Origin of the sequence: Luteimonas viscosa, from assembly GCF_008244685.1 — a bacterium.
Classification (GTDB): Bacteria; Pseudomonadota; Gammaproteobacteria; order Xanthomonadales; family Xanthomonadaceae; genus Luteimonas; species Luteimonas viscosa.
The window spans coordinates 2,559,502-2,617,172 of sequence record NZ_VTFT01000001.1; the positions used below are offsets into that span (position 1 = coordinate 2,559,502).

Annotated in this window: 48 protein-coding genes and 1 pseudogene (2 of these 49 only partly in view); 31 read left to right on the forward strand and 18 right to left on the reverse strand. The window is 70.0% G+C overall.

Annotated elements, in window-relative coordinates:
• The 4 genes from FZO89_RS11325 to FZO89_RS11340 all read left to right on the forward strand — a co-directional run.
• Positions 1–155 carry the final stretch of a DUF4350 domain-containing protein gene (locus tag FZO89_RS11325; protein ID WP_262378619.1) on the forward strand. The gene continues 958 nt to the left of window position 1, outside the view, so the window shows 155 of its 1,113 coding nt (coding positions 959–1,113); its start codon lies beyond the left edge, outside the window; it ends in the stop codon at positions 153–155.
• The gene (locus FZO89_RS11330) at positions 152–1,141 is read left to right on the forward strand and encodes an AAA family ATPase (protein ID WP_149103358.1); all 990 of its coding nucleotides are present in this window, start codon (positions 152–154) and stop codon (positions 1,139–1,141) included. Before FZO89_RS11325 ends, FZO89_RS11330 begins: the two co-directional genes overlap by 4 nt.
• Positions 1,138–2,493 (forward strand): DUF58 domain-containing protein, encoded by a 1,356-nt coding sequence (locus FZO89_RS11335; RefSeq protein WP_149103359.1) that lies wholly within the window; start codon positions 1,138–1,140, stop codon positions 2,491–2,493. Before FZO89_RS11330 ends, FZO89_RS11335 begins: the two co-directional genes overlap by 4 nt.
• Before the next feature lie 254 nt (positions 2,494–2,747).
• The gene (locus FZO89_RS11340; protein ID WP_149103360.1) at positions 2,748–3,056 is read left to right on the forward strand and encodes a GIY-YIG nuclease family protein; all 309 of its coding nucleotides are present in this window, start codon (positions 2,748–2,750) and stop codon (positions 3,054–3,056) included.
• Positions 3,057–3,394: 338 nt separating this feature from the next.
• On the opposite strand, the gene aroE is transcribed toward FZO89_RS11340, so the two are convergent.
• The 6 genes from aroE to FZO89_RS11370 form a co-directional block, all read right to left on the reverse strand.
• On the reverse strand, positions 3,395–4,240 hold the full coding sequence (gene aroE / locus FZO89_RS11345) for a shikimate dehydrogenase (RefSeq protein ID WP_149103361.1): 846 nt from the start codon (positions 4,238–4,240) through the stop codon (positions 3,395–3,397).
• Positions 4,241–4,297: 57 nt separating this feature from the next.
• Positions 4,298–4,720 carry a GNAT family N-acetyltransferase gene (locus tag FZO89_RS11350; RefSeq protein WP_149103362.1) on the reverse strand — a complete coding sequence of 141 codons (423 nt, stop codon included), beginning with the start codon at positions 4,718–4,720 and terminating at the stop codon, positions 4,298–4,300.
• A complete protein-coding gene (gene hemB / locus FZO89_RS11355; protein ID WP_149103363.1) occupies positions 4,717–5,709 on the reverse strand; it encodes a porphobilinogen synthase in 993 nt (330 codons plus the stop codon). The genes FZO89_RS11350 and hemB overlap by 4 nt, the downstream gene beginning before the upstream one ends.
• 42 nt (positions 5,710–5,751) lie before the next feature.
• Positions 5,752–5,994 carry a hypothetical protein gene (locus FZO89_RS11360; RefSeq protein WP_187471194.1) on the reverse strand — a complete coding sequence of 81 codons (243 nt, stop codon included), beginning with the start codon at positions 5,992–5,994 and terminating at the stop codon, positions 5,752–5,754.
• 144 nt (positions 5,995–6,138) lie between these two features.
• Positions 6,139–7,170, reverse strand: a complete 1,032-nt coding sequence (locus FZO89_RS11365; RefSeq protein WP_187471132.1) for a chorismate transformation FkbO/Hyg5 family protein — start codon at positions 7,168–7,170, stop codon at positions 6,139–6,141.
• Positions 7,167–8,540, reverse strand: coding sequence for an NAD(P)/FAD-dependent oxidoreductase (locus FZO89_RS11370; protein WP_149103365.1), 1,374 nt, complete (start codon positions 8,538–8,540; stop codon positions 7,167–7,169). Before FZO89_RS11370 ends, FZO89_RS11365 begins: the two co-directional genes overlap by 4 nt.
• A gap of 180 nt (positions 8,541–8,720) precedes the next feature.
• Here FZO89_RS11370 and FZO89_RS11375 point away from each other — a divergent pair, with 180 nt between their 5' ends.
• The 10 genes from FZO89_RS11375 to FZO89_RS11420 all read left to right on the forward strand — a co-directional run bounded on the left by FZO89_RS11375 (position 8,721) and on the right by FZO89_RS11420 (position 16,690).
• Entirely contained in the window at positions 8,721–8,990 is a 270-nt protein-coding gene (locus tag FZO89_RS11375) for a phosphopantetheine-binding protein (RefSeq protein ID WP_149103366.1), read from the forward strand.
• A 4-nt stretch (positions 8,991–8,994) separates the two neighbouring features.
• A complete protein-coding gene (locus tag FZO89_RS11380) occupies positions 8,995–9,678 on the forward strand; it encodes a ketosynthase (RefSeq protein ID WP_149103367.1) in 684 nt (227 codons plus the stop codon).
• A gap of 125 nt (positions 9,679–9,803) precedes the next feature.
• Complete coding sequence (locus FZO89_RS11385) at positions 9,804–10,529, forward strand: lysophospholipid acyltransferase family protein (protein WP_262378621.1); 726 nt, start codon at positions 9,804–9,806, stop codon at positions 10,527–10,529.
• Positions 10,530–10,534: 5 nt separating this feature from the next.
• Positions 10,535–10,837, forward strand: coding sequence for an ApeI family dehydratase (locus FZO89_RS11390; RefSeq protein WP_149104143.1), 303 nt, complete (start codon positions 10,535–10,537; stop codon positions 10,835–10,837).
• Entirely contained in the window at positions 10,834–11,847 is a 1,014-nt protein-coding gene (locus FZO89_RS11395; RefSeq protein ID WP_149103369.1) for a lysophospholipid acyltransferase family protein, read from the forward strand. Before FZO89_RS11390 ends, FZO89_RS11395 begins: the two co-directional genes overlap by 4 nt.
• 31 nt (positions 11,848–11,878) lie before the next feature.
• On the forward strand, positions 11,879–12,412 hold the full coding sequence (locus FZO89_RS11400; RefSeq protein WP_316247553.1) for a LolA-related protein: 534 nt from the start codon (positions 11,879–11,881) through the stop codon (positions 12,410–12,412).
• A complete protein-coding gene (locus FZO89_RS11405) occupies positions 12,409–14,778 on the forward strand; it encodes an MMPL family transporter (protein ID WP_149103370.1) in 2,370 nt (789 codons plus the stop codon). Before FZO89_RS11400 ends, FZO89_RS11405 begins: the two co-directional genes overlap by 4 nt.
• Positions 14,779–14,797: 19 nt before the next feature.
• Positions 14,798–15,226, forward strand: a complete 429-nt coding sequence (locus FZO89_RS11410) for a hotdog family protein (RefSeq protein ID WP_149104145.1) — start codon at positions 14,798–14,800, stop codon at positions 15,224–15,226.
• A 157-nt stretch (positions 15,227–15,383) separates the two neighbouring features.
• Positions 15,384–16,103 (forward strand): 3-oxoacyl-ACP reductase FabG, encoded by a 720-nt coding sequence (gene fabG / locus FZO89_RS11415; protein ID WP_149103371.1) that lies wholly within the window; start codon positions 15,384–15,386, stop codon positions 16,101–16,103.
• A gap of 86 nt (positions 16,104–16,189) precedes the next feature.
• Complete coding sequence (locus FZO89_RS11420) at positions 16,190–16,690, forward strand: hypothetical protein (protein WP_262378623.1); 501 nt, start codon at positions 16,190–16,192, stop codon at positions 16,688–16,690.
• A 58-nt stretch (positions 16,691–16,748) separates the two neighbouring features.
• Here FZO89_RS11420 and FZO89_RS11425 read toward each other — a convergent pair whose 3' ends face one another.
• From FZO89_RS11425 to FZO89_RS11455, 7 genes are all read right to left on the reverse strand, one after another.
• Entirely contained in the window at positions 16,749–18,389 is a 1,641-nt protein-coding gene (locus tag FZO89_RS11425; protein WP_149103372.1) for an NAD(P)/FAD-dependent oxidoreductase, read from the reverse strand.
• A gap of 33 nt (positions 18,390–18,422) precedes the next feature.
• Positions 18,423–19,256, reverse strand: coding sequence for a glycosyltransferase family 2 protein (locus FZO89_RS11430; RefSeq protein WP_149103373.1), 834 nt, complete (start codon positions 19,254–19,256; stop codon positions 18,423–18,425).
• Positions 19,249–20,022: a beta-ketoacyl synthase chain length factor gene (locus tag FZO89_RS11435; protein WP_149104146.1), complete on the reverse strand. Its 774-nt coding sequence runs from the start codon at positions 20,020–20,022 to the stop codon at positions 19,249–19,251. The genes FZO89_RS11430 and FZO89_RS11435 overlap by 8 nt, the downstream gene beginning before the upstream one ends.
• Positions 20,023–20,024: 2 nt before the next feature.
• Positions 20,025–21,230: a beta-ketoacyl-[acyl-carrier-protein] synthase family protein gene (locus FZO89_RS11440; protein ID WP_149103374.1), complete on the reverse strand. Its 1,206-nt coding sequence runs from the start codon at positions 21,228–21,230 to the stop codon at positions 20,025–20,027.
• A gap of 332 nt (positions 21,231–21,562) precedes the next feature.
• The gene (locus FZO89_RS11445; RefSeq protein WP_187471133.1) at positions 21,563–23,869 is read right to left on the reverse strand and encodes a S9 family peptidase; all 2,307 of its coding nucleotides are present in this window, start codon (positions 23,867–23,869) and stop codon (positions 21,563–21,565) included.
• 134 nt (positions 23,870–24,003) lie between these two features.
• The gene (locus FZO89_RS11450; RefSeq protein WP_149103376.1) at positions 24,004–24,717 is read right to left on the reverse strand and encodes a glutathione binding-like protein; all 714 of its coding nucleotides are present in this window, start codon (positions 24,715–24,717) and stop codon (positions 24,004–24,006) included.
• Between the two features lie 217 nt (positions 24,718–24,934).
• Complete coding sequence (locus tag FZO89_RS11455; protein WP_149103377.1) at positions 24,935–27,532, reverse strand: glycoside hydrolase family 3 protein; 2,598 nt, start codon at positions 27,530–27,532, stop codon at positions 24,935–24,937.
• Between the two features lie 155 nt (positions 27,533–27,687).
• Between FZO89_RS11455 and FZO89_RS11460 the strand changes: the two genes are divergently transcribed.
• From FZO89_RS11460 to FZO89_RS11480, 5 genes are all read left to right on the forward strand, one after another.
• The gene (locus tag FZO89_RS11460; RefSeq protein WP_149103378.1) at positions 27,688–28,815 is read left to right on the forward strand and encodes a LacI family DNA-binding transcriptional regulator; all 1,128 of its coding nucleotides are present in this window, start codon (positions 27,688–27,690) and stop codon (positions 28,813–28,815) included.
• Between the two features lie 453 nt (positions 28,816–29,268).
• A complete protein-coding gene (locus tag FZO89_RS11465) occupies positions 29,269–32,280 on the forward strand; it encodes a TonB-dependent receptor (RefSeq protein WP_149103379.1) in 3,012 nt (1,003 codons plus the stop codon).
• A gap of 135 nt (positions 32,281–32,415) precedes the next feature.
• Positions 32,416–33,129, forward strand: coding sequence for a SapC family protein (locus tag FZO89_RS11470; RefSeq protein WP_149103380.1), 714 nt, complete (start codon positions 32,416–32,418; stop codon positions 33,127–33,129).
• Positions 33,113–34,126: a cupin-like domain-containing protein gene (locus FZO89_RS11475; protein WP_149103381.1), complete on the forward strand. Its 1,014-nt coding sequence runs from the start codon at positions 33,113–33,115 to the stop codon at positions 34,124–34,126. The genes FZO89_RS11470 and FZO89_RS11475 overlap by 17 nt, the downstream gene beginning before the upstream one ends.
• Positions 34,123–35,643 carry a tryptophan halogenase family protein gene (locus FZO89_RS11480; protein WP_149103382.1) on the forward strand — a complete coding sequence of 507 codons (1,521 nt, stop codon included), beginning with the start codon at positions 34,123–34,125 and terminating at the stop codon, positions 35,641–35,643. Before FZO89_RS11475 ends, FZO89_RS11480 begins: the two co-directional genes overlap by 4 nt.
• A gap of 33 nt (positions 35,644–35,676) precedes the next feature.
• Here FZO89_RS11480 and FZO89_RS11485 read toward each other — a convergent pair whose 3' ends face one another.
• Together FZO89_RS11485 and FZO89_RS19070 are read right to left on the reverse strand one after the other, a co-directional pair.
• Positions 35,677–36,915 carry a cation:proton antiporter gene (locus tag FZO89_RS11485; RefSeq protein WP_262378625.1) on the reverse strand — a complete coding sequence of 413 codons (1,239 nt, stop codon included), beginning with the start codon at positions 36,913–36,915 and terminating at the stop codon, positions 35,677–35,679.
• A 25-nt stretch (positions 36,916–36,940) separates the two neighbouring features.
• Positions 36,941–38,449 (reverse strand): annotated as a pseudogene (locus tag FZO89_RS19070) (MFS transporter); the annotation flags it as partial.
• A gap of 291 nt (positions 38,450–38,740) precedes the next feature.
• Between FZO89_RS19070 and FZO89_RS11495 the strand changes: the two are divergent.
• From FZO89_RS11495 to uvrD, 8 genes are all read left to right on the forward strand, one after another.
• A complete protein-coding gene (locus FZO89_RS11495; RefSeq protein WP_149103384.1) occupies positions 38,741–39,391 on the forward strand; it encodes a TIGR00645 family protein in 651 nt (216 codons plus the stop codon).
• A gap of 646 nt (positions 39,392–40,037) precedes the next feature.
• Positions 40,038–43,253 carry a TonB-dependent receptor gene (locus tag FZO89_RS11500; RefSeq protein ID WP_149103385.1) on the forward strand — a complete coding sequence of 1,072 codons (3,216 nt, stop codon included), beginning with the start codon at positions 40,038–40,040 and terminating at the stop codon, positions 43,251–43,253.
• A 191-nt stretch (positions 43,254–43,444) separates the two neighbouring features.
• A complete protein-coding gene (locus FZO89_RS11505) occupies positions 43,445–44,191 on the forward strand; it encodes a SapC family protein (RefSeq protein WP_149103386.1) in 747 nt (248 codons plus the stop codon).
• A 2-nt stretch (positions 44,192–44,193) separates the two neighbouring features.
• The gene (locus FZO89_RS11510; protein WP_149103387.1) at positions 44,194–45,216 is read left to right on the forward strand and encodes a cupin-like domain-containing protein; all 1,023 of its coding nucleotides are present in this window, start codon (positions 44,194–44,196) and stop codon (positions 45,214–45,216) included.
• 91 nt (positions 45,217–45,307) lie between these two features.
• Positions 45,308–46,936: a tryptophan halogenase family protein gene (locus FZO89_RS11515; protein WP_149103388.1), complete on the forward strand. Its 1,629-nt coding sequence runs from the start codon at positions 45,308–45,310 to the stop codon at positions 46,934–46,936.
• A 7-nt stretch (positions 46,937–46,943) separates the two neighbouring features.
• Entirely contained in the window at positions 46,944–47,654 is a 711-nt protein-coding gene (locus tag FZO89_RS11520) for a DUF6445 family protein (protein WP_149103389.1), read from the forward strand.
• Between the two features lie 216 nt (positions 47,655–47,870).
• A complete protein-coding gene (locus tag FZO89_RS18860; protein WP_262378626.1) occupies positions 47,871–48,002 on the forward strand; it encodes a hypothetical protein in 132 nt (43 codons plus the stop codon).
• A gap of 265 nt (positions 48,003–48,267) precedes the next feature.
• Positions 48,268–50,448 (forward strand): DNA helicase II, encoded by a 2,181-nt coding sequence (uvrD, locus tag FZO89_RS11525; protein WP_149103390.1) that lies wholly within the window; start codon positions 48,268–48,270, stop codon positions 50,446–50,448.
• Between the two features lie 39 nt (positions 50,449–50,487).
• Here uvrD and FZO89_RS11530 read toward each other — a convergent pair whose 3' ends face one another.
• Positions 50,488–50,730 (reverse strand): hypothetical protein, encoded by a 243-nt coding sequence (locus FZO89_RS11530; protein ID WP_149103391.1) that lies wholly within the window; start codon positions 50,728–50,730, stop codon positions 50,488–50,490.
• Positions 50,731–50,951: 221 nt separating this feature from the next.
• Between FZO89_RS11530 and gnd the strand changes: the two genes are divergently transcribed.
• Positions 50,952–51,875 (forward strand): phosphogluconate dehydrogenase (NAD(+)-dependent, decarboxylating), encoded by a 924-nt coding sequence (gene gnd / locus FZO89_RS11535; RefSeq protein WP_149103392.1) that lies wholly within the window; start codon positions 50,952–50,954, stop codon positions 51,873–51,875.
• A gap of 79 nt (positions 51,876–51,954) precedes the next feature.
• A complete protein-coding gene (locus FZO89_RS11540) occupies positions 51,955–52,404 on the forward strand; it encodes a universal stress protein (RefSeq protein ID WP_149103393.1) in 450 nt (149 codons plus the stop codon).
• 9 nt (positions 52,405–52,413) lie between these two features.
• Here the strand turns inward: FZO89_RS11540 and FZO89_RS11545 are convergent, their stop codons facing one another.
• Together FZO89_RS11545 and FZO89_RS11550 are read right to left on the reverse strand one after the other, a co-directional pair.
• The gene (locus FZO89_RS11545) at positions 52,414–53,454 is read right to left on the reverse strand and encodes an oxidoreductase (protein WP_149103394.1); all 1,041 of its coding nucleotides are present in this window, start codon (positions 53,452–53,454) and stop codon (positions 52,414–52,416) included.
• Positions 53,455–53,464: 10 nt separating this feature from the next.
• On the reverse strand, positions 53,465–53,758 hold the full coding sequence (locus FZO89_RS11550; protein WP_187471134.1) for a DUF2782 domain-containing protein: 294 nt from the start codon (positions 53,756–53,758) through the stop codon (positions 53,465–53,467).
• A gap of 377 nt (positions 53,759–54,135) precedes the next feature.
• On the opposite strand from FZO89_RS11550, the gene polA reads away from it, so the two are divergent.
• A complete protein-coding gene (gene polA / locus FZO89_RS11555) occupies positions 54,136–56,913 on the forward strand; it encodes a DNA polymerase I (protein ID WP_149103396.1) in 2,778 nt (925 codons plus the stop codon).
• Positions 56,914–57,365: 452 nt separating this feature from the next.
• Positions 57,366–57,671, forward strand: partial view of a DNA polymerase IV gene (gene dinB, locus FZO89_RS11560; protein ID WP_149103397.1) — the 5' end (the start) only. It continues 774 nt past the right edge of the window; the window shows 306 of its 1,080 coding nt (coding positions 1–306); it begins with the start codon at positions 57,366–57,368; its stop codon lies off the right edge, out of view.

Sequence of the window (57,671 nt, forward strand, 5' to 3'; positions counted from 1 at the left end):
CGCTCGACGGCGTCGCGCGCGCGGAGGCGATCGCCGCGCGCACCGGCATGCCCGCGCCCGACATCGAACACGCGCTGCGTTCCCCGCGCCCGCGCGACGGCAACGACTTCCGCCTGCGGGTGGCCCGACTCATCGAGATGAGAAGACGACTATGACCGAGAGCAATTCCGCGCCGACCCCCATCACCGGCGACGCCCTGGTGCAGCAGGTCGCGCGCGTGCGCGACGAGGTGGCGAAGGCCTTCATCGGCCAGGCCGACGTGCTCGACCAGATCCTGGTCGCGCTGCTGGCCGGCGGCCACGTGCTGATCGAGGGCGTGCCCGGGCTGGGCAAGACCCTGCTGGTGCGCGCGCTGGCGCGTGCGCTCGGCTGTGGCCATGCCCGCGTGCAGTTCACGCCGGACCTGATGCCCAGCGACATCAGCGGCCATGCGGTATGGGACGTGCGCAGCGAGACCTTCAGCGTGCGCCGCGGCCCGATCTTCACCAACCTGCTGCTGGCCGACGAGATCAACCGCGCGCCGGCCAAGACCCAGTCGGCGCTGCTCGAGGCGATGCAGGAGCAGCAGGTGACGATCGAAGGGCAGGGCTTCACGCTGCCGCCGCCGTTCATGACCCTGGCCACCCAGAATCCGGTCGAGCAGGAAGGTACCTATCCGCTGCCCGAAGCGCAGCTCGACCGCTTCCTGCTCAAGGTGCTGATCGACTATCCCGCGCACGCCGACGAGGTGGCGATGGTGACCGCCGTCAGCGACGGCAGCGTCGCCGCCGGCTTCGACCTGTCGCAGGTGGCGCAGGTGCTCGACGCCGGCGCGATCGTGGCGCTGCAGCTGGGCACCGCGGCGACCACGCTCGATGCCGCGGTGATCGACTACGCGGTGCGCGTCGCCGCCGCGACCCGTACCTGGCCCGGCATCGCGCTCGGCGCGGGGCCGCGTGGCAGCCTCGCGCTGGTGCGCGCGGCGCGCGCGCAGGCGGTGTTGTCGGGACGCGGCTTCGTCACGCCCGACGACGTGCGCGAAGTCGCCAAACCGGCCCTCCGGCACCGCATCGCGCTGGCACCCGAGCTGCAGATCGAAGGCCAGGACGCGGACCAGGTGCTGCATGCGCTGCTGGCCAGGGTGGACGCGCCGCGCAAATGAGTCCCGCGCACGTCCATCGACGCTTCCTGCCGCGCCCCGCGCCCGCCCTGGTCGCCTGCGCCGTCGCCTGGTGCCTGGTGGGCGCTGCGGCCAGCCTCGGCTGGCTGCCGGCATCGGCATGGGCGATCGCGGGTGCGGGGCTGGCGATTCTGGCGTTCGTCGATCTGGCGCTGCTGTGGCGCATCGGCGTGCCCGACGTGTCGCGCAGCGTGCCCGAGGCGATGGCGCTGGGGGTCGAGCGCGAAGTGCAGTTGCACCTCGAGCCGGGCGCGCAACGCGTGCGCGTGGATGTGCACGACCTGCATCCGGGCGGCTGGGAGGTGAGCGGCCTGCCGCGGCGGCTCGCGCTGCAACCGGGGCTGGTGTCGAGCGTCGGCTACCGGCTGCGGCCCAACGCGCGCGGCGCGTTCGCGTTCGACGGCGTGCACCTGGTGCTGCATTCGCCGCTGCGGTTGTGGCGACGCCTGTGCCTGGCCGGCGCGAGCCGGCGCGTGCGCGTTTTCCCGGATTTCGCCCCGCTGGCGAAGTTCGCGCTGGTCAGCGCCGAGCAGGCCTCAAGGATGATGGGCGCGCACGTGCGGCGCCGGCGTGGCGAGGGTACCGATTTCCACCAGATGCGCGAATACCGGGTGGGCGACAGCCTGCGCCAGATCGACTGGAAGGCGACCTCGCGCGCGCGCAAGCTCATCTCGCGCGAATACCAGGACGAGAAGAACCAGCAACTGGTGGTGGTGCTCGACACCGGCCGGCGCATGCTGGCGCGCGATCCCGGAACTTCGGGCAAAGGGGACGCGCTGGCGCATTTCGACCACGCGCTCGACGCCTCGCTGCTGGTCGCCTACCTGGCGTTGCGCCAGGGCGATGCGGTCGGCCTGTTCGCGACCGGCGGCGAGCGCCGCTGGGTGCCGCCGCAACGCGGCATGGCCGCGATCGACACCCTGCTGCGCGCCAGCTACGACCTGCAGCCGCAGCCGGTGGCGACCGACTACCTCGCCGCCGCCACCGAACTGTCGCTGCGCCAGCGCCGGCGCGGCCTGCTGATGCTGGTGACCAACCTGCGCGACGAGGACATCGAGGACGTGCTGGCCGCGGTGCGCATGCTGCAGAAGCGGCACCTGGTGGTGGTGGCCTCGCTGCGCGAGCGCGCGCTCGACGAAGTGCTCGAGCAGGACGTGCACGACATCTCCGCCGCCGTGCGCGCCGGCGCCACCGCGCGCTATCTCGCCCAGCGCGCTGCCGCGCACGACGCCCTGCGCCGCCATCGCGTGACGGTGCTGGACGTGACCGCGGCGCAGCTGCCGGCGGCGCTGGTGGAGCGCTACCTGGCGATCAAGCGCGAGGGGCTGCTGTAGTCGGGATCGACTGGCCGGTGGTGCGTGAAGCAGATTTCTCCCTTCGGTCGAAATGACAGGTTCGGTCGAACGGACAGGTAGGATTTTCAACGAACAGACTGGGTGGAACGGACAGGTAGGGCTTTCAACGGACGGGTTGGGTCGAAATGGCGGGATCGGGAATTCCCTCCCCCCGTGTCATTTCGACCGGAGGGAGAAATCTCGTCCGGAGCCTGCTATCGACCAGAGCGATGGAACGTTCAAGGAGGAACTGCATGCCCAGGGAATGCCGCTACTTCGTCTACATCCTCACCAACCGCACCCGCAAGGTCATGTACATCGGCATGACCAACGATCTCGTCCGGCGGCTGCATGAACACCGCACGCACGCGGTCCCCGGCTTCACGGCCAGGTATCGCGTGGACACGCTGGTGTATTTCGAGGAGACCCCGGACGTGCTCGCGGCGCTCGAGCGCGAGAAGCAGATCAAGAAGTGGCGGCGCGAGAAGAAGGACGCGCTGGTGGCGTCGATGAATCCGGATTGGCGCGACCTGGGGCTGGATTTCTCCCTTCGGTCGAAATGACAGCACCGACCTCCCCGCCACTTCGTCAACAGCGCCGCGCATTCCCTCACCGTCGTCACACAGCAGTGGGCACTCCCTCACCGTCCTCATACAGCAGTGCGCATTCCCTCACCGCGGTCATACAGCAGTGGGCATTCCCTCACCGCGGTCGTACAGCAGTGGGCATTCCCTCACCGCGGTCGTACAGCGCCGCGTACGCCCTCACCGTACAGCACCGGACATTCCTCAGCGTTGTCATTTCGACCGAAGGGAGAAATCTCCTGCCAGTAGCCGGCAACCAGTAGCGACGAGCCTGCGGCGTCCGGCCCCCGTTACGCCGTGATCGTCCCTGCCCGCGATCAGTCCGCCGTCACCAGCGCCGCATGCCGCGCGTGCAGCTCTTCGTAGACCGCGTCGGTGTGCGGGCGCACGCCGTGCCACAGGGCAAAGCTTTCCGCGGCCTGCTCGACCAGCATGCCGAGGCCGTCGATCGCCTCGTGCGCGCCGCTGGCGCGGGCCCAGGCCAGGAACGGGATCGCGGCTTCGCCGTAGCTCAGGTCGACCGCCGCGCAGCGCGAGCCCAGCAGCGACATCGGCAGTCGCGGGGTGCGGCCGTCGCGGCCGGCCGAGGTGGCGTTGATCATCAGGCCGAATTCGCCGAGCGACGGCAGGTCGGCGAGGTAGCGCGGATGCACCCGGCCAGGCTGCCCGAGGGTGTCGGCCAGCGCGTCGGCGCGTTCGGGGGTGCGGTTGACGATGAACAGCTCGCCGATGCCGGCATCGAGCAGCGACGGCGCGATCCCGCGCGCGGCCCCGCCGGCACCGATCAGCAGGGTGCGGCGCTGGCGCAGGTCCAGGCCCCGGCGTTCGGTGAGGTCGCGCACCAGCCCGGCACCGTCGGTGTTGTCGCCGTGCCACTGGCCTTCGATGCGGGCCAGGGTGTTCACCGCGCCGGCGCGACGCGCGCGCTCGGTGGTGGTTGCGCTCAGGGCGAAGGCCGATTCCTTCAGCGGCAGGGTGATGTTGGCGCCGACGCCGCCGGCGGCGGCGAAGGCCTCCAGCGCGTCGAAGAAGGTGGCGAGGGTCGCGTCGATCGCCTCGTAGCGCAGCGCGATCCCCGTCTGGCGGCCGAACGCCGCATGGATGTGCGGCGACAGCGTATGCGCGACGGGGTGGCCGAAGACCGCGTAATGGCTGCTGCTCATGGCGGACCGATTTCCCTGCGTGGACCCCGCCCCGAGTCTACCCGGACCAAGGCCGGTTCAGCGCACCGTCCGGGTGTAGACGTGCTGGGTCTTGGTGCGCTCGTAGCCCAGGGCGGGATAGAAGTCGTGCGCGGCCTCGCGCGCCAGGCTGGCGCGGACCCGCACGCGGTCCACGCCGCGGCGCCGTGCCCAGGCTTCGACCGCGGCGACCAGCTGGGTGCCCATGCCGCCCCTGCGAACCTGCGCGTCGACCACCAGCGAGCCCAGCTCGACCCACTCGCCCGAAGGCAGCAACCGGTGCTCGGCGGCAGCGAAGCCGCACGGGCCGGCATCGCCTTCGGCCACGAACACCGCATGGGTGGCGAGGTCGAGGATCCGCGCCAGCCGGCCCGGCATCGTCTCGGGGTCGACCGGACTGCCGAGCTGTGATGACAGCGCGGCGATGGCGGGGATGTCGGCGATGGCGGCGCGACGGATCATGCGCCCGCCCGCAGCCAGCGCGCCGCGTCGAGCGCGTGGTAGGTCAGCACGCCGTCTGCGCCGGCGCGCCTGATCGACAGCAGCGCCTCCAGCGCGCAGGCGCGTTCGTCGAGCCAGCCGTTGCCGGCGGCGGCCTTGAGCATCGCGTACTCGCCGCTCACCTGGTAGGCGAAGGTCGGCATGCCGAAGGCGTCCTTCACCCGGCGCACGATGTCGAGGTAGGGCAGGGCCGGCTTGACCATCACCATGTCCGCGCCCTCGTCGAGGTCGAGCGCGACCTCGCGCAGCGCCTCCTCGGCGTTGGCGGGGTCCATCTGGTAGGTGGTCTTGTCGGCCTTGCCGAGCGCGGCGGCCGAGCCCACCGCATCGCGGAACGGGCCGTAGAAGGCCGATGCGTACTTGGCCGCGTAGGCGAGGATGCGGGTGTGGACGTGGCCGTCGGCCTCCAGCGCGAGCCGGATCGCGCCGATGCGGCCGTCCATCATGTCGCTGGGGGCGACCACGTCGGCGCCGGCGCGCGCGTGCGACAGCGCCTGCTTCACCAGCGCGTCGACGGTGGCGTCGTTCATCACGTAGCCGTCGTCGTCGACAAGGCCGTCCTGGCCGTGCGAGGTGTAGGGATCGAGCGCGACGTCGGTGATCACGCCCAGCTGCGGGAAGCGCGCCTTGAGCGCGCGCACCGCGCGCTGGCACAGGCCGTCGTCGTCCCAGGCCGCGGCCGCGTCGAGCGACTTGGCCCCGGGGTCGGTCACCGGGAACAGCGCCAGCGCCGGGATCCGCAGCTCGCTGGCGGCCTCGGCGACGCGCAGCAGTTCGTCGACCGACAGGCGTTCGACGCCCGGCATCGACGCCACCGCGGCGCGCCCGTCCGCGCCGTGCACGAACACCGGATAGATCAGGTCGTCGGCGCTGAGCGTCGTCTCGCGCATCAGCCGGCGCGAGAACTCGTCGCGGCGCATCCGCCGCAGGCGGGTATCGGGATAGGCCATGGCGCGCATTCTACGCGCCATGGCCCGGGGCCCGGAGGCGGCTCAGATCAGGCCGCCGCCCAGCCCCAGTCGCCAGATCGCCACGAAGATGACGATGCCGTTGATCACCAGCCCCGCCTTGGCGCGGCCGCGTCGCCCGGTGCGGGTGAACAGCAGTCCGATCGCGGCGGTGATCGCGCCCACCGCGGCGAACGGGATCAGCAGCCAGTTGGTGATGCCGACCAGCGGGATCAGCGCGAGGACCATCCAGATCAACGCGACGATGCCCCAGACCAGGCTGATCATTCCCATGGTGTGCTCCTGTACCGGGCCGGATGCCCATGCATCCCGGACGGACGATGCGGCCCGAACGTGACCGATGCAAGCGGACGCCGGCCGGGTGCGGCGGTGCGGAGGGTCGGGCATCTCCCCCGCAAGCCCCTCGACGCGTCAGCCGGCGTCGTGCACGCCGTCGATCTCGATCGCCAGTTCGCGACGGCAGATCGCGGCGTGCAGCAGGATCCGCGGTACCCGATCGCCGAAGCGGTCGTCGAGCGCGGCGGCCACCAGCGGCAGGTCGTCGTGGTCGCGCACGTACACCTTCAGCCGGGTTCCCGCGCCGAACTGCGCCGGCAGCCCCGGCCGGCACGTACGCGCTGCGCCGAGCAGGGCGTCGAAATTGGCGAAGGTCTCGTCGAGCTGGGCCAGCAGTGCGCCCGCGTGCTGCGACGCGTGGCCGACCACCGCCGCGGTCCCCGACAGCAGCAGCGGCATCGCGCCCCCATGCGGCGGCAGCATCGCGCGGGCGAAGCTCGGCGGCTGCGGCCCGTATTCGCGTGGATAGCGGTAGGCGCTGACCTGCCGCGGGTTCTCCACCGGCGTGCCCGGCTCGCGCGCGGCCAGCCAGTACACCTGGATGGTGCGGGCGTCGTCGCAGCGGCCGATCGCGGTGGCCGCAGGCAGGGCGCTGGCGTCGAAATCGCCCAGGCCGCGCGCGCGTCCGATGCAGAACTGGCGGTAGCGCTCGGTGTCGCCGTCGCCCAGGGTGATCGCATCGAGGTAGTTCCAGACCCGCAGCAGGTGCGGGTAGTCGCTGCCGCCGACGAACCGCGTCAGTTCGCGGTAGGCATGCTCGGCTGCCATGACGATGCCGCTGTTGTCGCCGTCGCCGGTGTGGCCGTCCGGCTCGTCGACCTCGATCGCACCGAACAGCAGCTGGCCGTCGCACGACCACGCGATCTCGCCGTCGCGGCCGCTGTCGACCGGCGCCAGCGCATGCCAGACCTCCACTTTCGCCTCGCCGTGCGGCTGCAGCGGCACGCGCAGGTAGCGCGGGTCGCGCAGGCGGGGTGCCTGTTCGCCGAAGCCGAGCACGGCCAGCACGTCGGACTGCGTCAGCAGTTCAGGCGCGCTGGCCGCATCGACGTATTCCACGCGCAGGCGCGGCGCGACGCGGGGCGGCAGCGGCACGGGGCGGCTCACGGATTGCCCTCGTGCAGGGTGTCGCCGGCGAACGCGATCCGGACCTGGCGGCGGCGGTCGCGCCAGCCGCGCAGCGCCCGCGGCGCGATCGCGACCGCGTTGAGTGCGTACACCAGCCGGAACAGGTACAGCCGCCAGTGCACCCGGCGGTTGTCGAACACGTCGCCGGCCAGCATCGAGATCACCGCCTGCTCCAGCTGCCAGTCGTTGCGCGGCGCGGCGAACAGGCGCCGCATCACCGGCGTGTTGAAGCGATGGATGAACCAGCTGAAGTGGCGCAGGCCGCGTTCGAGCCGGACCTGCATCGCCCGCTGCAGGGCGGTCTCGCGCGCGGGCTCGCGCAGCGCGCCGTCGACCACGTTCGCCGCCTGGCGCGCGCCGTCCATCGCCAGGTAAACGCCCGAGGAGAAGATCGGGTCGACGAAGGCGTAGGCGTCGCCGACCAGGATCCAGCCGGGGCCGGCCATGCGCGTGGCGCCGTAGGAATAGTTGCCGGTGGCATGCACCGGCGCCACGCGCTGCGCGCCCCGCATCCGCGCCCACACCCCGGGGTTGGACTCCAGGGTGCGCATCAGCAGGGTCTCGTTGTCGATGCGCGTGCCGCCGTCGTTGCGCTGCCGCAGGTACTCGGGGAAGCACACGGCGCCAACGCTCACGATCCCGTCCGGCAGCGGGATCAGCCACAGCCAGCCCTGGTCGAAGCGCGCCACGGTGATGTTGCCCGCGTCCGCGCCCGGGTGGCGTTCGACCCCCCGGAAATGGCTGAACAGTGCCGCCGACTGGTGCTTCGGATCCCTGCGCTTGAGCTTGCGGCTGCTGGCCAGGAAGGTGTCGCGGCCGCTGGCGTCGACCACGTAGCGCGGGCGCCATTGCCGGCGTGTGCCGTCGGCATCCACCGCACTCACCAGGTGCGGCCGTTCGCCGGGGCCGAACGCGACCTCGGCCACCCGCGTGCGTTCGCGCGCATCCACCCCCAGCGCGCGCGCATGTTCGAACAGCAGCGCGTCGAACTGGTCGCGGCGCACGTGCACGGCGGAGTCGTGGCGCGGCTCCAGCGCCCGCGAGAAACGGACGACGTGGTGCCTGCCGTCGGTTTCGGGGAGCGGGAAGTCGGCGCCCGGCTTGTGCACGCCGATCGCGCGCACCTGCTCGAGCACCCCGAGTTCGGCGAGGATCGGCATGTTCATCGGCAACAGCGACTCGCCGATGTGGAAACGCGGGTGCCTGTCCTTCTCCAGCAGCACCACCCGCCAGCCGCGACGCGCCAGCAGGGTGGCCGCGGTGCTGCCGGCCGGGCCGCCTCCGATCACCAGGACGTCGCAGTCTTCGGTGCCGGTGGCAAGGGTGGCGGTCGGGTCGGGGCTGGCCATCCGGTTGCGGGTGGGTACGGGCGTCAGGGCGGGTGCGCATGATAGCGGACGCCCGGCACCGCCCTGCCGGTGCCGCGTGCGTGAACGGGACGCCGCCCTGTTCCTGAACGGCCCCGGCGCGCTTGCGCAAGGAGACGCGATGCAGGATCGTTGCGGGTCCTGTCCGAAGCCACCGCTGCCATGCCCGAGCAAACCGATGCCGAACGCGAACTCGCCGAACTGCTGGTCGAGAGCCTGAACCTGGACGGCGTGGCGGCGGCGGAGATCGATCCCGAGGCGCCGCTGTTCAACGCCGGGCTGGGGCTGGACTCGATCGACGCGCTGGAACTGGCGCTGGCGGTGAGCAAGCGCTACGGCTTCCAGCTGCGCTCGGACAACGACGAGAACCGGCGCATCTTCGCTTCGCTGCGGGCGTTGTCCGAACACGTCCAGCAGCACCGGACGACGTGAAGACTTGATCCTCGCCCTGCAGATCGCGCTGGCGGTGGCCTATGCGCTGCTCGCGCACGGCGCCAGCGCCGGCGGCGACGCGCGCCTGGCGCTGGCGGCCTTGCTGGTGCTGGTGGCGCTGGTGCTGGCGCAGCCGGTGCTGCGACTGCGGCCCTGGGCGCTCGCGCTGGCGGCGGTTTCTTCCGCGGCGGCGTGGTGGCTGTACCGGCAGGGACTGGCCACCCTGCCGCTGCTGCTGGTGCCGGTGGTGTTCGTGGCGCTGGTGGCCTGGGTGTTCGGGCGCAGCCTGCAGCCGGGGCGGGTGCCGCTGATCACCCGGATCGTGTCGGGGCTAGACGGGGTGTCGCCGGAGCGCCTGCCTGCCGACGTGGCCGCCTATGCACGCCGCCTGACCGCGCTCTGGGCCGGGGTGCTGGTGCTGCTCGGACTGGCCAACCTGGTGCTGGCGCTGCTGGCGAGCCCCGGCGGGCTGCTGGCGCAGGTCGGCATCGCCCCGCCGTGGCCGATCACGCACGAACAGTGGTCGTGGCTCGCCAACCTGCTGACCTACGGCGTGGTCGGTGGGTTCTTCGTGCTGGAATTCCAGTGGCGCCGCCACCGGTTTCCCGAGCGCCACCAGGGGTTCGTCGGCTTCCTGCGCCGCCTCGGCGGCCTCGGGCCGGCGTTCTGGCGCGATTTCCTGCGATGAGCCCGCCGGATGCCGCCGCAGGGAGCGCTTCGGGCGAGCGCGCGCCGGGCGACGGTATCCTGTGTGACGAACAGCCGGGGCCGATGTCCCGAAGGGACGCGGGACGTGCGGGGGCAGGACGCGTGATGTGGCGGGTATACAACACGATCCAGTTCGCGTTCACGCTGGCCTGGACGGCGGGCTGGATCACGCTGGCGCTGCTGCTGCGTCCGTTCTCCGGTCCGCAGGCACGATTGCCGCTGCGCATGGCCGCGCGCTGCTGGGCGCCGGGTCTGCTGTGGGGGGCAGGGGCGCGGTTGCGGGTGGAGGGGCTGGAGCGCGTCGACTGGTCGAAGCCCTGCCTGTTCGTCGCCAACCACCAGTCGGTGATCGACATCTGCGCCCTGTTCCGCGCGATCCCGGTGCCGCTGCGCTTCCTGCTCAAGGAGGAGATGAAGCGGGTGCCGTTCGTGGGCTGGTATGCCCGCGCCACCGGCATGCTGTTCATCGTCCGCGACAACGCGCGCGCCGGGGCGATGTTCCGCCGCGAGGCGGCGGCGCTGCTGGCACGGGGCCATCGCCTGTGCCTGTTCCCCGAGGGCACCCGCAGCCGCAACGGCGAGGTGGCGCCGTTCAAGGCCGGTTCGCTGCAGGCGGCGATCGATGCCGGGGTCGCCGTGGTGCCGGTGGCGCTGCACGGCGCCGGCCGGGTGCTGCCGGTGGACGGCTTCTTCCGGGTGCGGCCGGGCACGATCCGGGTCCGCTTCGGCACGCCGCTGCCGGTGCGCGACGAAGGCCGGCCGGTGGCGCGCCAGGCGCTGGCCGAACGTGCGCAGGCGCAGGTCGTGGCGATGCTGCGGGAGCTGCAATGAGCGGCATGGAGTTCGTGGTCGACGCCGGCCATCCCGCCTTGCCCGGGCATTTCCCCGGTCGCCCGGTGGTGCCGGGGGTGGTGGTGCTCGACCGCGTGGTCGCGGCGATCGAAAGCGCGTCCGGCCCGCTGCCGCCGCTGCGGTTGCCGCAGGTCAAGTTCCTGCAGCCGTTGCTGCCGGGCCAGCTGGCCAGGATCGAGCTCGAACCCGTGGCGACGGCTCCGGCCGGGCGCTGGCGGTTCCGCGTGCTGCGCGGGGAAGCAACGATCGCCACTGGCGAGATCGTCGCCGAGGCGGCGCCGGCATGAGCGGGGACTGGAAACAGCGCCCCGAGGGTGGCGGGCGCCTGGCGCTGTGGCTGATCCGCGCGGTCGCCTGCCACGGCGGGCGCACGCTGGCGCGGCTGCTGCTGTACCCGACCACGCTGTACTTCCTGTTGCGGCGCGGCCCCGAGCGCCGGGCCTCGATCGCCTTTCTCGAACGCGCGCTGGGGCGGCCGGCGCGGCTGCTCGACGGCGCCCGCCACGTGCACACCTTCGCCTCGACCATCCTCGACCGGGTGTTCCTGCTCGACGAGACGCAACGCCGCTTCCGCGTCGACGTGCGCGGGATCGACGCGTTGGCTGCGAAGGTCGACGAGGGCCGCGGCGTGCTGCTGTTCGGCTCGCACCTGGGCAGCTTCGAGGCGATGCGCGCGCTGTCGCGCGAGCGCCCGGGCCTGAAGCTGCGCGTGGTGCTGGACAAGGCGCACGGCAAGGCGCTGACGCAGATGCTCGACGCGCTGGCGCCGGAGATCGCCGCCGGCGTGATCGACGCCAGCCAGGACGGGCCGGCGCTGATGCTGCAGATCCAGCAGGCGGCGGCGGAAGGTGCGCTGGTGGCGCTGCTGGTCGACCGCAGCCTGCCGGGTCAGCCCACGGTCCAGGCGCCGTTCTTCGGCAAGCCGGCGCCGTTCCCGCTGGCGCCGTGGCAGATGGCGGCGGTGCTCAAGCTGCCGATCGTGCTCGGTTTCGGCCTGTACCGCGGCGGCAACCACTACGAGCTCGTGTTCGAGCCCTGCAGCGACGGCATCGACCTGCCGCGCGGGCGCCGCGGCGAGGCGCTGGGCGCGCTTATCCGCGGTTACGCCGCGCGGCTGGAACATCATGCGCGGCAGGCACCCTACAACTGGTTCAACTTCTACGACTTCTGGCATGTCGACCCATCCGCTCAACAACCCGAACCCGCCGCGTCCGGCGATCCGCAAGCGCTGGCGCTGGCTGCCGGCGTGCCTGCTCGCGATCGCGCCGTCGGCGTGGGCGCAGGCCGGCCCCGATAGCGACGCGATCCTGCGCGCGCTGGCACGACCGGTGCCGGCCGCCACGCCGTTCGTGGAGGTACGCGAGTCGCCGATGCTGAAGAGCCCGCTGCGGCTGGAAGGCGAGTACCGCCGCCCCGATGCCGGCACCCTGGTGCGCGAAGTGCGCAAGCCCTATGTCGAGACCACCACCCTCCGCGACGGCCAGGCGACCCTCGCGCGCGCCGGCAAGCCCGAGCGCCGCTTCGCGCTGTCGCGTGCGCCGGAACTGGCGGCGCTGCAGAACAGTTTCGGTGCGCTGCTGGCCGGCGACGCCACCGCGCTGCGCGCGCACTACACGCTCGACGCGCAGGGCACGCGCGAGCGCTGGGCCCTGCGCCTGGTGCCGCGCGATCGCAAGCTCGCCGCGCGCCTGCGCGACCTGGTCCTGTACGGAAGCGGCGACGAGCTGCACTGCATCGTGACCACGCCGGCGAAGGGCGACGCGCAGCGCACGCTGATGGGGTCGGCTGCGGAGGCCGCGACCCGCGCCGGAGAGACCGCAGACATCGCCGCCCTGTGCCGCGACGGCGATATCGCCGGATGAGCGCACGCGCGCGCCTGGCCTGGGCGCTGGCGTGGCTGGGCCTGCTGCTGGCCGCGGGCGCGTGGCTGTCGCAGTCGCTGACGTTCAGCGGCGACCTGCGCCGTTTCCTGCCCGACGCGCGCACGCCCGAACAGAAGCTTCTGATCGACGAACTCGGCGAAGGCCCGGGTTCGCGGCTGCTGCTGATCGCCCTGTCCGGCGCCGACGTGGAGACCCTGGCCGCCCAGTCGCTGGCGATGCGCGACACGCTCGCCACGGATGCGCGCTTCGTGTTCGTCGCCAATGGCGCCAGCGTCGGGCTCGAGGCGATCCCCGAGCGGCTGCGGCCGTACCGCTACCTGCTCTCGCCCACGCTCGACACGCAGCCGCTGGACGAGGCGTTCCTGCGCGGCGAACTCGACGCGCGCGTGCAGGACCTGGGCTCGCCCGCGGCCGACCTGGTCGAACCGCTGCTGGCTTCCGATCCCACGCTCGAGATGCTGAAGCTCGCCGAAGCCTGGCTGCCGGCGCACGCGCCGCAGACCCTGCACGGGGCCTGGTTCGACCGCGCCGGGGAACAGGCGTTGCTGCTGGTCGAGACGCGCGCGGCAGGCTTCGATCCCGACGGCCAGCGCGAGGCCGTCGACGCGGTCGAGGCCGCGTTCGCCGCCGCGCGCGAAGGCGCATCGTCGCAACTCGAGATCATCGGCCCGGGCGCCTTCGCCGACGAGATCGGCACGCGCACCGCGCGCGAGGCGCGCTGGATCGGCACCGTCGACAGCATCGGCCTGGTCCTGCTGCTGCTCGTCGCCTACCGCAGCTGGAAGATCCCGCTGCTCGGCGTGCTGCCGCTGGCTAGCGCCGGGCTCGCCGGCCTGGTCGTGCTGGTGCTGCTGTTCGGCGACCGCGTCCACGGCATCACCATCGCCTTCGGCTTCACCCTGATCGGCGTGGTCCAGGACTATCCGATCCATTTCTTCAGCCACCAGCGCGCCGGCCTCTCGCCGTGGCGCAGCGTGCGCGCGCTGTGGCCGGCGCTGGCGACCGGCGTGGTCGCGACCTGCATCGCCTACCTGACCTTCCTGTTCTCCGGGGTCGACGGCCTGCGCCAGCTCGCGGTGTTCACCATCGTCGCGCTCGCCGCCGCGGCGCTGTGCACGCGCTACGCGCTGCCCGGGCTGATCGATCCGGGACGGCCCGACATCGCGCACTCGCCGCGGCTGCAGGCGCTGTGGCAGCGGATCGAGCGGCTGCCGCGGCCGCGCGCGTCGCTGCTGCCGGTGGCACTGGTGGCGCTGGCGGTGGTCGCGTTCAGTCCCGGCGCGTTCTGGCAGAACGACCTGTCCAGGCTCACGCCCGTGCCGGAACCGCTGCTGCAGCGCGACGCGCAGCTGCGCGAGGAGCTCGGCGCGCCGGACGTGCGCTACGTGCTCACCGTGCAGGGGGCCGACGCGCAGGCCGCGCTGGCCGGCAGCGAGCGGCTGCGCCCCGCGCTCGATGCGCTGGTGACGCAGGGCGCCATCGACGGCTACGACCTGGCCGCGCGCTATCTGCCCAGCGCGGCGGTGCAGCGCGCGCGCCAGCAGGCGCTGCCGGAGGTGGACGCACTGCGCGCTTCGCTCGATGCCGCGCTCGCCGATTCGCCGTTCCGCGCCGATGCCTTCGAGGACTTCGTCGCCGACGTCGCGACCGCCCGCGGCGCGCTACCGCTGCAGCCGCGCGACCTCGCCGGCTCTCCGCTCGCGACCAGCGTCGCCGGCCTGCTGATCGAGGGCGAGCGGCACGCGACCGCGCTGGTCTCGCTCAGCGGCCTGCAGGACGTGGCTGCGGTGGCGCAGGTGGCCGAGGCCCACGACGCGCGCCTGCTCGACATGAAGCAGGCTTCCGAGTCGCTGGTGGCCGACTACCGCACGCGCGTGCTGGGCGCGCTCGCCTTGGCCGCGCTGGCGCTGGTGGCGACGGTCTGGATCGCGCTGCGCGCGCCGGGGCGTGTGGCGCGCGTGCTGCTGCCGATGGCGCTGACAACGCTGCTGGTGCTCGCCGTCCTGCGCGGTTCCGGGGTCGAGCTCAACCTGTTCCACCTGGTCTCGCTGATCCTCGCCGCCGGGCTGGGCCTGGACTACGCGCTGTTCTTCGAACACGCCGGCGAGGACCGCGACGACCAGCTGCGCACGCTGCACGCGGTGATCGTCTGCAGCCTGATGACCCTGCTGGTGTTCAGCCTGCTCGCGCTGTCGTCGATCCCGGTGCTGCGCGCGATCGGCAGCACCGTCGCGCTCGGCGTGCTGTTCAACTTCGTGCTGGCGCTGCTGGTGTCGCGACGGCGCGGACGCGTGGATACGATGACCGGTCCGGTCGCGGCGGGCCGAGCGGGCGCGGATGCATGACGCAGACGCCATGAAGCGCGTGCTCGACCGCGGCGCGATCGAGGCACTGGTCCCGCACAAGCATGCGATGTGCCTGTGGGACGAGGTGCTGGACTGGGACGCGCAGCGCATCCGCCTGCGCGCGGCGAACCACCGCGACGCGGCGCACCCGCTGCGCAGCGACGGCATGCTGCGCGCGCTGCACCTGGGCGAGTACGGTGCGCAGGCGATGGCGGTGCACGGCGGCCTGCTGGCGCGTGCCTCGGGCGGGATCGCGCGCCCGGGCCTGCTGGTGGCGCTGCGCGACCTGCGCCTGCATGTGGTGCGCATCGACGAGCTTCCCGGCGCGATCGAATGCGACGCCGAGCAGCTCGCCGCGGGCGAGGCCAGCCAGCAGTACGCATTCCGCATCCGCCATGACGACACCCTGCTCGCCGCCGGCCGGGCCACGGTGATGCTCGGCGCATAGGCCCGGAGCCTGGGGGTTGGATCCTGCCCCGCAGGCCCGGGTGTTTGGGTGACGCCACGCGTGGACGCGCCGCGCGAGAACGCCCGTTCCGGATGCGCGGCACACCCATGATTCGCGCAACGCCGCATAATCGCCGTTTTCTCCCGGCGGATACCCCATGAGACGAGCACTCGTCACCGGCGGCAGCGGCGACCTGGGTGGCGCGATCTGCCGGCGGCTCGCGGCCGCCCAGTGGCACGTGATCGTGCATGCCAACGCCAACCGCGCACGCGCCGAGGCGGTGGTCGAGCAGGTCCGCGAAGCCGGCGGCAGTGCGGAATCGATCGCGTTCGACGTCGCCGACGGCGAGGCCGCGGGCACCGCGATCGAGGCCCTGCTGGCGGGCGGCGCGATCCAGGCCGTGGTCAACAACGCCGGCATCCACGACGACGCGCCGATGGCCGGGATGTCCGCCGAACAGTGGCGGCGGGTGATCGATGTATCGCTGCACGGCTTCTTCCACGTCACCCAGCCGCTGCTGCTGCCGATGGCGCGGATGCGCTGGGGCCGCATCGTCAGCGTGTCGAGCGTGGCGGCCGTGCTCGGCAACCGCGGCCAGAGCAACTACGCCGCGGCCAAGGCGGCGCTGCACGGCGCGACCAAGTCGCTCGCGCGCGAGATGGGTTCGCGCGGCATCACCGCCAACGTGGTCGCGCCCGGCGTGATCGCCGGCGGCATGGCCGACGCCGCGTTCCCGGAAGAGCGGGTGAAACAGGTGGTGCCCGCGGCGCGCGCCGGCACGCCGGACGAGGTTGCGGCGCTGGTCGCGTTCCTGTGTTCGGACGACGCCGGCTACATCAATGGCCAGGTGATCGGGATCGACGGCGGCATGAGCTGAACGCGCAAGGGCGTCGCTGCGCCCGGCTCGCGCTGCGTTCACGAGGCCGGGCCGATCATGGCCGGATTCCAACGGGAGTCGCCGTCATGCGCCGTCTTGTCGTGCCCGGTCTGTTCGCCGCCATCGTGCTGCTGGCGGCCTGCTCCACGTCCCACGTGCTCACGGGTACCCCGCGCCCGCCGATCGATCCGTCGCAGGTGCGGCTGTACTACGGTCCGCCGCCTGGCGGTTTCGAGGAGATCGCGCGCCTGGAAGTGCAGAGCGGCGCCTTCACCTACGGCGAGCAGAACAAGACCGACTCGGTGCTGCGCAAGCTGCGTGAACAGGCCGCGCGACTCGGGGCCAACGGCATCCTGTTCCAGGGCACGGCCGACGGCCATGGGGGTGGCGGCGTCAGCGTCGGCGGCGGCGGTGGCCGCGTGGGCGGCAGCAGTTTCTCGGGCGTCGGCGTCGGCGTGAACATCTCGCCGCAACAGAAGTACGCCAACGGAATCGCGGTCTGGGTGCCGAACCCGCCGCCGGTGGAAGCGCCCGAAGCGCCCGTAACCCCCGACGCACCCGCACCCGGGACGCCCGCCACGCCGTAGGTCGCCGCGCCGTGCTGCGCCCGCACCCGCTTGGGCGGCGGGCGTGGGGGCTGGCTCCTCAGGCGGCCACGCCCTGTTGCGCGTACCAGTCGGCCGGCAGCGACAAGGCTTTGCCCGTTGGCCCGGCCGCCAGCAGCGCCTCCAGGCCGCAATCCCCGATCGTGGGGTAGTCGTCGCGCACCCGCTGCAGCAACTCGCCCGCCAGCCAGTGCATGCGCGCGACGTTCTCTTCCATGCGCACCAGGAACGCCGGCGTGTCGAGCCTGTCGGCCAGGGCGCCGTTCATGTCGCGGAACCAGTCGATGCGGAACTGGTCGAGCAGGCGCGGGGCCGGTGCCTCGCGGCCCTCGTTGCGCCGGCCCCATTCGCGCAGCAGCGGCTGCACCGCCAGGTTCAGCGCGCTCGCCTGTTCGAACAGCGGGCGCAGGCGCCCCAGCGTGGCCAGGTCGGTCAGCCGGCCGGCGAAGAACAGCGGCGCCAGCAGCGACCAGTAGTAGGTGTAGTCCCAGATCACCTTCAGCGGCATCACGCGTTCGTCGCCGAACAACGGGTACTGGTCCTGGTAGAGGGTCAGGGTGTTCTCGTAGAACGAGAAATACAGCTGTTCGTAGAGCGCGACGTAGGGCTCGAACGCGGCACCGGAGGCGTCCTTCGCGATCAGGTCGCAGATATAGGTGTTGCAGATCGCGATGAAGTCGCTGCCGGGCGAGTAGAACGGGTCCAGGAAGACGCCGGCCTCGCCGGTGGTGGCCCAGCGCCGGGTCGAGAACACCTGCTTCGCGCCGTAGGAGAAGTGCCGCAGGAACAGGAAGTCCTGCAGGGCGTGTTCGCCCTGCTCCAGGCTGGCGGCGACCTGCGGCTGGTGCCGGCGCAGCCAGCCCATGGCCTTGGCATGCGTGTTCATCGTCTCCAGCGGATGCATCTTCGCGTCGCAGACGATGCCCAGCGAATGCGCGCCGCAGGCCAGCGGGATCAGCCAGAACCAGTAGCCCGGGCCGCACATGTGGTTGGTCGAGCGCCAGCGGTCGGGCGGGTCGCAGCGCTGCAGCCAGGCCGGGTCGCAGGACCACCTGTTTGGGTCGACGAAGCCGTCCACCCGCCACCACACGGCGTTGGCGTCGTGGTCGTTGGCCATGGCCAGGTCGAGCTTGCGCTTGAGCAGGCCGGCGCGGCCGCTGGCGTCCACCACCCAGCGGCAGTGCAGCGTCCGCGCCTGGCCCCCATGTTCCAGGGTCACGACGTGTTCGTCGTCGCCTTCCGCGAGCTCGAGGCCGCGCACCACCGCGCCGTCGCGGAAATCGACGCCGAGTGCGCGGGCGCGTTCGCCGAGGAAGTTCTCGAAGCGGCCGCGGTCGATCTGCCAGGAGGGCGTCGGCAGCAGCTGGCTCACGCCCAGTTCGGTGCAGCCGTCGATCGCCTGGCTGCCTTCGGAGAAGAAGAACCGGAAGCCGAACTTGCGGATCTGCTCGGTTTCGAGGTGTTCGCGCAGGCCGAGCACGTCGGCGAAGTAATGGGCGCCGATCTCGACCGTGGATTCGCCGACCTTGAAAGCGCCCTCGCGCACCGGATGGTCGCGTCGCTCGACGACCGTGACCGACAGCGAGGGCGCGCTCTGGCGCAGCTGCAGCGCGAGGGTCAGCCCGGCCAGGCCGCCGCCGAGGATGGCGACGTCGGTACGGAGTGCGGGAGTCTGGGACATGTCGCCTCGGGGGCGGCGGGCGGGACTGCGAGACTACCGCACGCGACCGGCGGTTGCGTTCACGGCCGGCACGGTCGTCTCCGTGGATGCATCCGGATCGAAGATCACCGGCGGCCGCGCCCGCGCGCGCCGGTACTGGCGCAGCAACTGCCCGTGCGCGCACACCTGCCCGACCACGTGGGCGGTGATCCGGTAGAGGTCGCGGAACAGCCGGAAGTGGCTGTGGCGGAACTGCTCGTCCGATCCTGCGACCGCGTAGCGCGTCTCCACCGGCACCGACACCACGCCGTAACCGAGCCGCCGCGCCGCCGAGACCAGGATCTGCGCTTCGAACACGAAGCCTTCGCCGGGCACGTCGCCGAGCGCGAGCACCGGCGCGGGGTACAACCGCTGCCCGCTCTGGCTGTCGAGCAGGCGGAAGCCGCATGCCCAGGCGATGCCCCAGTCGCCGAAATCGTTGCCCAGGCGCCGGTACCAGGGCTGGGTTTCGCGCTTGCGCAGGCGCGCGCCGTTGACGATGTTGCGCGGGTGCGCATTCGCCGCCGCGACCAGCCGGGGGATGTCCGCGGCGCGATGCTGGCCGTCGCCGTCCATCGTGACCACGGCGGCCATGCCGCGCCGCAGCGCCTCGGCGAATCCGCTGCGCAGCGCCCGGCCCTTGCCGGCGCGCCGAGGATGGCGCAGCAGGATTGCCGGGAGCTCCGACACGATCGCGGCGGTGTCGTCCTCGGAGCCGTCGTCGACCACGATCACCAGGTCGGCGTGCGCCAGCGCTTCCTCGACCACCCCGCGGATCCGCAGGGCCTCGTCGAGCGCCGGGATCACCACGGCCACGTTGCCGCGGTGCAGGATCGGCTGCTCAGCCATGCGCGATGTCCAGCACCAGCGAGCGCCCCGGTCCGGCATGCAGCATCGCGTCGTGTGCGCCCGCAGCCAGCGCGTCGAACAGCGGCAGCATCGGCGCCATCGCATTGGCCTGCGCGCGCAGGGCCAGCGGCCCGCTGCCCGCGGGCGCGTCGCCGTCGTGCAGCCGCGCGGACAGCCGCGGCCCGGCACCCTCGCGCGCGAGCACCAGGGCGGCGCCGAGCAGGCCCTCGCTGCGGGTCGTCGTCGACAGCAGACCGGACGCGGTGGTGTCGTAGCCGACCAGCAGCACCGCCTCGGCATCGGTCGCCAGCTGCACCAGTGCCTCCAGCAGCCCCTGCGCGAAGGTGGCGCGGTACGCGCTGATCGCGGTGGTCGTGCGCATGCAGCCGCTGCCGATGGTCCAGTAGCCGGCGGCGGCGTTGTGCACGGAGTTGTGGAATTTGGTCGGCGAGATCTCGGTGGGCGCCCGGGCCAGCGTCTCGCACATGTAGTCCATGATGCCGAGGTCGCCATGGGTCGAGGCGAAGACGGAGGGCAGCATTGCGGGGTCGCGCGCGGCGTCGCGGCAGGCGGCCAGCGCGACCTCGAGCGCGACCAGCACAGACGGCGGCGCGCGCCGGCGCTCGTTGGGCGCCAGCAGCTGCGGCGCCGGCCGCGTCGCCGGATCCTGCGGCAGCGCGCCGCCGGTCGCGAACGTGCGTGCCGCCGCCCAGTCGGGCAGGCCATCGCTCCAGTAGCCGACGCCGGCGATGGTCGCGGACAGCACGCTCACGCGTCGCCGCCGCCGCCGAACACCAGCGAGCAGTTGTTGCCGCCGAAGCCGAACGAATTGTTCATCGCGAACGCGATCGTGCGCTGCGCATTGTCGAAGCGGATCTGCGGGCCGCAGCCGGGATCGGGCGCGGTGCTGTTGAGGATGCCGGGCAGCAGGCCGTCGCGCAGCGCGAGCAGCGCGAACACCGACTCGACGATGCCCGCGGCGCCGAGCGTGTGCCCGGTCCAGCCCTTGGTCGAGCTCGCGTGCAGCGTGTCGGGGAACAGGTCGGCCACCGCGCGCGCCTCGATCGCATCGTTGGCCGGCGTCGAGGTGCCATGCAGGTTGAGGTAACCCACCTGCGCGGCGTCGATGCCGGCGCGCGCCAGCGCCTCGCGCATCGCCAGGCTCGCGCCCAGGCCCTGCGGATGCGGCGCGGACATGTGGTGCGCATCGCTGGATTCGCCGTAGCCGCGCAACTGCAGCGGCGCGTCCTCGCCAGGCGCCAGCCGTTCGAGCACGGCGAAGCCGCCGGCCTCGCCCAGCGACAGCCCGTCGCGTTCCGCGTCGAACGGCCGGCACGGCTGCGCCGACACCAGGCCGAGCGCGTTGAAGCCGAACAGCACGCTGCCGCACAGCGTGTCGACGCCGCCGACCAGCGCCGCATCGACCACGCCGGCGTCGATCAGCCGCGCCGCCTGCGCGAACACCTTCGCGCTCGACGAACACGCGGTGGCCACCGTCACGCATGGCCCGCGCAGGCCGGTGGCGTGCTGCAGGAAGTCGCCCAGCGAATGCGGGGTGTGCACGATCGGCCGCTGCAGGTCGGCGGGCATGCACGGCGAGTCGTCGGCATCGCTTGTGGCGCGGGCGTAGCCTTCCTCGCTGGCGCCGATGCTGGAGGTCGAGGTGCCGATGACCAGCGCGATCCGTTCCGCGCCATGGCGCGCCACCAGCGACCCGAGCGCCGGCAGCACGCCATCGTGCTGCAGCGCCAGCCACGCCAGCCGGTTGTTGCGGCATTCCCACTGCGACAGCGCGGCGGGCAGGGGGCTGTCCTCGAGCCCGTCGACGCGGCCGATCCAGGTCGGCAGCGGAGAGGCGCCGAAATCGTTGCGACGCAGTCCTCCACGCCGTGCGCCCAGTGCCGCGGCCTGCGCCGCGATGCCCTGGCCCAGCGCCGTGGTGGCGGTGAACGCACGCACGGCGACGGGACGCATCGAAGGCGGCGGGGACGGTTGGATCACACGGGCGGTCCGCATCAGGGGGCGCCGAGTATAGCGAGGCGCCAGTGAGGCCAGACCGCACATGCTTGCGCCTGCCGACGGAGCCCGCCGCCGGTCCCGTTCGCGCCCGGTGCGCGGCTTCGCCCACCGGCGGCATCTGCGCGACCCACGTCCCCTGCCCGAAGGCCGGCGAGCGGTGCCGTGGCCTCGCCTGCCAGGCGGACTGCGGCTGCCAGGGGCGCGTCGACCGCACCGGCGCTTGCGCCCGGCCACTCGCGCCACTCGCGCGGGCCAGCCGCGCCGTGTCCGAGCCGCGACGGCAATGCTCAGCGCGTCAGGCAGCGCGCGAGGAAGGTCTCCGCCAACCGGTAGCGATGCAGCGCATCCTGGCCGCGCAGGCCATGCTTGGCGCCGGGGTAGGTCATCAGCTCGAACGGCGTGCCGCGCTGCTGCAGGTCGCTCATCAGCGCGGTGGAGTGGGTGAACAGCACGTTGTCGTCGGCCATGCCGTGGACCAGCAGCAGCGCGCCGGGGCGGATGCCCGCCGCATGCGCGAGCACGCGCGCGTCGCGGTAGCCATCCGGGTTCGCGTCGGGCAGGCCCATGTAGCGCTCGGTGTAGTGGGTGTCGTAGAGCGCCCAGTCGGACACCGGCGCGCCGGCGATGCCGCAGGCGTAGTCGCCGGGCGCGCGACCGAGCAGCATCAGGCTCATGTACCCGCCGTTCGACCAGCCGTGCACGCCGATGCGCTCGCCGTCGATCCAGGGCTGCGCCCGCAGCCACTCCACGCCACGGCGCTGGTCGTCCACCTCAACCGTGCCCTGCGCGCCGTACAGCGCGCCGCCGAACTCGCGCCCGCGTCGCGGCGTGCCGCGGTTGTCGAGCGAGAACACGACGTAGCCGGCCTGGGCGAGGTACTGGTTGAAGAATGCATCGGTACGCCCCGGCCATGCGTCGAGCACGGTCTGCGCGGCGGGACCGCCGTAGACGTAGACGACGGCCGGGTAGCGCTTCGACGGATCGAAGCCCTCGGGCCTGATCACGCTGTAATGCAGTGGGGTGCGGCCGTCCGCGGCGACCAGCGTGCCGAACTCCGTCGGCTGGTGCGCGGCGCGGTAGGGCGCGTAGGGGTGTTGCGGATCGTCGAGCTCGTTCGGCAGCAGGGTGGCGAGCTTCGCGCCGTCGGCCTGGTGCAGGTCGATCTGCGGTGGGGTCGCGGTGTTCGACCAGTTGTCCACGTACACGCTGGCATTGCGCGCGAAACTGGCGTTGTGGACGCCGCGCTCGCGCGACAGCGTCGAGATCGCGCCGCCATCCAGCGGTACCACGTGGATATGGCGCTCGGTCGGTGCCGGGACCGGCTTCGGCAACAGGTTGTCGGTGCGCACGCCCGGCACTGTGGTGCGCATGCCGGCGCTGAAGTAGACCAGCCCGCGCGCCTGGTCCACCGCGAGCAGCGCGTCGACCGGCCAGTCGCCGTCGGTGAGCTGTACGAGCGCCGAGCCGTCTTCCGATGCGAGGTACAGGTGCTCGAAGCCGTCGCGTTCCGACTGCCAGAGGAAGCGACCGTCGTCGAGGAAGCGCAGGCCGTGGTGCAGCGGCACCCAGGTCTGCGAGGTTTCGGTGACGAGCGTGCGCTGCGTACCGCTGGCGAGCGTGGTTTCGACAAGGTCCAGGCGCTGCTGGTCGCGCGACTGGCGCTGGAAGGTCAGACGTTGTGGATCGCGCCAGTCGACGCGGGCGAGGTAGATGTCCGGCTCGGGTCCGAGGTCGACCCAGCGCGGCGTGGCGCCCTGCCGCGGCGCGACCACGCCCAGCTTCACCCGCACGTTGGCCTCGCCGGCCGCGGGATAGCGCTGTTCCACCACCTCGGTGCGGTCGGCGTACATTTCGTAGCGGCGCACCAGCGGCACCGGCGACTCGTCGATGCGCGCGAACGCGATCGCGGAGTCGTCCGGCGCCCACCAGTAGCCGGTATGGCGATCCATCTCCTCGTCGGCGACGAACTCGGCGATGCCGTTGGCCACGGTGTCGCCGGCATCGTGCGTCAACCGCACCTGGCGACCGGAGGCGAGATCGATCACCCACAGCTCGCGCTCGCGGATGAAGCTGACGTACCCGCCCTTCGGCGAGAGCTTGGGGTCGGTGGCGAAACCCTCGCCGCCGGTGAGCTTGCGGACCGCACCGGGACCGGACTTCGACAGGTCGTAGAGGTACAGCTCGCCGCCGAGCGGGAACAGCAGGCGCCGCGAGTCCGGCGCCCACTGGTAGTCGACGATCCCCGACAGTCCGGCGATGCGCTGGCGTTCGCGCCGCGCCTTCTCCTCGTCGCTGAGCGTCTCCGCCCCGGGCAGCACCACGCGCGAATCGACCAGCAACCGCGTCTGTCCGCTGGCGACGTCGTACTCCCAAAGATCGAGCTGGTTGCGGTCGGTGTCCTTTCCACGCAGGAAGGTCACGCGCGAACCGTCGGGCGCGACCTGCGGCTTCATCAGCGTCGGGCCGGACAGCGGCGCGTCGCCGGTGATGGCCTCGAGGGTGAGCTTGCCCGGGCGGGAGACTGGCGCGGCGTGCGCGGCGGAGGCGGCGATCAGGGACATGGTGAGCAGTGCGGTCAGGCGCATGGACGACATCCGGCGGGCTTGGCGCCCATTGTAGGAGCCCCGTGCAGTCCATGTAGCCCGGATAAGCGAAGCGCATCCGGGGAACCGCTCTACCCCCGAGTTCTGCCCCGGATGCGCTTCGCTTGTCCGGGCTACGCGATTCGTCAGCGTTTCGGGTCGATGCCGAACAGCAGCTTCTTCTCTTCGTCGCCCATCGGCTTGCCGGCGTCCGGATTCACCTGCTTCGCCAGCGCGTAGGCGCGCTGCGTCGCCGGACGCGCGGCGATCGCGGCGTGCCAGCGCCGGAGCTCGGGATAGGGCGCCATGTCGATGGGGGCCTTGTCGTACGCGTTGACCCACGGATAGATGGCCATGTCGGCGATCGTGTAGTCGTCGCCGGCGACGAAGGCGCGCCCGGAAAGACGCCTGTCGAGCACGCCGAGCAGCCGGTTCGCCTCGTTGGCGTAGCGCGTCTTCGCGTAGGCGATGTCCTCCGGCGCGTAGACGTGGAAGTGGCCGTACTGCCCGGTCATCGGGCCGAGTCCGCCCATCTGCCACATCAGCCACTGGTTGACCTCGACCTTGCGGCGCACGTCGTCGCCGAAGAAGCGCCCGGTGCGGTTGGCGAGATAGAGCAGGATCGCACCGGACTCGAACACGCTGATCGGCGCGCCGCCATCGACAGGGGCGTGGTCGACGATCGCGGGCATCTTGTTGTTCGGCGAGATCGCCAGGAAATCCGGTTCGAACTGGTCGCCCTTGCCGATGTCGACCGGCCTGATCGCGTACTCGAGCTTCGCCCCGGCGTCGGCGAGCTCCTCGAGCAGCAGGGTGACCTTGTGCCCGTTGGGCGTGGGCCAGTAGTAAAGGTCGATCATGGCGGCCATCCGGATATGCGGGTGCGCCAGTGTAGGCCCGGGTGGGCGTGCGGGCCGTCCCGCAGGCGGACCGCTGCGTTACGCGTGTCATGCGGCTGGCGGATCGCGAAAACCGCGCAGTGATGGCGCGTGCCCGGTGGGCGCCGCCCTGCCAGCGAAAGAAAAGACCGGGACGGCCGACCTTGCGGTCGTCGACGCGTCCCGGCGGAGGAAGCCTTCAGTTCGTGGGGCAGTCGAGCTTGTGGTCGAAGTCGGTGCTGGCGGTGACGCGTGTCAGCGCGATCCGGCTGCCGGCGCCCGTGGTCAGCTCGAACGGCACCGCGAGCTTGCCCGTGTCCGCGCCGTGCAGACGCAGGCACTTCAACGGCACGGCCACGCGCGTCCATTCGCCGCGCGGCAGGTTCGCCAGCGCCTCACCGATCTCCACCTCGCCGCGGCAGCCCTCGCCACAGCCGGCCGACAGCGTCGCCTTGCCGTCCGTCGGCGGCGCGTCGACGCGCAGCGTGGTGACCACCGGCACGTCGCCGTTGGTCTCGCGGGTCAGGTCCAGCGGCTCGTTGGACAGCAGCTGCACGGTGGCCTTGCCGGTCCACGCGAACAGGCGCGCGCCCTCCTGCACCTCATGGTTGATGGCGCTCATCTCCAGCGAACCGTCGCCGGTCTTCGCCGCCGGATGCACGACGTCCATGGCGTTGCCGTCCGCGCCCACCAGGCGCAGGGTGAAGCCGGTGGTCGGCACGCCGCGTTCGAACCAGGTATTGCCCGACGTGGCATCCGCGTCGATGCCCGCGTCCTCCGGCAGCGCGGCGAGATCGCCGTCGTCGGCATAGCTCAGGCCGTGGCCGAAGGCGAACAGCGGATCGTAGTCGGCCTGGCCGTGGTTGTTGGCGTACTGGTCGGCGCGACGCGGCCAGGAGAAGCTGAGCTTGCCCTTGAAATCGTGTTGCGGCTTGCCGTCGGCGCCCTGCAGCAGCACGTCGGCCACGCCGCCGCCCTCCGAACCCGGCAGCCAGGCCGCGACGAACGCGTCGGCGGCGTTGATCTCGCGGTTGAGCCACAGCGGGCGGCCGCTGAGGAACACGGCGACCACCGGGATGCCGTCGGCCTTGAGCTTGCGGATCAGTTCCAGATCGCCGGACTTGCCCGACTTGAACATCAGGTTCGACAGGTCGCCCTGGAACTCGGCGTAGGGTTCCTCGCCGAACACCACGACCGCCACGTCGGGCTTGCTGGTGTAGGCGCCGTCCTCGGCCAGCTCCGCGGTGCCGCCGGCGGCGGTGACCTGCGCCTCGAGTCCGTCCCAGATCGAATCGGCATTAGGAAAGTCGGCGCGGGTGGTGCCATCGCCCTGCCAGGTCAGCGTCCAGCCACCGGACTGCTTGCTGAGGTTGTCGGCGCCGTCGCCCGCGACCAGCACGTTCGACTTCGGCGACAGCGGCAGGATCCCGCCCTGGTTCTTCAGCAGCACCAGCGATTCGCGCACTGCGCGGCGCGCGACCTCGCGGTGTTCCGGCGCGCCCAGCAGTTCGAACCTGCCGCCCAGCGCGCGCTCGGAGGGCTTCGGCTTCTCGAACAGGTTGGCGCGGAACTTCACCCGCAGGATCCGGCGCACCGCATCGTCCAGCCGCTCCATCGGGACCGTGCCGGCCTTCACGTGCGCCAGCGTGGACTCGTACATGCCCTTCCAGCTGTCGGGCGCCATCGCCATGTCGAGGCCGGCATTGAAGGTCTGGGCGCAGTCGGTGTTGCTGCAACCGCGCACCTGGCCGTGGCCGTTCCAGTCGCCGACGACGAAGCCGCCGAAGTTCATCCGTCCCTTCAGCACGTCGGTGAGCAGCGGCTTGTGGCCGTGCATCTTCTCGCCGTGGAAGCTGTTGTAGGACGCCATCACCGCCTGTGCGCCGGCCGCGATCGAGGGCACGTAGCCGGCGGCGTGGATATCGCGCAGCTGCGCTTCGCTCACCACGGTGTCGCCCTGATCCTTGCCGTTACCGGTGCCGCCGTCGCCCAGGTAGTGCTTGACCGAGCTCATGACGTGGTGGTCGTCGAGGAATTCGGGGGTGCCGGGCTTGCCCTGCAGGCCTTCCACGAACACGCCGGCGTAGCTGGCGACCAGCTCCGGATTCTCCGAATAGCCTTCGTAGGCACGGCCCCAGCGGTCGTCCTGCGGCACCGCGACGGTCGGGGCGAAGGTCCATTCCATGCCGGTGGTGCGGGTCTCGATCGCGGTGATGCGGGCGATCTCGCGCAGCAGGTCGGGGTTGCGGGTCGCACCCAGGCCGATGTTGTGCGGGAACAGCGTGGCGCCGACGATGTTGCTCTGGCCGTGCATCGCGTCGATGCCCCAGATCACCGGGATCGCCTTGCCGCCGCCGCTGGTATCCATCGAGGCTTCCCAGAACGCGTCGGCGAGCGCCAGCCATTCCTCGGGCCTGGCGTTGTACTTGCCGCCGGGGTCGGAGCCGCCACCGGCGAGGACCGAGCCCAACCGGTACTTGCGCACGTCTTCCGGGGCGATGCTGCCGATGTCGCCCTGGATGATCTGCCCGACCTTTTCCTCCACCGTCATCGAGGCGAGCAGCGCATCGACCTTCTGTTCCAGTTCGGCGTCGTCGGCGAACGGCCACTCGGGCTGCGGCCAGTTCGCCGGATCGATGGAGGCCGTCGTTGCATCCGCGGCCGGCGCGTCTGCGGGTGTGGTCGCGTCGGTTCCGGCCGCAGCCGGGCGCTCGCCGTTGCATGCGCCCAGCAGCAGCGCGGCGGCGAGGCCTGCGCCCAGGCGCGTGACGGACAGGAAGGTGCGGGTTGTACGCATGGAGGCGGTTCCGTAGGGTCGAAGATCAGCCGGCACGTCGCGCGAAATGGCGCGTCGCGACATGACAGCGTTGTCAGAATGTGCACCATACCCGGTCTGCGCCGGCGAAGCTTGTTGCACAGCACAAGCGGGATCGCGCGTTCCGGAGGACTGCCATGGCACCGCAAAGCAGCCGCGCGGGCAACCCGCGCGCGCCGGGCGTCCGCGACGGCGCGGTGGCCGACGACGCTCTGGCAGAATCCGCAGGCTTCGCGGACAGGACCGGCAGACCCATGGCGCGCGTGCGGATCGAGGATGTGGCGGCGGAAGCGGGCGTGTCGATGAAGACCGTCTCGCGCGTGCTCAACGAGGAACCCAACGTTTCCGAAGCGACCCGCGAGCGTGTGCGCGCGGTGGTCGAGCGCCTGCAGTACCGCCCGCATCCGTCGGCGCGCGTGCTCGCCGGACGCAAGTCGTACCTGGTGGCGATGCTCTACGACAACCCGTCGAGCAACTACCTGATGGAGGTCGAGCTTGGCGTGCTCGACGCCTGCCAGGCGCAGCACTACAACCTGATGCTGGCGCCGCTCGTCTACGACGCCAAGGACATCGTCTCCAAGGTCGAGTCGCTGGTGCTGCAGTCGCGCCTGGATGGCGTGGTGCTGACCCCGCCGATCACCGACGACGCCGCGCTGCTCGCGCGCCTGGACGAACTCGAGATCCCGTGGTCGAGCATCTCGCCGACCGAGTCCAACCGCCGCATCGGCGTGGTCGTCGACGAGCGCAGCGCGGTCGCGGAGATGATCGCGCACCTGGTCTCGCTCGGGCATCGGCGGGTCGCGCACATCAAGGGCCATGCCGCGCACGGCGCGAGCGCCTGGCGGCTGGCCGGCTATCGCGACGGACTGGCGCAGGCGGGGATCGAGCCGGACGAAGCGCTGGTGGTACAGGGCGAGTTCTCCTACGACTCCGGTTTCGCCGCCGCCAACCACCTGCTCGATCTGCCCGATCCGCCGACCGCGATCTTCGCCGCCAACGACGACATGGCGGCCGGTGCGATCGGCGCGATCTGCGAGCGTGGGCTGTCGGTGCCCAGGCACGTGTCGGTGTGCGGCTTCGACGACACCCCGATCGCCCGCCACATCTATCCGACCCTGACCACCGTGCGCCAACCGACCCGCGAGATGGGGCGTCTGGCCGGGCTGGAACTGCTCAAGGCGATCCGCGACCGCGACGAAGGCGGACTGGTGACGGTGCCTTACACGCTGCAACTGCGGCGTTCCACGGGGCCCAGGCCAGCCTGAGCGGTCCGTACCCGGCTCGACGGCCTGTCCTCGCGCCCGCCAATTCCCGCTCGCGAAAGCGATCGCGCGACACCACGCGCGGGCGAGGGACGAGCGTGCGGGTATGTGCGGACAGCGGGCGCGCGTCACGTTCTCTCTCTCTCTCTCTACTCTCTACTCTCTCCCAAGGCGGCCCGGTTGCGCGCACTGTCGCACTCCGCGCGGGTTCCGTGTGCGAGATCGATGTGGGTCGGAGCAGCCCTGCCAAGCAGTTGGAACGCGACATGGGCGCGTCAGAAAATGTCTTGCCGATGACGCGAATTCCAGCCACTGATCCAGTGCGAAAAGTAGTTAGCGGTACCATTCGATTTTCGGTTGACAACGCTGTCAGCTTCTCTTCCTAATGCCGGCGCCCGATCGCAATGGTCGCGGCTCACCATTCGCTTTCGTGACGACCTTGGGAGAGGAAGGTTCATGAAATACACACACACAGCGCCCAAGCGGCGCCTGTTGACGTCCGCGCTGCTGCTTGCGCTGGCCCCGCCGCTCGCGGCGCAAACCGTTACCCAGGATCCCGCGCCGTCGCCGCCCGCCGGACAGGCGACGAACGACGATCCCGCGGAACTCGATACCATCGTCGTCACAGGCATCCGCGCGAGCCTGGAGTCGTCGATGAACATCAAGCGCGACGCCCAGGGCGTCGTCGACGGCATCGTCGCCGAGGACATCGGCAAGTTCCCCGATACCAACCTGGCCGAATCGCTGCAGCGCATCAGCGGCGTGTCGATCGACCGCACCTCCAGCGGCGAAGGCCAGAAGGTGACCGTGCGCGGCCTCGGTCCCGACTACAACCTGGTGCTGCTCAACGGGCGCCAGATGCCGGCCTCGAACCTCGGGCCCGGCGGCGCCGGCGCGTCCTCGGCGCGCTCGTTCGATTTCTCGAACCTGGCCAGCGAATCCATCTCCGCGGTGAACGTCTACAAGACCGGGCGCGCGGACAATCCGACCGGCGGCATCGGCGCCACCATCGACGTGCGCACCGCGCGTCCGCTCGAGGCCGAGCCCGTGGTCAGCGTCGGACTGAAATCGGTCTACGACGAATCCAACCAGCGGCTGCCGCGGACGCTGCAGGGCAGCGACTTCACCGGCGAGCTGTCGGGCATCTTCAGCCAGACCTACGCCGACGGCCGTTTCGGCGTGATGCTCAGCGGCAGCTACCAGGACCGCGACTCCGGCTTCAACCAGGCTTCCGTCGCCGACGGCTGGCTGACCTTCGCCGGCGACAACGCCGACCCGGGCTGCTGGCAGTGCCTGCCGCAGGAAGGGCAGGGGTATTCCGACCGGATCGAGAACCGGCCCGGACCGGGCGACATCTACGCCCGTCCGCAGAACACCGGCTACAGCGTCAACGGCATCCAGCGCCAGCGCACCAACGGCCAGGTGACCCTGCAGTGGGCGCCGACGGACAACGTCACTGCGACCGTCGACTACAACTACATCGAACAGCAGGTGCAGGTGCAGCGCAGCGAGCTCTCGGTCTGGTTCAACCAGGGCGCCGGCGACAGCAGCTGGACCGACGGCCCGATCGCAGCGCCCATCATGTACTCCGAGGACATGGTCGGCTCCGACCTGTCGATGGGCGGCGCCAGGATCGGCAGCGAGACCACCAGCGACATGCTCGGCTTCAACGTCGAGTGGGAAGTCAACGACGCGCTCAGCCTGGAGTTCGACTACCACGACTCCAGCGCCACCTCGCGCCCCAGCGGCCCCTACGGGTCGGCCGGCGTGCTCGGCGTGGCCGCGTACATCCGCGGCAACACCACCGTGGACTACAGCGGCGAGATCCCGATCGTCAACGTGCTGCTGCCGGCGGGCGTGAGCCAGGTCGATCCGTCGCAGGCGCTGGTGACCGGCTCGGTGTTCCAGAACAGCTACAACAAGTCCGAGGTCGAACAGCTGCAGGCCAAGGGCCGGTTTGAGTTCGGCGACTACTCGGGGCTGGACTTCGGCATCTCGACGATGGAGGTCAACAACCGCTCCGCGTCCGCGGTGATGCAGCGCGACACCTGGGGCGGCGTCGGCACCCCGGCCGACTACGACGACGACATCTGGTACAACGACAGCATGGCGCGCTACTTCGAGGCGTTCGGCAACCACGGCAACCCGATGTGGACCGACGACTTCCTGGTGTTCGACTTCGAGCGCCTGCGCCAGGCGGCGATCGGGATCACCGGCTGCCCGAGCTGCTACGAGATGCCGACCGAGTTCACCGACGACATCCGCACCCGCGAGAAGTCCGAGAGCGCGTACGTGCAATGGACCTCCACCTTCGGCGACGTCATGCCGCTGCACGTCGCGCTCGGCGTGCGCTACGAGAAGACCGACGTGGAGTCGGAAGGCCTGCAGCGCGTGGGCCAGACGATCACCTGGATCGCGGCGAACGAGCTCGCGGTGGACTACGCGCCCGAGCGCGAGTTCACGCGCGACACCGGCAGTTACGACTTCGTCCTGCCCAACCTCGACCTGAAGCTCGATATCACCGACGAGATGGTGCTGCGCGGCAGCTACAGCCAGACCATCGGGCGCCCGGGCTGGGGCGACATCAGCGCCGGGCAGGTGCTGCAGCCGGTGGTGCGGGCCTCCGGCGGCGAAGGCCGCCGCGGCGATCCGTCGCTCGAGCCGCTGAAGTCCGACAACTTCGACCTGTCGTTCGAGTGGTATTACGGCGAAGGCAACTACTTCTCGGTCGGCTACTTCCGCAAGGACATCGAGAACTTCATCAGCACGACGATCGTGCGCGAAGAGCCGTTCGAGATGACCACGCCGATCGGCGGCGCCTACTGGAACGCCGCGCTCTCCGTGTGCCCGGCCACCGATGGTGCCTGCATCCGCAACTACATCTTCGAGAACTTCGCCGGCCAGCCGGGCGTGGTCCAGACCGGCGTCGACGGCGAGGGCAACCCGACCGGCAACATCACCGGGCTGCCGGGCGATCCGGTCGCCGGGTTCAACATCAGCGTGCCGGCCAACCAGCGCTCGGACGAGGTCGACGGCTGGGAAATCAACGCCCAGCACATGTTCGGGCAGACCGGCTTCGGCGTGGCGGCGAACTACACCATCGTCGATTCCGGGCTGACGTTCGACGACCAGAGCCTGGGCCAGCAGTACCCGCTGGTCGGCCTGAGCGACTCGGCCAACCTGGTGGCGTTCTACGACCGCAACGACTGGCAGGTCCGCCTGGCCTACAACTGGCGCGACGAGTTCTACGCCGGCTCCGGCCCGCGCACCGACCCCAACCACGTCGAGGCGTACGGCCAGCTGGATGCGAACGTCAGCTGGCAGGTCAGCGAGAACCTGACCCTGAGCCTGGAAGGCATCAACCTGACCGACGAGACGATGCGCACGCACGCACGCCACGAGAACATGGTCCGGTACGCCACCCAGACCGGGCCGCGCTACATGTTCGGCGCGCGCTATAGGTTCTGATGCGGGCCGGGGGCCGCCCGCGGCGGTGCGCAGCGGAAGGGAGCCGACGGACATCCGTCGGCTTCTTTCCCTGTGCGCGCTGATCGGGCACGATCGGGGAGCGACACCCCGCTACGCCGGAACCGTTGAGGATCGATGGGCCAGCATTTGCTCCTGAACGACACCGAACACCGCGACCTGCGTGTGTCCGTCGGCCATGGCGCCCATCTGGGCGACGACGTCATGGGCGCCTTGACGTTCCCGGACGAGTTCCGCAGCGTGCAGGCGCACTACCCGATCGTCTTCCGCCGGGAGGCGGCGGGCGGACTGGTGCCGCTGGCGCTGTTCGGCCTGCAGGAAGGCTGCAACCTGTTCCTCGACGGCGACCGCTGGGATGCGACCTACGTTCCGCTGTCGATCCAGCGTCAACCGTTCCTGATCGGCATCGCGGGCGAGCAGCGCCTGGTCCACGTCGACATGGACCATCCGCGCGTGCGCCAGGCAGGCGCCGAAGGCGCGCCGTTGTTCGACGAACAGGGCGGCCCGACCGCTCACCTCGAGCGCGTGCGGTCGGTGCTGCTGGCGCTCCACGACGGAGTGGACGCGACGCCGGCATTCATCGAGGCGTTGCAGCGCCTGGCACTGCTCGAGGCCTTCTTCCTCGACGTCAGGCTCGACGACGGCAGTCTCAACCGGCTCGCCGGCTTCCACACCATCAACGAAGAGCGGCTGGGTGCGCTGGATGGCGCCGCGCTGGAGCGCCTGGCCGGCGACGGCCATCTCCTGCCGATCTACATGGTGCTCGCTTCGATGTCGCGCTTCCGCGACCTGATCGAGCGCACGAATCGCCGCCGTGCTGCCCCCCGCTAGGCCCATTCCCGAGCTGGGCGGAATCGATGCCCGCTCCCTGCCGGATCCGGTGCTCGCCTCCGATCTGCCGATCGTATTGCGCGGCCTGGTGTCGCACTGGCCGATCGTGCATGCCGCCCGGTCCGCCCATTCGGCGATCGATTACCTGAAAGGATTCGACCACGGCGCCATGCCGGTGGTGGCGACCGTCGCGCCGCCGGGCGAGTCCGGGCGCGTGTTCTACAACGCGGACTTCAGCGGTTTCAATTTCCGTCGCGAGCAGGTGCCCATGGGCGTGGCGCTGGAAACGCTGCGCAAGTACCTCGCGGACGAAGCCCCGCCTTCGATCTACGTCGCCTCGACCACGATCGACACGTTCCTGCCCGGCTTCCGCGGCGAGAACGACCTGGACTTCGGTTCGCGCGCGCCGCTGGCCAGCATCTGGATCGGCAACCGCAGCCGCATCGCCGCGCACCAGGATCTGCCGCAGAACCTCGCCTGCGTCGCCGCCGGACGCCGGAGGGTGACGCTGTTCCCGCCCGACCAGCTGGCCAACCTCTACATCGGGCCGATCGATTCGACGCCGGCCGGACAGGCCGTGAGCCTGGTGGATTTCGCCGCGCCCGATCTCGACAGGTTCCCGCGTTTCGCCGAGGCGATGCGCCATGCGCTGGTGGCGGAACTGGGTCCGGGCGATGCGGTCCTGATCCCGGGCATGTGGTGGCACCACGTCGAAGGGCTCGATCCGTTCAATGTGCTGGTGAACTACTGGTGGCGCGATGCGCCGGCGTGGATGGACACGCCGATGAACACGCTCATGTACGCGATCATGACCATCCGCGACCTGCCGCCGGCGCAGCGCGCGATCTGGCAAGAGGTGTTCCGGCATTACGTGTTCGAGCCGGGCGAGGCGACCGCGGACCACATCCCGCCCCATGCGCGCGGCGTGCTCGCGCCACTCGACGAGGCGCGCACGCGCGACCTGCGCGCGCGGCTGCTGCAACGGATCAACCGATGAGGACGACAGACGTGGATACTTCCGACGACGACCGCCCGCGCACGCCGGTCCGACGCGTGGTCATCGCCGGCGGTGGCACCGCCGGATGGATGGCGGCCGCGGGCATCTCGAAGCTGTTGGGCAAGACCCTGGAGATCATCCTGGTCGAATCCGAGGAAATCGGCACGGTGGGCGTGGGCGAGGCGACCATCCCGACGCTGGTGACCTTCCACCGCGCACTGGACATCGCCGAACAGGAGTTCATGTCGGCCGTGCAGGGCACGATCAAGCTCGGCATCTCGTTCGAGAACTGGCTCGAGCGCGGCCACCGGTACATCCATTCCTTCGGCGTCAACGGCAAGGACCACTGGTCGGCCGGCTTCCAGCATTTCTGGCTGCGTGGACGCGCCGGAGGACTGGCGAGCGGCTACGAGGACTACTGCGTCGAACTGCAGGCCGCGCTGCAGGACCGGTTCGGCCACCTGCCCCGCAACGGGATCAACTACGCCTACCACATGGACGCGAGCCACTACGCGCGCTTCCTGCGCAGGTTCAGCGAAGCCAACGGGGTGAAGCGCGTCGAAGGCAAGATCGTCGAGGTCGGCGTCGGCGACGATGGCGACATCTGCAACCTGCGGCTGGAGGACGGCACGGACATCCGCGGCGATTTCTTCGTCGATTGCACCGGGTTCCGCGCGCTGCTCATCGGCAAGGCGCTCAATGTCGGCTACGAGGACTGGTCGCACTGGCTGTTCAACGACAGCGCACTGGCGACGCAGACCACGGCCGTCCGCGACGCGGTGCCCTACACGCGCGCGATCGCCGGCACCGCCGGCTGGCAGTGGCGGATCCCGCTGCAGCACCGCGTCGGCAACGGCATCGTCTACGCGAGCCGCTACATCACCGACGACGAGGCCCGGCACGAATTCCTGTCCAGCCTCGAAGGCGAGATCATCAAGGACCCATGGCCGGTCCGCTTCCGCCCCGGGCGACGGATGAAGTGCTGGCATCGCAACTGCGTCGCGCTCGGGCTGGCGGGCAGCTTCATCGAGCCGCTCGAGTCGACCACCATCCACCTGATCCAGCGCGGCATCATGCACCTGCTGCAGCTGTTCCCGCAGGTGGTCACGCCCGCCGCGATCGCGCAGTACAACGCGCAACTGGCAGAGGAACTGGTGCACGTGCGCGATTTCGTGGTGATGCACTACCACCTCACCCACCGGCGCGACACGCCTTACTGGCGTGCGATCGCGCAGATGGACATCCCCGGCACGCTGCAGCATCGCATCGACCTGTTCCGCGAGACCGGCAGCGTCTTCCACGTGCCCGGCGAGCTCTTCGGCGCGAATTCCTGGATCCAGGTGATGATGGGCCAGGGGGTCATGCCGGAGCGCTACCATCCGACCGCCGATGCGATGAGCGAGGACGGACTCGGACGCTTTCTCGACGACATCCGCACGAACGTGCTGTCGACCGCGGGGACGCTGCCGCCGCACATGGACTACATGCGCAGCTACGCGCCGGCCGGCAAGCCCTGAATCGGCCCGCTGCGCTACCGCATCGGGGGGCGGTCAGGGCTGCCGCAGACGACCCGCGGGGTCGGCCGCATCGGTGCGCAAGGCACCCGGCGTCCGCAGCTTCGGCGTCACCATCGGGATCGTCAGCATCGTGCTGGCCACCGCCATCAGCAGCAGCGCGGTGAAGGTCTCGCTGGTGATGATCCGCTTGTCGAGCAGGATGTTGGCGAAGATGATCATGATCAGGGCCTTGGTCTGCAGCAGCCAGCCGATGATCGAGGCTTCGCCTGGCCTCCACCCGAGCAGGCGGCCGGCGATGCGCACGCCGAGCAGTTTGCCGGCGACGGATGCGACCAGCAGCGCGGCGGCGGCGAAAAACACCGCACTGCCGCCCACGTCCCACGAGGTGCGCAGCCCGGTGCTGAGGAAGAACACCGGCATGACCACCAGCAGTACATGGTGGCGCAGCAGGTCCATGGCCTCCTGCTCGAACCATTCCGCGTCCATCACCACGCCGGCCAGGAACGCGCCGACCATGAAGTGCAGGCCGGCCCAGTCCGCGCCGAATGCGCAGATCGCCAGCCAGACCAGCATCACGTACCAGCGGTCGCGCATGGGGACGGCGCGCATCAGCTTGCGGAAGACGATGCAGGCCAGGCCGAACGCGACGAGGAACGCCACCTGCCGGCCGATCCGTTCCCAGTCCATCAGCACCAGGGCCAGCACGCCCCAGATCGCGATGTCGTCGAGGCTGGCGTAGCGCAGGATGCGCTGGCCCATCGGCGCGCGCAGGATCTCGAGCTTCTCCATGAACAGGATCAGGATCGGCAGCGCGGTCACCGCGCAGGCCATGCCCACGCCGACCACGAACTGCCACGGCAGGCCTTGGCTGCCGATCCAGCCGTCGAAGCCCAGCATGCCCATCGCCACCACGGCGCCGGCCGCCAGCGGCAGGCCCAGCGCGAGCCCGGCGGTCACGCCTGTCTCGCGGCGGTTGTGCCAGGCCTTGCGCACGTCCAGCTCGATGCCGGCGATCATGACGAACAGCATCACCGCCCACCACGCGATGCCGTTGAGCGCGGTGATGACATCCGCAGTGAACACGGTGGCGTGGAACTCAGGCACCGCCTTGCCCAGCACGCCGGGCCCGAGCAGGATGCCGGCGATGATCTGCACCACCACCAGCGGTGCCCAGTAGTCCGTGCGGCACACGCGCCACACCGCGTAAGGCACGGCGAAGATGATCGCCATCGCGATCAGGAACAGTTCGGTGGTCGTGATCGCGTGGGGCACGTGCCTGGCGGGGAGCTGACCGGCGTCAGTGTCCTCCCTGCGCCGTCAGCCTGTCGAGGTCGATGCCCTGCCTGCGCAGGATCCCGGGTGCGCGCGCCGCGTAGAACGCGAGGTAGGCGAAGCACACCACTCCGACCACGAAACTCATGTGGATGCTGGTCACGTCGGCCAGCCAGCCCTGCAGCCAGCTGACGATACCGCCGCCCATGATCATCATGATCAGCAGGCTGCTGCCCTGGTTGGTGTTGCGTCCCAGGCCGGTGATCGCCAGGGCGAAGATGCACGGCCACATCGTGCTGCAGAACAGGCCGACGCTGATGAAGGCGACGATGCTGGCCTTGCCGCTGGTGAACATGCCGATCAGCAGCGCGGCGATGCCGCACAGCGAGAAGATCAGCAGCATGCGCGCGGGGTTGCCGCGGCTGGCGAAGGTGGCGCCGATCATCAGCACGATCACCAGCGCGTAGCCCAGGAACTGGGTGATCTCGTGGCGGGCGATCGCGTTCACCGCCAGGAACACCCCGAACGCGACGTAGGGCAGCAGCACCGTGAGCATGCGTCGTGCGTTCATGCCGACCTCGAACGCGCCGGCGGCGCCGGCCCAGCGGCCGATCATCAGGCTGGCCCAGTACAGCGACACGTACGGCGCGAGCTGCGAAGTGGGAATGCCCAGATCTTCCTCGAGGTACGCGGGCAGGTTGGCGATGGTGGAGACCTCGACGCCCACGTAGACGAAGATCGCGACCATGCCCAGCACCAGCTGCGGATAGGCGAACGCGGACTTCTTGTGGACCAGCTTGTCCGCATCCTCGGCCTCGTCCTCGGCCAGCGCGTCGAGGTCGATGTGGTTGGGCACCGGCGAGAACTTCAGGAACACCGCCACCAGCACGAACGCCGCGCCCAGCACCAGGTAGGGCGTCTTGACGCTCTCGATGCTGGCCTCGGTGCCGCCCGCCATCACGCTGCCGAAGATCGCGAAGCTGACCAGCAGCGGGCCGATGGTGGTGCCGAAGTTGTTGACGCCGCCGGCCAGCGTCAAGCGCTGCGCGCCGGTGGCCGGGTTGCCCATCACGATCGCCAGCGGGTTGGCGGCGATCTGCTGCAGCGAGAAGCCAAGGCCGACGATGAACAGGCCCGACAGCATCAGCCCGAACGAGCCCGCGTTCGCGGCCGGGTAGAACAGCAGCGAGCCCATCGCCGAGATCAGCAGGCCCAGGCAGATGCCGTTCTTGTAGCCGATGCGGTTGAGCACGTCGGCGCCGATCAGGCGCGAGGTGAAGAAGTAGACCAGCGAGCCGACGGTATAGGCGACGTAGAACGCCAGCGCCACGTACATGCTCTGCTGCTGCGACAGGTGGAACGCGTTCTTGAAGACCGGGATCAGGATGTCGTTGCTGGCGGCGACGAAGCCCCAGAAGAAGAACACGGTGACCAGCACAGCGAACTGGGACCAGCGGGTCTGGTGGGTGGTCATGGGGCCTGCCGTTGGAAGGGGAATCCGGGGAACAAGTGGCGGCGGCCGGAATCCCCCCGACCGCCGCCGGCGCCGCGTGGACGGCGTCCTGCGACGCGCCTCTCCTCGCGTCGCGGCGCCGTGCCCCGGTGCACGGAAGCTTGTACAGGGCTCGTGACAACGTTGTCAAATTTTCATGCGCATCTGGCCATGCGAGCGCCCAACGCATTGAGTCGGCGGGCTTTTGTGTGCGTTGCAACAACGGTCGCGCGCCACGCCGGCGCGCAGCGCTGCGGGGTCCTCGGGCGCCCCGGCTTGGCAGTCCGCCGGCGCATCGCTACCCTCCGCGCTCCTGTCTCCACAGCGACCCCGATGCCGACTTCCAACCCCACCCCGCGCCTGCCGCCGCTCGCCTACGTGATCTTCGGCTCGCGCTGGCTGCAGTTGCCGCTGTATCTCGGGCTGATCGTGGCGCAATGCGTGTACGTGTTCCTGTTCATCAAGGAACTGACGCACCTGGTGACCGACGCCAACACCCTGACCGAGCAGGGGATCATGCTGCTGGTCCTGGGGCTGATCGACGTGGTGATGATCTCCAACCTGCTGGTGATGGTGATCGTCGGCGGCTACGAGACCTTCGTCTCGCGCCTGGGCCTGCAGAACCACCCCGACCAGCCCGAGTGGCTGAGCCACGTCAACGCCAGCGTGCTCAAGGTCAAGCTGGCGATGGCGATCATCGGCATCTCCTCGATCCACCTGCTCAAGACCTTCATCGCCGCCGGAGAAGTCGGTTTGCCGGTGTGCGGAAGCGCGGAGTACATCGCCGCCCTGGTCACCCACGCCGGCGCGGTCGCCGATGGCCTGGCGCTGGACGCGCCGGTCTGCACCAAGGTGACCTCGGCGGGGGTGATGTGGCAGTCGATCATCCATGGCGCCTTCATCCTGTCGGCGATCGGCATCGCTTACACGGACAAGCTGATGACCGGCAGCACCGCCCGGCGCGAACACGCGGGCGGGCACTGAGTCCGGCGCGGGTCGGCCCGCGCGTCGGCAGCCCGGGCACGGCCTGCGGCTCCCCTACCCGGAAATGTCTGCTGGGCGCCCGTCGCCCGGCGTTTCACCTTGGGCGCCACACGTTCCACGCCTGGCCGTTGCCTGCGCTCGAGCGGGATTTCGCCACGGATTTGCTGCGCATTCCGCGTGGTACTGCGGCGGTTTCCGAGGCAACGATCGCGCCACCACGCGCCTGCGGGCACGTTGCTGCACCGCAAAGTGACACTCCGCATAACGACATGTTATCAATTCGGCGCGCTGATGTTAGCGCTAACAAAAACTAGAGCAGCAAGGACGCGTACCGCTCGCGTGAAACACCAGGGTTCTGCAGCCCGCCAGGGGTGGCCGATGCGCCGTTTCCAGGTCGGGGTACGGGGCCCGATGCGAGCCGGTTGCAATTTGGTTGAGTCACGGAGCCGCCCGGCGCCGTGGTCGCCCGGAGGAAGGCGGTATCGAAGTGATTCCTACTGAAGTCATGAATAACGGGGAGGGCAGTCGGATGAAGTTGCACAGATTCTTGAAGTCCCGCACTGGCGCGGGTGGCGGGCAGAGCCCGTTGCCGGACGCTGGCGACATGCTTTTCTTCGCTCACATCCAGTGCTGAGGACATAATTCCATGAACCACAAGTTGAAAGGTTTGAAGTCGAAGGCGATGTTCACCTTCGTCGGCGGCATGCTGGTCATCAATCCGGCATTCGCGCAGGATCCTGCGCCGCAACAACCCGCAGCACAGCAGGCGCAGACGACCACGGACGACGCCTCGACGCTCGACACGGTCATCGTCACCGGCCTGCGCAACAGCCTCGAAAACTCGATGAACATCAAGCGCGACACCCCCGGGGTGGTCGACGCGATCAGCGCCGAGGACATCGGCAAGTTCCCGGACACCAACCTCGCCGAATCGCTGCAGCGCATCACCGGCATCTCGATCGAGCGCCGCGACGGCGAAGGCGCCCAGGTCACCGCGCGTGGCTTCGGCCCGGGCTACAACCTGGTCACCCTCAACGGCCGCCAGATCCCGGGTGCCGATGGTTTCAGCAGCGGCGGGCTTGAGATCGGCGGCGTCGGTTCCGGTACCCGTGGCTTCAACTTCGCCCAGCTGGCCTCCGAGGCCGTCAGCGGCGTGACCGTGTACAAGACCGGCCGTGCGAGCCAGCCCAGCGGCGGCATCGGCGCCACAATCGACATCCTCACCTCGCGTCCCTTCAACTACCCGGGCGGCGAGATCATCGCCAGTGGCGGGATCAAGGGGGTGTCCGACGATTCGCAGGTCCTCGACAGCGACATCACCCCCGAAGTCTCGGGCATCTTCAGCTACGCAAACCCGGACAAGACCTGGGGCGTGAGCGTGAATGCCAGCTACCAGGAGCGTCACGGCGGCTCGGTCCAGGCCACCCAGAACGGCTGGAACGTGGCCCGCTGGACCGGTTCGGACAGCCGCTTCCGCCCGGACGCGGTGATCGAGAACGCGCCGACGGTCGGCCAGCTGTACTCCATGCCGAACGACGTGCGATACGCATACCAGGACTTCGAGCGCGAGCGCACCAACGCCCAGGCGGTGCTGCAGTTCGCCCCGACCGATGCGGTGGTCTTCACCCTGGACTACACCCACTCGAGCAACGAGATCGCCCAGAATCGTGGCGAGCAGACCATGTGGCTGCAGAACAGCCTGACCCACGTGACCTACGACGGCAACCCGGATGTGGCGACCCCGGTCTACATCCGTGACCTTGCCGGCGGCGGCAAGGACTTCGGCTTCGAGCAGCAGCGCGACGAGCAGAAGTTCGAGCTCGACTCGATCGGCCTGAACGTGCGCTGGGACGTCACCGACCGCTTCTCGCTGAACTTCGACGGCCACAGCACCAAGAACAATAGCCGTCCGAACGACCCGATCACCGGGGGCAGCTCCACCGCATTCAGCTTCGGTGGCTTCGCCCCGGATCCGAGCACCAACAACTGGACCCAGGAATACGAGTTCAACAACGGCCTGCCGATCGCGTGGCGCACGCTGTACCCGACCACCGCGGACGCGCTGGCCGGAACCAACGGCGTGATCAATCCGGATTTCCCCCCGGAGCAGTTCGGCAGCCAGATCCTGCGCATCTGGTCGACCCGCCAGGACAGCGAGATCAAGCAGGGCCGCATCGACGGTGAGTTCGCGTTCGACAATGGCCGCTTCCGGTTCGGCGTCGACTCCAGCGATACCAGGATGCGCCGCCTGAACGTCGACGGCCATGCGCACCTGATGACCCTGGGTGACTGGGGTTCGGTCGACCGCGGCCAGATCGCCAGCCTCGCTTCGCTGCTGAGCCAGTTCAGCATCACCGACCAGTTCGACGACTTCGACGTCGGTCAGGCCGCCTCGAACGTGTGGATCGGCAACGCCAGCGAGATGGCCGTGTGGGCCGAAGGCCTGTGCGCCAGCGGTACCGAGCCCGAGGCCTGGGCGGCCAACAACCGTTGCGACAACATCTCGTCCCAGGTCCGTACCGTCTATGACGCTGACAACCAGGTCCAGGAGAAGACCCGCTCGGTGTACATCCAGTGGGAGCAGGACGGCATGCTTGGCGACTTCCCGACCTACACGGTTGCCGGCCTGCGGTACGAGAAGACCGACCTGACGTCGACCTCGACCATCCAGGTGCCGGGTAGCATCGCGTGGCTGTCGAACAACGACTTCCAGGTGCGGACCTCGCCCGAATCCATGCCGTTCAGCGAGACCAACAGCTACAGCTACCTGCTGCCGAACCTCGACTTCAGCATCGACTTCACTTCCGAGCTGAAGGGTCGTGCGTCGTTCAGCAAGACCATCGCCCGCGCGCCGTACGGCAACCTGTATGCCGGCCCGACCGCAGGGGGCCCGAGCGGTTCGACCCTCTACGGCGAGCAGTTCCGCGCCACGGGCACCGCCCAGAACCCGTCGCTGCTGCCGCTCGAGTCCGACAACCTGGACTTCGGCATGGAGTGGTACTTCGCTCCGGCCAGCTTCATCGGCGTGACGTACTGGAACAAGCGCGTCACGAACTTCATCGGCAACACCGTGGTGCGCGAGAACCTGTACGACCTGTACGACCCGACCACCGGTGCGGACGCGCAGGCGGCCAATGAGTTCCTGGCCAGCGCGCAATGCGCTGCGCAGGTGACTGCGGCGGGTGGCGACCCGGCCGAGGGTTGCGCCCAGAACTACACCACCCTGTTCGCTGCCACCGCGCTGCTCCGTTACGCCGGCGAGACCGGCGGCCTGGCGGCGTACGACGGTTCCAACGCGCAGTCGCTTGCGCTCGAGGCCCAGTACGACATCATCGGCGATGCCGCCCTTGGCGACCCGGAGTACATGTTCGACGTCAATCGCCCGGTCAACCAGCGTGCGGCCAAGCTGCGCGGCTGGGAAATCGGCGGACAGTACTTCTTCGGCGACACTGGCTTCGGCGTCCAGGCCAACTACACCATTGTGAAGGGTGACGTGGCCGTGGACCGTGCCGCCGATCCGGGTACGGACGTGTTTGCCCTGACCGGCCTGAGCGACACCGCCAACGCCGTGCTGATGTACGAGAAGTACGGCTGGTCGGCGCGCCTGGCCTGGAACTGGCGTGACGAGTATCTCCTGGCTGCCAACCAGAACGGCAACAACCGCAACCCGTACTTCGTCGAGGCCTACGACCAGATCGACCTGACCGTGAGCTATCAGCTGACCGACCAACTGGCGATTGCGGCCGAAGTCATCAACCTCACGGGCGAGGACGTCCGCTGGAACGCGCGTTCGGAGAACCAGTTCGTGCGCGTGGTCGACCAGTCCCCGCGGTACATGGTGGGTCTGCGTTACGCGTTCTGACCGCGACAGTGATCTAGCAAGTTCCATGGAAAGGCAGGGACCGTCGCTTCGGCGACGGTCCCTTTTTTTGCCGCCTTGCTGCGCGCGGCGCGCAGCTTGCGGGCGATACCCGGTTGCCGATATGGTCCTCGGGGGGAACACTGCTTCCGTGAAGGGACCCCCCGCGGTCCGAAGGACAAGTTGGAGCCGAAATGGCCCGTTACGAACTGCTCAACAACGTCGCGCACAGCCACCTGCGCGTTTCAGCGCGTTTCAGCGCCGATTACGGCGATGATGTCGGCATGGTCGAGGCATTCCCGTCCGAGTTCGCCGAGATGCAGCGCGAATACCCGATTTTCTTCCGCAAGGATTCCGACGGCTCGTTCCATGCCGTCGCACTTCTCGGCTTCGGGCCCAACGAGAACCTGTACCTGCGTGATGACGCATGGCAGGCCAATTACCTGCCGGCGGTGATCGCGCGAGGTCCGTTCCTGATCGGCTTCCAGGAGCAGATGGTCGACGGCGAACTGCGCAACGAGCCGGTGCTGCACGTCGACCTGGATCATCCGCGCGTGCGCGATGGCCACGGCCACCCGGTGTTCGCGCCGCAAGGTGGTCATAGCGCGTACCTTGAGAAGGTGATCCGGGTGCTGCGCGGGTTGCACGCCGGCGCCGGCGCGGCCAAGACCATGTACGCAGAGCTGGAGCGCCTGGAGCTGATCCAGCCGGTGCAGCTGGACGTGAGGTTCGACGACGACAGCCGGATCAATCTGGAAGGTCTGTATGGCATCGACCGGGAGCGCCTTGCCGCGCTGGACGCGGCGCAGCTGCACCAGCTGCACGGCGCCGGCTGGCTGGAGGGTGCGTACCTGCTGCTGGCCTCGGTGCACAACATGCAGCGGCTGGTCGCCGAAAAGCAGCGCAGGCTGCACGCACAGGCAGCGGGCCGGGCGGTCTGAGCATGTTTGACCGGCTGCCCAAGGTGCGTGTCCTGGAGGGTTTCAGCGCCGGGACCTTGCCGGTCGAGCGGCTCATTGCCGAGAATCTGCCCACCGTGCTTCCGGGCGTGGCTCGCCAGTGGGGCCTGGTGCAGGCCGGGCTGGAGTCGCCGCGTACGGCGATGGAACAGCTGCGTGCCAGCTACAACGGGCGCCCGGTGCAGTACAACTGGGGCGATCCGGCCACCGCCGGCCGGCCGTTCTACAACGATGATTTCACCGCACTGAACTGCCAGGTGCGTCGCGGGACATTGGACCAGGTGCTGGACGAGCTGGCCTCGCATCTGGACGACCCGGCGCCGCCCACCTACTACGTGGCCTCGCTGCTGGTCGACTCCTGCCTGCCGGCGCTGCGCGAGCACAACGACCTGGGCCTTGAGCGCCATGGCATTTCCGCACCGCCCAGCATCTGGATCGGCAACCGGGTGACCGCCTCGTGCCACTACGACGCGCCCAGCAACATTGCCTGCTGCGCGGTGGGCCGTCGCCGCTTCACCGTGTTCCCTCCCGAGCAGGTGCACAACCTGTACCCGGGTCCGCTGCAGCCCACGCCAGGGGGCCAGGCAGTGAGCGTGGTGGATTTCGATGCCCCGGACCTTGAGCGCTACCCGCGCTTCGCCGCGGCGATGGAGGCCGGCCAGACCGTCGTGCTTGAGCCTGGTGACGCGATCTTCATTCCCAGCCTGTGGTGGCACCACGTGAAGGGGCTGGATCCGTTCACCGTGCTGGTCAACTACTGGTGGAGCAGCATGCCGGAGTGGATCCCCACGCCGATGCATGCGCTCAACATGGCGCTGTGGTCCATCCGCGATCGCCCCGAGCACGAGAAGCGGGCCTGGCGGGAAACGTTCGAGTACTACGTGTTCGGTCCGGCCGAGCGTGCCGGCGAGCACCTGCCGCCGCCCGCACGTGGCGAGTTGGGGCCGTTCGATGAGATGGCCTCCCGGCGCATGCGCGCGGCACTGATCGCGAAACTCAACCGCTGACTACTGGAGCAGCGGCTTCCGGCGCTCCACTGGTGCGACGTCGTTACCCGGCCGGCCGCGTTCGCGGCGGCCCTTTGAAAGGAGGGGCATCTTGGAAAAGAACCGGATCCGCAAGGTAGTCATCGCCGGTGGCGGCACCGCGGGCTGGGTGGCGGCGTGCGCACTGACCCACCAGTTCCGCGACCTGCTCGACATCACCCTGGTCGAGTCGGAGCAGGTCGGCACCGTCGGCGTGGGCGAATCCACTATCCCGACCATCCGCACCTTCCACAAGCTGCTGCAGATCGACGAGCGCGAGTTCCTCAGCGCCGTGGCCGGAAGCTACAAGCTGGCAATCTCGTTCGAGAACTGGATTCGCCCGGGCTCGCACTACTTCCACCCGTTCGGCACCACCGGCGTGAATACCTGGTCGGCCGACTTCCACCAGTTCTGGCTGGAAAGTCGCCGCCGCGGCCTGCAGAGCGAACTGGGCGACTACTGCCTGGAAACCGCCGCCGCACGCCAGGATCGCTTCGCCCTGTTCAATACCGGCCAGAACGCCCAGCAGTGGTCGATGCGCTGGACCCAGGCGGCCACGATGGAACGCAAGGATGTGAGTTACGCCTACCACTTCGACGCCGGGCTGTATGCCGCATTCATGCGGATCAGGTGCGAGGGCAGCGGGCTCAAGCGCATCGAAGGCAAGATCGCCCAGGTTCGCCAGGACCCGGACAGCGGCTTCGTGCAGGCATTGGTGCTGGAAGACGGGCAGGTCATCGAGGGCGACCTGTTCATCGACTGCACCGGCGCGCGCGCGGTACTGAGCGAGCAGGCGCTGCACACCGGCTACGAGGACTGGAACCACTGGCTGCCGAGCAATCGTGCGGTGGCGCTGCAGACCGAGGCCGACGGACCGGCGGTGCCCTACACCCGCGCGATCGCGCACGAGGCCGGCTGGCACTGGAAGATTTCGCTGCAGCACCGGATCGGCTGCGGCATCGTGTTCTCCGATGCGCACATGTCCGACGACGAGGCGACCGCCAGACTGCTCGCCGAGAACCCGGCCAAGCCGCTGCGCGACCCGTGGATCATCCCGTTCCGCACCGGCCGCCGCCGCAAGTCCTGGAACAAGAACGTGGTCGCGCTGGGCCTGGCGAGCGGCTTCATCGAGCCGCTGGAGTCCACCAGCATCCACCTGACCCTGAGCGCGGTCACCCGTCTGGTGCAGTTCTTCCCCTTCGAGGGCATCAGCCAGGCCGCGGTGGACCGCTACAACCAGGTCAGCCGCCAGGAGCTGGAGCACGTCCGCGATTTCGTCGTGCTGCATTACCACCTCAATCAGCGCGACGAGCCGCTGTGGCGCCAGTGCCGCGAGATGGAACTGCCGCCGGGCCTGGCCGAGCGTATCCAGGTGTTCCGCGAGACCGGCTACGCGTGGCAGGGGGAAGACGAGCTGTTCCGCCTCGACTCCTGGACCCACTGCATGCTCGGCCAGGGCGTGGTGCCCCAGAACCACCACCCGCTGACTCGCGCGCTGTCGGACGCCGATCTCAAGCGCCTGCTCGACGGCGTGCGCAAGCCGATCGATGCCGCGGTGGCGGCCATGCCCAGCCACCAGCAGTTCCTCGACAGCTACTGCAAGGCGCCGGCCTCGGCCTGGGAACAGATGTACGCACGCGCCCGGCAGCATGAGCGGGTGACCGGCAAGGTCGCGGGCGTTGGCGGAGACCTGACCAGGTGACGCGCAGATGCTGATCCAGGCTCATCCCGGACGGCGCCTTGAGGTGCGGCGGCTCGGCGCGGAAGGGACACCGCTGCTGGTCGTGGACCAGGCGGTAGCCGACCCCGACCGCCTGGTGGGCAAGGCCGCGCGCGGACACTTCACCCGGCAGGGGGCGCTGTTCCCGGGGCTGCGCCTGCGTGCGCCGCTGTCGTACGAAGCGTTCCTGGAGCAACTGCTGCGTCCGCTGCTGGACGAACACTTCGGGCTGCCGTCGCAGGGCCGGCTCGCTTTCCCCACGTGCCACTACTCGCTGGTGACCCTGCCGCCGGATCGGCTGGACTTCCTGCAGCGCATTCCGCACATCGACTCGGTGCAGGCCAACGGCCTGGCCGTGATGCATTACCTGTTCCACGGGGACTGGGGCGGTACTGCCTTCTACCGGCATCGGGCCACGGGCTTCGAGTACGTGGATGCCTCGCGCCATTCGACCTACTTCCAGACCCTGCAGGAGGAAAGCCTACGCGAGGATGCGACCGGGCCGGGCTATATCAACGGGGATTCCGCCCTGTTCGAACAGATCGGCAGCGTCGACGGCGTCTACAACCGGCTCGTGGTCTACCGACGCAACGTGCTGCACTCGGGCAACATCGACAGCACGCGCGTGCCGCCGGCGGATGTCCATGCCGGGCGCCTGTCGATCAACAGTTTCATCGACGTGGTGGGGCCGACGCGATGAACCGTCGGTGATCTTGCCCGGCCGGCCTGTGTCGCGTGGCGGTGCGGGCCCGAGTCCGATGCTGTTGCTGCAGTTGCAGCTGGCTCTCGCATCGGCCAAGCTCTCCGGCACTGCGTTGCGCCGCGTCGGTCATTCGCCGGTGATCGGCGAGCTGGCCGCAGGCCTGGTGCCTGGGCCGCGGGTTCTGGAAGCGGGGGTGCGCAGGTGCATGCGGCCGTGTTCCCGGTGGCGTCGCTGCCGATGCTTTCGGGCCTCGGTGCCTTGGGCGTGAGCCTGTTCATGTTCATCGTCCGGGCCGAGTTGCGCGCGCCCGGGGGCAGCGCCAGGCAGGCGCGCGTCGCGATCTGATCGCGGGTTCTGATGAATGTGCGCGGCCTGAAGGAGCCGATCGTGGTCAAGGCGGGCTACGACGCCGGGCTGCGGTCGGGCGCTGTTCACGATGCTGTTCGCCGTCACCCCGGTGACGACGGTGATGGCCTCGCCGCTGCTCCGCCTGCTCTAGCGCGGGCCGCGCGCGGACACGGCCGATGCGGCGGCCGAGCGGGCGTCCATGAGACATGGCGGCGTGCCGGCGCTCCCGGGGGCTGCGACGGTGGTCGCCTAGAATGGGTGGATGGATGTCTCCCACCTGATCGACGGGCTGAACCCGGCCCAGCGCGAGGCCGTGTCCGCTCCGCCGGGCCATTACCTTGTGCTCGCGGGCGCCGGCAGCGGCAAGACCCGCGTGCTCACCCACCGCATCGCCTGGCTGAACGAGGTGGTCGGGGTGCCGGTGCACGGCATCTTCGCCGTCACCTTCACCAACAAGGCTGCCGGCGAGATGCGCCATCGCGCCGATGCGCTGTTGCGGCACGGCTCGCGCGGGCTGTGGATCGGCACCTTCCACGGCCTCGCGCACCGCCTGCTGCGCCTGCACTGGCAGGATGCGAAGCTGCCGGAAGGCTTCCAGATCCTCGACAGCGACGACCAGCTGCGCCTGGTCAAGCGCGTGGTGCAGCAGCTGGAGTTCGACGAGGCGCGCTTCCCGCCGCGGCAGATCGCGTGGTGGATCAACGCGCAGAAGGACGAGGGCCGCCGGCCGCAGCACATCCAGTCGGCCGGCGACGAGTGGTCGCAGGTGATGCTCAGGAGCTACGCGCTCTACCAGGAGCGGTGCGACCGCGCCGGGCTGGTGGATTTCGCCGAGATCCTGCTGCGCGCGCACGAACTGCTGCGCGACACCCCCGCGCTGCTGGCCCACTACCGCCAGCGCTTCGGCCAGCTGCTGGTCGACGAATTCCAGGACACCAACGGCGTGCAGTACGGCTTCGTGCGCCTGCTCGCAGGCGACACCGGCCAGGTGTTCGTGGTCGGCGACGACGACCAGTCGATCTACGGCTGGCGTGGGGCCAAGGTCGAGAACATGCAGCGCTTCCTGCGCGACTACCCGGGCGCGCACACGATCCGGCTCGAGCAGAACTACCGCTCCAGCGCCAATATCCTGGGCGCGGCCAATGCGGTGATCGCGCACAACCCGGAGCGCCTGGGCAAGCAGCTGTGGACCGACAGCGGGGAAGGCGAGCCGATCGACCTGTATGCGGCCTACAACGAGATCGACGAGGCGCGTTTCGTGGTCGAGCGCGTCGCGCAGTGGGTGCACGGCGGCGGCAGCCACGGCGACTGCGCGGTGCTCTACCGCAGCAACGCCCAGTCGCGCGCGTTCGAGGAGACGTTGCTCGCCGAACAGGTGCCATACCGCGTCTACGGCGGCGTGCGCTTCTTCGAGCGCGCCGAGGTCAAGGACACCCTGGCCTACCTGCGGCTGGTGGCCAACCGCGCCGACGATGCCGCGTTCGAGCGCGCGGTCAACACGCCCACGCGCGGCATCGGCGATCGCACCCTCGACGAGGTGCGGCGCGAGGCGCGCGCGGCGGCGGTCTCGTTGTGGGAGGCCTCGCTGCGCGTGCAGCAGGGCAATGCGTTGGCCGCGCGTGCGCGCAACGCGCTGGCGACGTTCCATGCGCTGGTCGACGCGATCGCGGGCGAAGTGGTCGAGCTGCCGCTGAAGGACAAGATCGACCACGTGCTGCTGCGTTCGGGCCTGCGCGTGCACTACACCAACGAGTCCAAGGGCGCGGCGGATTCGCGCGTGGACAACCTCGACGAACTGGTCTCGGTCGCCTCGCGCTTCGTCAAGGGCGACGAGGAGGATGCGGCGCAGCTGTCGGAACTGGTCGCGTTCCTCGCCTACGCCGCGCTCGAGGCCGGCGAGGGACAGGCGCAGGCCGGCGAGGACGGTGTGCAGCTGATGAGCCTGCACAGCGCCAAGGGCCTGGAGTTTCCGCTGGTGTTCCTGGCCGGCATGGAGGAAGGCCTGTTCCCGAACGCGCGCTCGATCGAGGAGAGCGGGCGGCTGGAAGAGGAGCGGCGCCTGGCCTACGTCGGCATCACGCGCGCGCGGCAGAAGCTGGTGCTCAGCTACGCCGAATCGCGGCGCCTGCACGGGCAGGACATGTACGGCGTGCCGTCGCGCTTCCTGCGCGAGATCCCCGCGTCGCTGCTGCACGAGGTGCGTCCACGCGTGCAGGTCTCGCGCCCGGCGTTCGCACCGCGTCCGCGCCGCGACTGGGGCCATGCCTCGCTGGAGGAATCGCCCGGCTTGAAGCTCGGCCAGAACGTCGCCCACGCCAAGTTCGGTACCGGCGTGGTCACCGACATCGAGGGCAGTGGCGCACATGCCCGGGTGCAGGTGAACTTCGACGACGCCGGCTCGAAATGGCTGGTGCTGGCGTATGCCAACCTGACGCCGGCGTAGGCGCACGATGTCCTCCCGGCGCGGGCCGCGTTCGGCGCGTCAATCGCGGATGGGGAAGTCGGGCTCCCCGAGCGTGCCGTCCGCTCGCAGCACCGCGTGGCGCTTGCCGTCGCGATCGATGACCACCGGGACCGGGTCCTGGAACATGGGTCGACGCACGAACCTGAGCGTCCAGCGGAACTGCTCCAGCGTCTCGAGCGCAGCCAGCTGTGCCGGCGTCAGCCCGGCGCGCAGTGCCGACCGGTCGCTGGGCTGCTGTCCGCGTCGCTCGCGTCCGTACATGCCGCGGCCCCGGTTGATGGCATCGCATCGAGTGTGGCGTGCCGCGCCTGCAGGTTGCGTGAAAGGCGCGGCATGAGGCAGCCGGTGCATGCGCCTCCCGCGATTCGCGGTGGTCCGGTTGCATGCATGGGACACACAGGTTGCCGCATGGCACCACGGGCAGGCGACGCATCGTGCATCATGCGCCGCATGCGATCGACGCACGCGATGAGGAGCAAGCCATGCAGGTGGGCATGATCGGGTTGGGCCGCATGGGCGCGAACATGGCGCAGCGGCTGCAGCAGGGTGGACACGAGGCGATCGGTTTCGATCCGGTGCCGGAAGCGCGCGCGCGGCTGGCGGCGGAAGGTCTCGGCTCCGTCGACACGCTGGAGGCACTCGCGGGTGCGCTCGAGGCACCGCGCGTGCTGTGGATGATGGTGCCTGCGGGCGCACCGGTGGACGCCACGATCGCAGCCCTGCAGCCGCTGCTGTCGCCCGGCGACATCCTGGTCGACGGCGGCAACTCGTTCTACAAGGACAGCCAGCGACGCGCGGACGCGCTGCAGCAGCAGGGCATCGTGTACCTCGACGTCGGCACCAGTGGCGGCGTCTGGGGCCTGGCCGAGGGATACAGCCTGATGGTCGGTGGCGATGCCGCGGCTTCGGCCCGCCTGTCGCCGCTGTTCGAGGCGCTCGCGCCGGCGCCGGACCGCGGCTGGGGTCACGTCGGTCCCAGCGGCGCGGGCCATTTCGCGAAGATGATCCACAACGGCATCGAGTACGGAATGATGCAGGCCTACGCCGAGGGCTTCGCGATCCTGCAGCGCCGCGCCGACCTGGTGCCCGACATCGCCGGCCTGGCCGAACTCTGGCGCCACGGCAGCGTGGTGCGTTCGTGGCTGCTCGATCTCACCGCGCAGGCGCTGGCAGGCAACCCGGGGCTCGACGGCATCGCGCCCTACGTCCCGGATTCCGGCGAGGGACGCTGGACGGTGGCCGAGGCGATCGAACTCGACGTCGCAGCGCCGGTGATCACCCAGTCGCTGATCGAACGCCTGCGCTCGCGCGATGGCGAGGCGTTCGCCGACAAGCTGCTGTCGGCGATGCGCGACGCCTTCGGCGGCCACGGCGTGAAGTCCACCCGGCCCGCAGCGGGGCCGTGAGCCCGGATTGAGCAGGATCAAGGCGACGCGATCGCGGCTGTGGCCTCATGGGGTCCGCCCCAACCGCTGCGAGGTGTCCATGTACACGCATCTGCTGATCGCGACCGATGGCTCCGAACTCGCCGCGAAGGGCGTCGAGGCAGGACTCACGCTGGCCGCGGCGCTGGGCGCCCGGGCGACCCTGGTGACGGTGTCGGAGCGCTGGCAGGATCCGCTGCCGGGCGATCCGTCGGGGCTGGCGCTGTCGTTCGAACTGCGCGAGGAGCAGCGCAAGGCGCAGGCGGCCGGGGCCGAGCGGATCATCGCCGAGGTGCGGGCGCAGGCGGAGCGGGCAGGGGTGGCGCTGGAAGGGGTGTACGTGCCCGAACGCATGCCGGACGAGGCCATCCTGGAAACGGCGCAGCAGCGCGGCGCGGACCTGATCGTGATGGCCTCGCACGGCCACCGGGGGCTGCGCAAGCTGCTCCTTGGCAGCCAGACCCAGGCGGTGGTCAGCCGCAGCGCGGTGCCGGTGCTGGTGGTGCGCTGATCCGCCGGATCAGCCGGGCGCGATCGCGCGCCCGCTGGCGGCGCTGGCCAGGCCGGCTTCGAGCACGCGCATTACATCCAGCGCCTGGGCGGCGGTGACGGGCGCTTCCCCGCGCCCGAGGATCGCATCGCGCATCGCCGCGTAGCAGGCGCGGTAGTCGCCGCAAGGTCCTTCGAACGTGCGTGGCACCGGCACGCCATCGGCGATCGTGGTCAGGATGCCGGGTTGGGGATCGCATCCCCAGCCATCGGATCCCGGGACGACGCCATCGCGCAGCGCCGCCTCCTGCGGGTCGAGTCCGTGCTTGACGAAGCTGCCGCGCGTGCCGTGCGCGGCGAAGCGCGGTCCGTTCGCCGCCACCAGCGAGCCTGCGTGCAGGACCACCCGCAGGCGCCCGTAGCGCAGCACCAAATGGAAGAAGTCGTCGACCACCGCATCCGCGCGCTGCGCGCCGATGTCGGCCTGGATCGTGTCCGGCATGCCGAACAGCTGCAGCGCCTGGTCGACCAGGTGCGGCCCCAGGTCGAACCACAGGCCCGCGCCCGGGCCCGCGCGCTCGCGCCAGCGGTCTGGCACCTGCGGCCGGAAACGGTCGAAATGCGAGTGCAGTTCGGCCAGGTCTCCCAGCGCGCCCTGGTCGATCAGCGCCCGCAACACCAGGAAGTCCGCGTCCCAGCGCCGGTTCTGGAACACGCTGGCGATACGGCCGGCGCCGCGCGCGGCATCCATCACGCGCCCGGCTTCCTCCAGTGTCGTGGTGAACGGCTTGTCCACCATGACGTGGCGGCCGGCCTGCAGCGCGGCGATGGCCAGCGGTGCGTGCACCGCGTTGGGTGCGGCGATCACGACCAGATCGATGGCGTCGTCGGCGAAGGCCGCTGCCGGATCGCCGACGACCTGCGCCCCGGGCAGGTCGGCGTGCACCTTGCCGGCGTCGCCGGACACGATGGTGTGCAGCCGCAGCCCGGCCGTGTGGGCGATCAGCGGGGCATGGAAGACGCGGCCGACATAGCCGTAGCCGACCAGCGCGACGTTCAGCGTGTCCGCCATCGCGGGCGGCTTACCAGCCGAACAGCTTGAAATAGGTCTGCGGCGGGTCGTCGCCCTCGCGGGTCGAGATCACGCGGCCGTCGCGAACGTGCAGGTGGTAGCCCGGTCCGCGGGGCGGCTGCACATGCACCACCTGCAACTGGCCGGCGACGCGGTATTCGGTGATGACGTCGCCGTTGGATTCGGTGCGGACGTTTTCGACCGCGTCGGCGGGAATCTCTACGCCGGAGGTGGCCGGCGTGGTGGCGCAGGCGCCGACGGCAAGCAGCAGCGGCAACAGCAGGGCGGAGTGCAGGCGGCGCATGGGGGGCTCCCGGCAATCGTGGAATCGCATTATGCGCCCGCGCGGGTGGGGCCGAGGTGATGCGGTGGAAGCCAGGGGGATGGGGTGATTCGGCGTGGATCACGCGTGGACGCGCGCTGGTCGGTGCGGCTCCGTCGGGCCCGGTCCGGAAAGGCCGGGGATGCATGGGCATCGCGGCTGGGCGGGACGTGGGCATGGACAGCGCGCGGCAGGAAACCGCTGTTTCGCGTGCGGGCGCGTTTCGTCATGCCGGCGGGTGTTGGGGTGGGTCTGGGGCAAGGAGCTGAAGGCGTCGCGATTCGACTTGCGTCACGCGTGGCGACGCGTTCGTCCGCGGGCCTCGTCCGGTTTCGTTTGGCGCGGCGTAGAATCGGGCCATGCCAAGACTCGTGCTGATCGACGGTTCCTCGTACCTGTTCCGCGCGTTCCACGCGCTGCCGCCGCTGACCAACGCCGACGGCGAGCCGACCGGCGCGCTGTTCGGCGTGGTCAACATGCTGCGCGCGACGCTGAAGGAAGCGCCGGACTACGCCACCTTCGTCGTCGACGCCAGCGGACCTACCTTCCGCAACGAGCTCTACCCGGCCTACAAGGCCAACCGACCGCCGATGCCGGACGAATTGCGCGCGCAGGTCGAGCCGATGTGCCGGATCGTCGAGGCGCTGGGCTTCACCATCCTGCGCGTGCCGGGCGTGGAGGCCGACGACGTGATCGGGACCCTCGCGCTGCAGGGCGCCGCGGACGGCATCGACATCACCATCTCCACCGGCGACAAGGACTTCGCGCAGCTGGTGCGGGTGCCGGCTTCCGGCAGCGGGCGCGTGGAGCTGGTCAACACCATGACCGGCAGCCGCATGGACAGCGACGAGGCGGTGATGGCGAAGTTCGGCGTGCGCGCCGCGCAGATCGTCGACATGCTGGCGCTGATGGGCGACAGCGTCGACAACATCCCCGGCGTGCCCAAGTGCGGGCCCAAGACCGCGGCCAAGTGGCTGGCCGAATACGGCACGCTCGACGGCGTGATCGCCAATGCCGGCGCGATCAAGGGCAAGATCGGCGAGAACCTGCGCGAGGCCCTGCCGCAACTGCCGCTGAGCCGGCAACTGGCGACGATCCGGACCGACGTCGCGCTCGAGGTCGCGCCCACCGGGCTGCACCTGCGTCCGCGCGACGTCGATTCGCTGCGCGAGCTCTATGCCCGCTACGGATTCAACCAGGCCCTGAAGGAGCTCGACGGCAACGGCGTCGCCGGCGTCGTGGAAAAGGAGCCGGGCACGGCGCGCGGCAGTGGCCGCTATACCGCGCCGGTGGTGCAGGACGAGGCGCCTCCGGACCCCGCGCTCTCCGCGCCGGGCGAGTACGAGGCGATCCTCACGCGGTCGCAGCTGGACGAGTGGCTGGCGAAACTGCGCGCGGCGGGCGAGTTCGCGCTCGACACCGAGACCGACTCGCTCGACCCGATGCGCGCCAACCTCGTCGGCCTCAGCATCGCGGTGGAGACGGGACGCGCGGCCTACCTGCCACTCGCGCACGATTATCCCGGTGCGCCGGCGCAGCTCGACCGCGCCGCCGTGCTCGCCGCGTTGCGGCCCCTGCTCGAGGATCCGGCCGTGCGCAAGCTCGGCCAGCACGGCAAGTACGACCTGCACGTGCTGCGCCGCCACGGGATCGACGTGCTTGGTTACGCCGACGACACCATGCTCGAGAGCTTCGTGCTCAACTCCGGGCAGCGCCACGACATGGATTCGCTGGCGCAACGGCTGCTCGGCTACGAGACGATCCGGTACGAAGCGGTGGCCGGCAAGGGCAGCAAGCAGATCCCGTTCTCGCACGTCGCCATCGACGACGCCACGCGTTATGCGGCCGAGGATGCCGACATCACCCTGCGCCTGCACCGCGTGCTGGCGCCGAAGCTCGCCGCCGAGCCCGCGCTCGAGCGCGTCTACCGCGGGATCGAGATGCCGCTGGTGCCGGTGCTGGAACGGATCGAGGCCAATGGCGTCATGGTCGATGCCGAGGAACTGCGCCGCCAGACCGCCGACCTGTCGCGACGCATGCTCGCCGCGCAGCAGAAGGCGACCGAACTGGCCGGGCGCACGTTCAACCTGGATTCGCCGAAGCAGCTGTGCGCGCTGCTGTTCGAGGAACTGAAGCTGCCGGCGCTGGTGAAGACGCCCAAGGGCCAGCCCAGCACCAACGAGGAAGCGCTGGAAGCGATCGCCGACCAGCACGAGTTGCCGCGCGTCATCCTCCACTACCGCGGCCTGGCCAAGCTGCGCAGCACCTATACCGAGAAGCTGCCGGAGATGGTCAACCCGCACACCGGCCGCGTGCACACCAGCTACCACCAGGCGGGTGCGGCGACGGGGCGACTGGCGTCGAGCGATCCCAACCTGCAGAACATCCCGATCCGCACCGAGGACGGCCGCCGCATCCGCAAGGCCTTCGTCGCGCCGGAAGGAAGGCGTCTGGTCGCCTGCGACTACTCGCAGATCGAGCTGCGGATCATGGCCCACCTCTCCGAGGACGACGGCCTGCTGCGCGCCTTCGCCGCCGGCGCCGACATCCACCGCGCCACCGCGGCGGAAGTGTTCGGCCGCACGCTGGAAGAGGTGACCTCCAACGAACGTCGCGCCGCCAAGGCGATCAACTTCGGCCTGATGTACGGCATGAGCGCGTTCGGGCTGGCGCGCAACCTCGGCATCGGCCGCGGCGAGGCCCAGGACTACATCGCCACCTACTTCTCCCGCTACCCGGGCGTGCGCGACTACATGGAGCGCACCCGGCAGCAGGCGCGCGAGCAGGGCTTCGTCGAAACGGTGTTCGGGCGGCGGTTGTACCTGGACTTCATCCACAAGGGCAACCAGGCCCAGCGCGCAGGCGCCGAGCGCGCCGCGATCAATGCGCCGATGCAGGGCACCGCGGCCGACATCATCAAGCGCGCGATGGTGGACATCGACGGCTGGCTCGCCGGGCAGGGGGGCGCGGCGCTGATGATCCTGCAGGTGCACGACGAGCTGGTGTTCGAGGTCGACGCCGGCTTCGTCGACACCCTGCTGCGCGAGGTGCCGGCGCGAATGGCGGCAGCCGCAGAACTGCGTGTTCCGCTGGTGGTGGATTCCGGCACGGGCATGAACTGGGACGAGGCGCATTGAACACGGGAACGACGGTCGGCGAGCGCCATCCGCAGGCGCCGTGGGAGCGCTCACGGCGCGCCGCGGGTGCGTGGATGGTGCCGGCATGACCTTTGGCAGGGCATGTAACTGCATGTAACTCCGTGAAAAACAGGAGTGCGAATCGCACAGGTAAACGCGGGCTGAATTCTTCCGGCCCGCAAGCGACTTCTTCACGAACTCTCAATGTTCGGGGTGGTCATATAGCTCGCGACAGATGCAAGGTCTGTCGCTGATCTCCTCCCATCCCCTGGAGCAGAGATCCGGAACGCAAGACTTCTCCCCGAGTCCCGTTCCCGAGCCCCGCCGGCCCCCCCTGCCTGCGGGGCTTTTTATTGCCCGCCGCGCGGGCCGGCTCGAGCGCCCGATGCAGCCGGGACACCCGCTGTGGGGTCCGGCGCCCGGCGCCGGCAGGGCCTAGAATCCGCGCATCCGTGCGCAAGATCATCCACATCGACATGGACGCGTTCTACGCGTCGGTGGAGCAGCGCGACGATCCGTCGCTGCGCGGCCGGCCCGTGGTCGTCGCCTGGCGCGGCGCGCGTTCGGTGGTCTGCGCGGCCTCCTACGAGGCACGCAGGTACGGCGTGCGTTCGGCGATGCCGGCCATGCGTGCCGAGCGGCTGTGCCCCGACGCGGTGTTCGTGCCGCCGGACTTCGTGCGCTACAAGGCGGTGTCGCGCCAGGTGCGCGCGATCTTCCTCGAGCACACCGCCCTGGTCGAGCCGCTGTCGCTGGAC

Coding starts and splice junctions, on each gene's coding strand:
- FZO89_RS11330 (WP_149103358.1), top strand. CDS start 152: ATGACCGAGAGCAATTCCGCGCCGACCCCCATCACCGGCGACGCCCTG.
- FZO89_RS11335 (WP_149103359.1), top strand. CDS start 1,138: ATGAGTCCCGCGCACGTCCATCGACGCTTCCTGCCGCGCCCCGCGCCC.
- FZO89_RS11340 (WP_149103360.1), top strand. CDS start 2,748: ATGCCCAGGGAATGCCGCTACTTCGTCTACATCCTCACCAACCGCACC.
- aroE (WP_149103361.1), bottom strand. CDS start 4,240: ATGAGCAGCAGCCATTACGCGGTCTTCGGCCACCCCGTCGCGCATACG.
- FZO89_RS11350 (WP_149103362.1), bottom strand. CDS start 4,720: ATGATCCGTCGCGCCGCCATCGCCGACATCCCCGCCATCGCCGCGCTG.
- hemB (WP_149103363.1), bottom strand. CDS start 5,709: ATGGCCTATCCCGATACCCGCCTGCGGCGGATGCGCCGCGACGAGTTC.
- FZO89_RS11360 (WP_187471194.1), bottom strand. CDS start 5,994: ATGATCAGCCTGGTCTGGGGCATCGTCGCGTTGATCTGGATGGTCCTC.
- FZO89_RS11370 (WP_149103365.1), bottom strand. CDS start 8,540: ATGGCCAGCCCCGACCCGACCGCCACCCTTGCCACCGGCACCGAAGAC.
- FZO89_RS11375 (WP_149103366.1), top strand. CDS start 8,721: ATGCCCGAGCAAACCGATGCCGAACGCGAACTCGCCGAACTGCTGGTC.
- FZO89_RS11385 (WP_262378621.1), top strand. CDS start 9,804: ATGTGGCGGGTATACAACACGATCCAGTTCGCGTTCACGCTGGCCTGG.
- FZO89_RS11390 (WP_149104143.1), top strand. CDS start 10,535: ATGGAGTTCGTGGTCGACGCCGGCCATCCCGCCTTGCCCGGGCATTTC.
- FZO89_RS11395 (WP_149103369.1), top strand. CDS start 10,834: ATGAGCGGGGACTGGAAACAGCGCCCCGAGGGTGGCGGGCGCCTGGCG.
- FZO89_RS11405 (WP_149103370.1), top strand. CDS start 12,409: ATGAGCGCACGCGCGCGCCTGGCCTGGGCGCTGGCGTGGCTGGGCCTG.
- fabG (WP_149103371.1), top strand. CDS start 15,384: ATGAGACGAGCACTCGTCACCGGCGGCAGCGGCGACCTGGGTGGCGCG.
- FZO89_RS11420 (WP_262378623.1), top strand. CDS start 16,190: ATGCGCCGTCTTGTCGTGCCCGGTCTGTTCGCCGCCATCGTGCTGCTG.
- FZO89_RS11425 (WP_149103372.1), bottom strand. CDS start 18,389: ATGTCCCAGACTCCCGCACTCCGTACCGACGTCGCCATCCTCGGCGGC.
- FZO89_RS11430 (WP_149103373.1), bottom strand. CDS start 19,256: ATGGCTGAGCAGCCGATCCTGCACCGCGGCAACGTGGCCGTGGTGATC.
- FZO89_RS11440 (WP_149103374.1), bottom strand. CDS start 21,230: ATGCGTCCCGTCGCCGTGCGTGCGTTCACCGCCACCACGGCGCTGGGC.
- FZO89_RS11445 (WP_187471133.1), bottom strand. CDS start 23,869: ATGTCGTCCATGCGCCTGACCGCACTGCTCACCATGTCCCTGATCGCC.
- FZO89_RS11450 (WP_149103376.1), bottom strand. CDS start 24,717: ATGATCGACCTTTACTACTGGCCCACGCCCAACGGGCACAAGGTCACC.
- FZO89_RS11455 (WP_149103377.1), bottom strand. CDS start 27,532: ATGCGTACAACCCGCACCTTCCTGTCCGTCACGCGCCTGGGCGCAGGC.
- FZO89_RS11460 (WP_149103378.1), top strand. CDS start 27,688: ATGGCACCGCAAAGCAGCCGCGCGGGCAACCCGCGCGCGCCGGGCGTC.
- FZO89_RS11465 (WP_149103379.1), top strand. CDS start 29,269: ATGAAATACACACACACAGCGCCCAAGCGGCGCCTGTTGACGTCCGCG.
- FZO89_RS11470 (WP_149103380.1), top strand. CDS start 32,416: ATGGGCCAGCATTTGCTCCTGAACGACACCGAACACCGCGACCTGCGT.
- FZO89_RS11480 (WP_149103382.1), top strand. CDS start 34,123: ATGAGGACGACAGACGTGGATACTTCCGACGACGACCGCCCGCGCACG.
- FZO89_RS11495 (WP_149103384.1), top strand. CDS start 38,741: ATGCCGACTTCCAACCCCACCCCGCGCCTGCCGCCGCTCGCCTACGTG.
- FZO89_RS11500 (WP_149103385.1), top strand. CDS start 40,038: ATGAACCACAAGTTGAAAGGTTTGAAGTCGAAGGCGATGTTCACCTTC.
- FZO89_RS11505 (WP_149103386.1), top strand. CDS start 43,445: ATGGCCCGTTACGAACTGCTCAACAACGTCGCGCACAGCCACCTGCGC.
- FZO89_RS11510 (WP_149103387.1), top strand. CDS start 44,194: ATGTTTGACCGGCTGCCCAAGGTGCGTGTCCTGGAGGGTTTCAGCGCC.
- FZO89_RS11520 (WP_149103389.1), top strand. CDS start 46,944: ATGCTGATCCAGGCTCATCCCGGACGGCGCCTTGAGGTGCGGCGGCTC.
- uvrD (WP_149103390.1), top strand. CDS start 48,268: ATGGATGTCTCCCACCTGATCGACGGGCTGAACCCGGCCCAGCGCGAG.
- FZO89_RS11530 (WP_149103391.1), bottom strand. CDS start 50,730: ATGTACGGACGCGAGCGACGCGGACAGCAGCCCAGCGACCGGTCGGCA.
- gnd (WP_149103392.1), top strand. CDS start 50,952: ATGCAGGTGGGCATGATCGGGTTGGGCCGCATGGGCGCGAACATGGCG.
- FZO89_RS11540 (WP_149103393.1), top strand. CDS start 51,955: ATGTACACGCATCTGCTGATCGCGACCGATGGCTCCGAACTCGCCGCG.
- FZO89_RS11545 (WP_149103394.1), bottom strand. CDS start 53,454: ATGGCGGACACGCTGAACGTCGCGCTGGTCGGCTACGGCTATGTCGGC.
- FZO89_RS11550 (WP_187471134.1), bottom strand. CDS start 53,758: ATGCGCCGCCTGCACTCCGCCCTGCTGTTGCCGCTGCTGCTTGCCGTC.
- polA (WP_149103396.1), top strand. CDS start 54,136: ATGCCAAGACTCGTGCTGATCGACGGTTCCTCGTACCTGTTCCGCGCG.